Below are 56,457 nucleotides of genomic sequence, written 5' to 3'. Positions count from 1 at the left end.
TTTTGAGATCGCGCCGGCGAGTGATACGGCCGCCTGGCTCACCTCTGGCTTTGAAGATAGGTTTTACGCCGACTCGTTGCCAGCTGACGCGGGATTGGCGGCCCTCACCTACGAACAGTTTCACGAGTTGTCATCGCGTCTCGCTGTCAGAAGTTTGCCTACGGAAAGAACCCAGCCGCTGAAGGTTGCTGATTCGGGTTCGCTAGAGATATCGCGGCTTATGGCAAACGCGGCGGGCGTGGTTCTCATGAACTGGCCTCTCGCATTCAGAGAACTGCTGAGTGGCCTCAAGGCAGTCCATTCCGATAACGAACATTGGACGCTCAGCAGATCGTTCGGCCCGATATACCACGACATCCACCGTGATCTGGATGACTCTTGTTTTGACTTTCTTCGTCGAGAGTTCGAATCATTTCTGCAGCATGCGTGGGAAGCACCGTTAGCGAAGCGAAATCGCAATTTGAGTGAGGAGACGATTGAGAGACATCGTTGGGTGTCGTTCGATTCTGCTGCTGAAGCTTGTGGTCTCGGGGTATCAGTCATAAAACGCCTTCATCAGGAGGGACAAATCGCCTATCGGGAGAAGGTCCATGAAGATCGAGTCTTTACGGTCGTGGACCTGGATCATTTGAAGGCAATCTCGCAGCATCTCCAGGGCGTGGCTGATATGAAAGAAACCTCGACTTTGCTAAGCCTCTGTCGCAATCGGGTTAGGCAGCTGCTAGCTGGTGGTACCCTCCAGTTCTTTGGTGGAGAACCGCGCCCAGGCGAAAGGTGGCTGATTGACTGCCGCTCGATCAACGAATTGATTGATGAGAAGCTGCCTACCAGCTCTGACCAGAGCCTGGTGTCGATCAACTACTTGGCCAAGCATTCTCTGCCCAAGGGGGGTGGGTTGGTCGAGTTGGTTCAGGCAATACGTGCAGGTGAACTTCGCGCTTACGGCCCAGCTGAGAATGGCTCGGTTGCGGTAGGGGCGTGGTTACTCAAGCCGCAAGATTTTGCAGCGTGGCAACAAGCCCGAGCTGAGAACAAGAGTCCGGTCTTTCCCGGCCTGTCGGTAGTCAAGGCTGCTGCGCTGTTAGGCGTCAAAGAACAATGCGCATACGCGTTCGTTCGACTGGGTCTGCTATGGAGCACTGCTGTCGAACGAGGCCGGCGTACGCAATTGATGGTTAAGCCTCAAGCCATCGACAGATTCAGGCGTGGCTATATCTTGGGACCGGAGATTGCGGTGTATTTGGGGAAGTCGACCAGGGAGGCGTTCAAGCACCTTTGGGAGGCCAGGTTTCGCCCCGTTGCGGGGCCATCCATTCCAAACGCGGCTTGCCGGCAGTACGTTTGGGTAAGAAGCAAAAAGCTGATCGATTACCTCGCAAGTGAAGCCGCCCAGATCGACGATCCTGAAGCCATCACGTTTTTATCCACACCGATCGCTCAGCCTCGTGATTGCCGATTCAGGCATGTGGGATCAAGATAGTTAGCACGCTTTCTTTCTTGATTGCTAAAATCATCGAACCCATTTTGGAGAATCTTATGTCCCGTCTCGCTGAATTCCGCCTGCTCGAACAACAGCTCGCAGCCCAACTGGCGGAGCTGGAAGCGCTGAAAAATGACTCTGCCCTGAAGCAGGAAATGGAATTTGAAACGAAGCTGCGCAGTTTGCTCAACGAGTATGGCTACGGCCTGCGCCAAGTGGTGCTGATCCTCGATCCGCAAGCGGTGGCTTCCACTGATATGGCCCCAAAAACCTCTCGGAAACCACGCGAAGTAAAGGTCTACAAGAATCCACACAGCGGAGAGGTTGTTGAGACCAAGGGTGGTAATCAGCGTACGCTTAAGGCCTGGAAAAACGAGTATGGCGCTGAGGTAGTCGAGTCTTGGCTCGCCAATTGATTGCACTGCAGGCGGCTTCTGGCACGAGATGAATCGTGGTGCGCCCCGAATGCAAATTCCCATTCTGGGGCGTGACGAAATTTTCTGCGGGTGGTGGTGACACACAGTTTATGCGCATTAAATAGAGGTCCACTTCAAAAAATGGACTCTCCAAAATGCGGAATGCTCTCGTCTCAATCTCAGTGAACACCATCGCAAGCCTCCTGACTGCGCTTGTGCTTCACTGGATCACCCGTCCTCTTTCCGACCTCTCCATTCAGCCAATCACGGCCTCAAACTCTGGATCCAAGAGCTCTTCGTGCTCTTCGTAGATGAGAAATCTGGACCAGACAGCACGTTTCTGAACCACCCCATCAGAGCAAGCGTTCCCCTGGATTGAGCTATCTGGTGACGATTCGTTGAGTTTCTTCTCACTGCTAGGAAGAGCTCTGATTAAAAATTCGTGCTTCCTCAGAGGCTTAGCGATGGTGTCTGTAGAGGCTTTTCTGGAATGACGAGTAAGCTCCTGATGGAGGCGTTTTCTGCACTCCATCCCTCACGGGGACCGCTTGTCAAATCGAAAGGCCCTGCTATACAGTTCTTGTCAAAGGATTTGTCAAATGATGTAGAATCCGGTCCCTCGTTGGGCGCGGTGGAGGAGTTAACATGTCAGAACGCGAAGGGGTCTTAGCAAGGGCGCCGCTTATCTATGCGTTGAGCGTAATCAGATTTGCCCCGATTCTTAAGCTGCCAAAGCTGATCCCAGACATTCAGCACACGATCCGTCAGAGCCTCCCGGGCTTCTTCCAGATGGTCAAGGGCGTGCCGCCTGGGGTGATGCACAGCGGAGAACCGAATTCTTGGGCGTTCCTTAATCGGGATGCTGACTACGCGTGCGTGCTGGCCATGGATCACATGATCCTGCAAAGCACAAATTATCTTCATTTTGATAACCACTTAGCGCTTTTCCGTGAGTGCATTGAGGCGCTGGTAGGGCAAGCAGGTGCATTGGATATCACCGCTATCGGGATGCGGTACGTCGATAAAATTGAACCAGCTGAAGGTGAGACCCTAGCCGACTACCTTCCGGAAGCCATGCTCCCACTTAAATGCGATGAGCTAGCGGCGCATGGGAAAGTCCCCAAGGAGCAGCTTGGAATCTCTACTACCACCTACCATCTAGATCCGGAGTATCTGCACATCAGATGCTGGCGGCAGACTGGTATGTGGATACCGGAAGATTTGGTCGAGCCGGCCATGGTTTTCGAAATTGCTAAGCAATCGAGGAATTCATCCAAGCATGGTGCTCCTCTGCAAGGTGCATTTGTGCCTGTTAGCGAAAATGGTGCTCTTCTCGATACGGATGCGCATTGGCCGCTGCAGTTAGCCGAACGACTGGGAACCGAGGAGATCTGCACGAGACTCGACGGTTTGCATAAGACTGCTAACTTTGCTTTTAGGACAGTCGCGAAAGATCATGCCTTTGAGGTTTGGGGGAAGGCGAAATGACTACAGCAATGAATGGGCAATGGATTGATCCTACCGGGGCTGCTGTAAGCAGATCTTCTACTTGGGAAAACCCTGAAATTGCTCCGCGTGTAGGTAGCACGACAGCAAACCCTGTATTGGCGATTGCTTTCACAGCGATGCTGGCCGTTTCGGTAGTAGTCGCTCCTGGGACTGCCTCCCTGCCCTATCCACAACTTATCGGCTCAGCAGGCATGAGCTTTCATGGCGTGCATGCTGGTGCCTGGACCGAGGTGGACACCAGCCAGGATGCCAATGTTACCGAAGACGTAGCGCCGGCCTTAATCGAGGAGCTTAGGAGCGACTTCAAGTTGTCAGATAGCTCCATCGCGCAGATCTTCAACGTGTCTCGTCAGACCGTGTACAATTGGCGGACTGGAAAAACCGCCACTGGTTTTCCCGAGAGGCTTGCGGCTTTAACTGAGGCGTTGCGCCAAGTTAACGCCGAAGAAGCGCAGTATCTGCATCGGGTGCTTTTCTATCCAACCGCCGATGGCCGCCTGATTCAGGATGCGCTTTCGGATGAAGCGTGGAATCGAAATGGCGCTAAAGGTGTGTACGGAATGGTTGCGGAGTTGGCTGGCAAGGCGCAGCAGCTACGTGATAGGGACCTCAAAACCATCGCCAGGTTAGAAAAATCGGGCGGTTCGAATTTGGTTTGATTATGGCTGATACACCTGAGCAAGAGATCGTAAGTGCCATTAGCGCTGCTGGTTGGCTGCAAGGAGATACCGTCTCAGGTGACGCCTTGATTGAACACATATCCGAGGAGGTCCTGAAAGGCCAATTCGAGGGGGTGGCTCCAGCTTATTGGATGTTGGCCTCCCATTCCTGCACGGTGCATGCACGCAACCTTTGTGATGCGCCGTGGATAGAGTGGATTGCCGTTAAGGTAAAGAAAAAGGCCTTTGATAAGCAGCTGCACGCCCTCAATCCACGTACGCTGCACCTGCAGCACGCGGAAAAGCAGGTTTTGGAGCTCAAGATTCACAAGCGTGTGTGGACCAAGAGAGCCGTGCTTCCGACGCTCCACCGAAATCCGGTAATCACGCTGAGCGAAGAAAACGGTCAGTATTTCTCATACTGGATGTCCCACCATTACAACCGTATTGCGATGCCGGACGAGTTGGTCAACCGCCTGAAGGCAGACCAAGGTGACGACGGCATGAAGGGCATCGCCGTGCTTGTCGACGATTTCCTCCATCAGAACAACCAATTTTTCGCTAGTGCTTGGGTTTCCTTCAACCCCAAGGGCGAGATTCGCGACCCGGCTGAGCCCTACGAGGTGGTGTTCCGGTTTTTGACCAAACGAGAGCACGCCAGGCGCGCAAATGAGCTGCACGACCAGCTGAATGAATTGCTCGGGGTGGCCAGAAATCTCAACGATGGGCTGTACTTCGGTGGAGCAGACGTCACGGTGCTCCAAGACTTTACCATGCTCGATGCGGAAGACTTCGTGCGGTACAACCTTCACGACTGGCTCAGTGTTGGGGATACCGATGAAGATGAAGAAGGTGCCGATGATGCTGACTGAGCTGCTATCGGCCTCCCCTTTAGGATCTGGGTTTGACCTTAGCTGACCGGCTGCTCTACAAACCAATTGATTTTCTCCGGAGCCGGTGTCACTGTCGCTCCAAGAATAGCCCCCACGCCTCGGGCAGGTCCCAGACCTGTACTGCGCACCAGGGGGTTAGTTGTTTCTAGGGCCCGCCCAGGTCGATCAGGCATGCTTTGGGCGGGCCTCAAACCAGTGGGTGACCACCAAAAGGGTCAGTTAGGCCTACTGCTGCCTATCCTCGCTCGTTACCATCCAGAGACCCTCTATTGATACGGTTTCAGCAAAGATGGATGTCTATAAGGTCCGCATCGAAGACACAGAAAGCAAGATCATCGACAAGGAAGGTTTCGAGGCCGAGACCTTCCGCAGAGATCCATGGTACCAGCCTGGAAGTGCCGGCAAGCTAGCTCAGTTTGCTGTATGCCCGGCATGCGACAACCCTGTCCAGCTGGTTGGGCTGTATGAGCTACCGCCTAACGTGAAGAACCCATTCGGGAAACATGCTACTAAGAGCATTCGCGGCATCGCTCCATTTGATAGTGAGGCCCGTAACGATTGCCCGTACTTCCAGCCTCGCCAGCACAAGAAAACAGAACGAAAAACCAGGTTTGACGGCGTCCCACGGAAGATTCTCAAGCTATTGATCGAACAGTTCGATCGCGTGGTTTACATCCTGGAGAAAGAGACCCAACTGGTCCTTTCCGAGAACGCGTTGAGAGGCATGCTGCAGCGTTACAAGGGAGAGCGTGGCTACCTCTATACCGGCGCGACGCTTCGCAATGTGCCATGGATCTTTGCTTACATGTCGGACGCCACCCGCCTGTTTGGCCAGAAGGTCATTGGAAATGCTGAGCTGGTGAAAGCTATTGCCGCTGAGGTGCCAGGGGCGGAAATCAGCAGCACTGGTCGGCTGGAATCGAAGAAGGTGCCTGGTTCGAAGGCGGCATATTTTGATCTCAAAATGAGTTTCATCCGCCATCGAATCGTCAAAGACAGTGAAGCGTCCGGCTTGGTTGAAAGCATGGAGTTTGTAGTGTCACAGCCTCGCGGAGGTGAGCTTGAGCACATTCACAAGGAAGTCATCAAATTCGATTCGGCTTGGTTCGAATCCCTTATCCGGATGCCGGTTGATCATCCTTATCGCAGAATGGATAGAGTGAAGATGGCCCGGGAGGAACTGGGCGATCTGCTGGAGCTGACTCAGGCCTGAGGAGGCCTGTTGTAAACCACTTTTTTTCACTGTAACCACAGTGGTTTACAGTGAAAAAAAGTGGTTTACAACGTAGCTACGACACGCGCCCTGGCCACTCCCCAGGCCAGCGCGCTCCTCATTGATTCGTTCAGTCGGGCGTCGAACACCTATGCTGCTCGGGGCCTTGCCACGCCGCGGTGTCCTATAATTCATCTTCAGCTGAATGGAGCAAAATGTTGTGAAGCGCACATTCATTGGAATGGTCGAGGCTGGTGAGCCACTGATGAGGCAAGCGCTTGAAGCTATCCGACAGGCCCACGAAGCGGAGGCTGCTGGATTGCCAGACCTTGAGGTACAGCGTCTTCACCCATTGGCAGATTCGCTCTATCAGGCGGTCATTGATTTTCAGCTCCTCAAAGCAGGTAAACCACCGTCGACTATCCAGTGAGGACCTGCCGCTACATGACGAAAAAGATGCCAGCTCTTCTCCCCGACCACCCCATGTATACCGACGCAGTGGATGCGATGAAGCAATACCACGAGGCGCAGGCTTCTGGCTCATCTGCCGAAGAGGTTGAGCGCCTGCGTCAAATCGCAGAATCACAATTTCGGGCTGTCAGCGAGTATCAGCTCAACGCTCTGGGATATCAGTCTCGTCGTCCGCACTGAAGGGATAACCGATCCGGAGGTAGCTTCAGAATCCATCAAGCCAAGCGGAAGACTCACGACGCGGTCCGATTGATCAGCGAGACGGTCGGGAGGGTTTGCACACAGCCCCAAAAAAAAAGCAGCTCCCGAGAGCTGCTTTTTTCTTACTCCCCCTTTTTGTGCTTGTGGGGTTTCAGGTCCGGATGGTCCTTCTGCTTTTCAGGGGTGACTCGCTGCCTTTTGTCCGGAGTGCCATCTTCATTGGTGCGCTTTGGGCCTGGCTTGATGCTCATGCAAAACTTCCTTTTCCGCTTGGGTTGTTGAATGCAGCTATGTAATTAGTCCAGCTTCTCTCAGCTGTCAAAGCAGGCTGGTGCAGAACCGCCTGGCCGATGATCCGGTCCACATCGAACATTCAGAGGCCAGAATAAGAGCCTCCGACAAAGGGCTTACAAGGGGCAGTGAAATCCAGCGCTGAGCGATACGAAGACGTCTGGACGTTCATCATGCCGAGCACGGTGTGGAACAGGTTGTCGTGGCTCAGCGGTGACGTGGTTTGAGCTTTCAAACAACCCACGTTGACCTTTTCGCTCTTCGCGAGCGAGTCAGACATCCAAAGTACCAACGGCACCTTTGTTTGCTCGTCAGGAGCCATCGCGTAAGGCAGCCCGTGTAGATAGAGCCCACCCTCCCCCAGCGATTCGCCGTGGTCCGAAACGTACATCAGCGCAGTGTCGAACTTGGTGTTGGCCGCCAGGATATCGATGAGATTTGCAGTCACATAATCGGTGTAGAGGATTGAGTTGTCGTAGGCATTGACCACCTCCTCCTGCTTACATTTGTCGAGCTCGTTGGTCTCGCACACCGGTGCGAATTTCTTGAATTGCGAGGGGTAGCGCTTGTAGTAGGCCGGGCCGTGACTGCCTTTGTAGTGGAGCACCAGGACAGCATCGCCTTCCTGGCGCTTGATGAAGTCTTGCATCTCCGTGAGCAGCACCCCGTCCTTACACTCCTCGCTGGTGCACAGTTGGGAATCCGCGTGAGAGGCAGCCTTGTGGTTGGGAACCCTGTCGCAGACCCCTTTGCACCCCGAGTTGTTGTCAGTCCACATGACACTGATGCCAGCGCGTTGAAGCACGTCGAGCAGCCCTTCTCGGCTCTTGGCCAAGCCATCTTTGTACTGGGCCTTACCCACGTCCAGGAACATGCATGGCAGCGAGACCGCGGTAGCGGTACCGCAGGAGCTCACGTTCGTGAAGCTAATGACATTTCGCTTTTCTAGTTCCGGATTCGTTTCACGGGAGTAGCCGTTGAGGGAGAAGTTGGCGGAGCGAGCGGTCTCTCCTACTGCCAGTACCAGCAGCCTGGGTTTACGAGCCGCACCCTGTCGATTAACTACCGCATCAGTACCAATGGCCGTCAGCGTTTTAGGTGAGGCCAGCTGACGCTTCAGGTACCCATGGCCAGCCGCAAACAAGTTGGTAGGTACCAGAATCAGCCGGATCTCCCGATTGTTGCGCAGCAAGGAGGCATACGACTGGTACTGACTCAACGCGATGCCAGATAAGGTCAACAGAGCGAGCGACAGAGCAATGAACCTGCTGACCAAAGCTTTGGCCCAAGGCTTGCGCCGGAGGGGAACCCGGGCAATCAGGTAGACGGGCAACACCCCAACCATTGCGACCCAAAGACCGAGCTTCCAATTCAGCAGCTCGGTTGCCTCAGCGACGTCGGTCTCCACAACGTTGGTGAACATTGTGTAATCGATCACGATGCCGTAGGCATTCATGAAGTAACTCGCAAAAGACGCGCTGATCAGTACCAGGCACAGTATGGGTTTGGCCAGCCGCCCCCATGACAGCAAGCTCAGAACGGTAAACACCCATGCGAATACTATGACTGGGAGGCTAGCCGCTAGCTGCCAGTTCACTTCATCGGTTTTGAATACCAGCTTCCAGAGCACGTTCCAGAGCTCAGCGTTCGCGAATAGCAGTAACCAAAAAGTCACCAGGCCGATTAGCAAATTAGTACTGATGCCTTTCTGCCGCGCATTGCGAATAGCAAAGATCCATTTGCTTAACAGGGTGTGAACAATGGATTTGGAAGGTGTCATTATCAAACTCTGGAAGCTGCTTATCCATGGCGGTAGCTATGGAGTTAGCGGGAGCTACAAGGCAAACCGTCGACAGATGCTGAGCGATTGCGCAATGTGCGGAGCGTCAGAGGCCTTAGGCCCCTAGGCGTTGGGGACGCTTAGTATGTGTGAGGCATAGGGATAAAAAGAGAAATGAATCTCGCTGAGCGCATTATTTCCGGGACCTGATAACGACACGATGACCTCGGGATTACAATGCTGACAGAAATCCAATTACTGCTGTTTTGATTGTCATTGATCACGCTATGATCAAAATTAGGGGAATACTACCCACCAAAAGCAATGCTCCGCTCAGCTAGATAAATTTAATTTCACAAACAAAACGGTTTCGTTTTGTCGTAGGCTAATTTTGAACTTTCAATTCAACTTACAAGTCTTTCTCGCGAGCAGAACATAATTTTCAACTTTTGCTCGTTAATATGTCACCCATCAATGAGGGGCGAATACCATGAGCTTTTTCAAAAACATCCTGGGCGGGCACCATGGCCGTGGAAACCACGGTGGAGGCAAGCACCACAGCGGGGGACATGGGGCCGAGCAATATGATCGCCATGGCCGGCAGCAGGGCTGCGACGGCGGTAATCAGGTGTATGACGGCGGGCGCCCTCCCACTCCTGCCCCCATCAAAGATCTGCAGGGCTGCAGGCAGTGCCGGACGGCCAACGATCCGTCAGCACGCTTTTGTCTAAACTGCGGAACACCGCTATCGAGTGGTTGCACCGCCTGCGGCTCGCTGCTGAGTGCAGGAGCAAGATTTTGCAGTCAGTGTGGCCAAGCGACGCTCTAAGGCTAGGTAGACAGGAAGGCCAACGAGACCACAACCCTGCGCAAGGAGAAATACGTGGGTTCAAATCATGACCATGGCAGCGCTGCAGTACGCGAGGGGCATCAGAAGAAGCTAATCATGGCGCTCGGCTTGACTGGCAGCTTCATGATTGCAGAAGTGATCGGTGCGTGGATTACCGGCAGCCTGGCGCTGCTGTCGGACGCATCTCACATGTTCACAGATACTGCCGCCTTGGCGATCTCACTGATTGCACTTCAGATAGCCAAGCGGCCGGCGGATCAGAAAAGAACCTTCGGCTATGCGCGCCTGGAAATTCTGGCTTCGACGTTCAACGCCGTGCTGCTCTTCCTGGTGGCGATGTACATCTTGTATGAGGCCTACCAGCGCTTCTTCATGCCGGCGGAGATCGCTACCGGAGCGATGATGTGGATCGCAATCGCCGGCCTGATCATCAACCTAATTTCGATGCGCCTTCTGGCATCTGCGAGCAACGAAAGCCTCAACGTCAAAGGAGCCTACCTCGAAGTTTGGAGCGACATGCTCGGCTCGCTTGGCGTAATCATCGCGGCACTTATCATCCGCTTCACCGGCTGGACCTGGGTCGACACGATTGTCGCTGTGGCGATCGGCCTTTGGGTTCTGCCGCGGACGTGGCAGTTGCTTCGCGAAAGCCTGGGGATCCTCATGGAGGGTGTCCCGAGGGGGCTCGACGTTACGGCAATCGAGGCCACCATCCTCGGAGTAGATGGCGTGACGGACGTTCATGACTTGCACGTGTGGGCTGTCAGCAGTGGCAGTAACGTGATGACGTCGCACGTAGTGGTTCGGGATTCTGCAGATGGGGATGCTGTGTTGGCGGCCGTCGTGGATGCTGTCAGCGATGCATTCGAAATCCATCACTGCACCATCCAGATCGAGCGGGCAGCTTTCCACGAGAGCGTTCCCTCACCCTCGCACTGACCGATCGGTAAACACCATGCAAACACATCACCCTCCTGGCTGAGGGTGATGTTGCAAAAAAAATGCGGTGAGGGATGCCGTAAACGGCAGGAGCGCTTCAAGGGGGTTGGTGAATGGCTTCGCCTGCCCTCGTCAACAACCTCCAGAAGGCTCAGCGATGGCCTGGATCATCACGAAGTACCTACTCACTGCCGGTATAGTGATTCTCGTGTCAGAGCTGGCGAAACGCAGCGACAAGCTGGGCGGCTTGGTCGCCGCCCTACCCTTGGTCACGGTCGTGACGTTGGTCTGGCTCTATTTAGAGAACCAGAGCATGGAGAAGATCTCCAACCATGCTTGGTACACGTTCTGGTACGTGCTTCCGACCCTGCCGATGTTTATTGCTTTTCCATTGCTGCTACCTAAGCTCGGCTTTTGGCCGACACTGATCAGCAGCATCCTCATCACAATGGCCAGCTTCGGAGGCTTCGCCATACTGCTGCGCCGGTTCGGCATTGAGCTTCTATGATCCGGTGGCCGCAGGGATCATCTTGATGAGTCTTAACGGCTATTAACACACTCGCCCTTCACCAGGTAGCGAACCATGTGCAGTTCGCCTTTCGAGTCTTCGTAGGTCATCATGCTTCTTACATTACCGCAGTACCGCACATTGGGTGATACATACACCAACTTACCAACGTCCAGGTCCATGCCATAGGCGTAGTCTTCTAGTTGAGGCATGGGCTTTTTTACGCGTTGAGCATAATCCGCTGTAGCCTCTCTAGCAGTACGCTCGATGTGTTTATTGATCTCCATACCGCTTTGGGCATTGGCTGTTAGTGATGTAAAGAGCATAAACACGGCGATCGCTGATACAGTAGTGTTCATAAGAAGTCCCTTAATAAAAAAGCGCCCGTAGGGGGGCGCTAAAATTCACCTACCAAAGGAGCGTATGGTTTACAGGTGAATGCACTGGCGCGAACAACTGCTCGGTGCTCTTGCCAAGCTGCTTTGAAATGAGACAATTTCCAAAGCAGCGATGCCTCTTCCGCTGCCCTTAAACTAGCAAAGGAGGCTAACACCAAGATGATCGTGCAATTACAATTTGGACATGTAATAGATTGTAAGATAATTATTCGAGAGAATATCGAGCCGCCACGTGAACTAATTTGCAGAAAGGCGCTGCGGTTTGCGGCCGTGCATGGGGTCTGCCTGCGTGGCGCCCTCGATCCAAGGCCAGTACCAGTCCTTGCAAGCTAACGACCGAAATGCTGCCTGTCCTGGCCGATTCCACCTGCCAGGCGAATCTGTCATACACCGCCGCAGGCCCCAGAATCCGCTATGCTTAGGGGTGGAGCCTGCATGACTGTCAGAAATCTTGCGGCTACATTACAAATTTGTAGGATTTCGCCGCGGCCAGCTTCTTCGCGTTAAGATTCAAGCGTCCTCAGGTGACCCGGCGTATGGACAGAGGTAGCGACTACCACATGCCATACCCTCAGCCAAACTTTCGAACAGCCTGCAACCATAATCTTGGCGGATTAGGCCAACTCCTTCCTCACACCTTGAGATAAGTTATGCGCGTTCTAGTTGTGGAAGACGAAATTAAAACTGCCGAATATCTTCAGCAGGGCCTATCCGAAAGCGGGTATGTCGTAGATATCGTGCACAACGGTGTAGATGCTCTGCACTTGTTCAACACTAATGTCTATTCGTTGGTCCTCCTGGACGTGAACCTCCCGGGTATCGACGGCTGGGACCTGCTGGAAACCATCCGTAAGACCAGCCGGGTCCGCATCATCATGCTGACCGCCCGCGGACGCATCAATGACAAGCTCAAGGGCTTGGACGGCGGCGCGGATGACTACCTTGTGAAGCCATTCGAATTCCCTGAGCTGCTTGCTCGCATCCGTTCGCTGCAACGCCGTGGTGATGAGTTAGTCGAGAAGAGCTCGCTGAAAATTGCCGATCTGGAACTCGACTCCGTCCGCCATCGCGTCTTCCGCGGTGGCACACGCATCGATCTCACCACCAAGGAATTTGCGCTTCTGCACCTGCTCATGAGCCGAACGGGCGAAGCGCTGACTCGCTCTCAGATCATCTCGTTGGTCTGGGATATGAATTTCGATTGCGACACCAATGTCATCGATGTAGCCATCCGGCGCTTGCGCTCGAAGATCGATGACCCGTTTGAAACCAAGCTCATTCACACGCTTCGTGGCGTTGGGTACGTTTTTGAGGAACGCGCATGAGGCCATTCAGCCTGGCTGCAAAGCTGGGGTTAAAAGTTGGGTTGATGAGCGCAGCGTTGCTGCTTCTGTTCGCCACCTTTGGCTATCTGATGGTAGGCAAGGCTCTGGAAAGAAATGCCAGAGCAGACCTGGAAGTAAAGATGGCGGGGATGGCTCACAACCTGTCCACCATCCCGGACATCTCCGGCGTCAACGCGGATGCGCATCAGCTTGTCGATTTGGTCATGGGCCACAACAACCTGTATGTGAGCATATTCGATACCTCACAGAATCAGACTCCCCTGCTCTCGATTGGCTCGAAACAGGTCAATCTGGAGGTGCACAAGTTTCAGCCGGCGGCCCAGCCCAAAGAGCACGAATGGCGTGATACGCAGGACCGTCCTCTGCTGAGTGCTTCTCGAATCATGCGTTTGGGCGATGGAACAGAGGTCAGCGTCTATATGACCATGGACCAGTCATCCAGTGAGGCGCTGCTCGATGCGTTGCTGACCTGGGCCTTGATGATGTCCCCCGTCATCCTCGCACTGATCTTGGCCATTGGCTGGTGGACTGTGCGCAGAGGCCTGCTACCACTGACCAAGTTCCTCAAGATCGCCTCGAAAATCTCAACCGAGAGCCTCGACCATCGCCTTCCAACTGATGGGATGCCGGCAGAACTCAAAATGCTCGCCGACGGCATCAACATCATGCTGGCTCGCCTGGATGATGGGGTTCAGCAGCTCTCGCAGTTTTCTGACGACCTTGCTCACGAACTTCGAGCACCGCTTTCCAACCTGATGGGCAAGGCCCAGGTTGCCTTGACCAGAGAACGATCGCTTTCCGAGTACCGGGAGGTTCTGGAGTCGTGCACAGAAGAGCTGGACCGCATGAGCCGCATGGTTTCCGACATGCTGTTCTTGGCCCAGGTCAGTCATCCAGCATCAATGGTGGAGTTCGAATCCGTCTCCTTGGTCGACGAGGTTCAGCGAGTGTGCGATCTCTTCAGCATTTCAGCAGAAGAAGGCGAGATTCAGCTGCAGATCTCCGGCAGTGATGACGTGGTGCGCGGGAATCGCCTGATGGTTCAACGTGCCGTCTCGAATCTGGTCTCGAACGCGATCCGTTACTGCCCTCGCGGCCGCACGGTCTACGTTAAGGTGCAGCATAGTGCGAGCGGTACGACGTTGAGTGTCGGCAACCCCGGCCGTGGTATTGCCAAGGAACACCACGCGCACTTGTTTGAGCGGTTCTACCGTGTGGACAAGAGCCGAGCACGGAGCGAAGGCGGTACCGGTCTTGGCTTGGCCATTGTGCAGTCGATCATGAGTCTGCACCAGGGATCGGCGAGCGTGGAGGTGACCGAAGAAAACTTCACCTGGTTCCACCTTCACTTTCCGGAAGCCCAGCAAATGCAGCCGGCAATGACCGCCGCTTAAATTGCGCAGACACGATTAGGCCCGTCAATCGACGGGCCTTTTGTTTGCCTCAATGCATCAGTGCCGAAGGACCACAGGGTCCATGGGCGACCGCAGAATCACCGACTTAATAATCTTCTGTTCGTCAGGATTGGCGTTTTTCCACAGGTGTGAGAAGTACTGAGCATTCACTTTCTCTTGAGCACTTACGCTGCCGGCGGCATCGATCAGGCGCATGGTCGAGTAGACACAGATCAGCGCCAGAATGAAGAACGCCGTGGCGACCACCATCACATAACGCTTGGCCAGCACCGGTGCCCGCTTGAGCTCCTGGATAGAGGCGTCCGCCGCCTTTGTCGCTGCTGTAAGCTCCGAGATCAGTGGCTGGATGGCGGTGTCGACTCCGCGGCATGCAGCTGAATACGCTGATGCAGCGGCGCGCAAGGCAACCTCCTCCGCGTTCGACCAAGCCTTCTCCGCCTTTCGCACCTCCTCCTGAATCTGCCGGCCGACAGCGTCCACCTGCTCCACCAGTTCGTTCGACCTCTCCAGAACAGCGCTGGAGGTGCGCGTCTGCGAGGTCAGCTCATCGAGCTGGACAGTGAGTTTTTCAGTGCAGCGGCGAAAGTCACCGATAGCAACTGCCCAGGGCTCTATGTCATTCATGGCTATCTCCTAGGGCGGCCAACAACGCCGCGCTGAATTAACGCGCTAGATATCAAAATTGTAATTTAAGAGAAAATTCGAAGTCGCCCTCGACAGTGCCGAGATAGACATGATCCTTCCAGATTTGAAGATTTAACGCATCCTATCTGCAGCCAAAATTACGGAATTGTAATTATTGACTCACCTTGTCGTTAGCTTCGCGTTCCTAAACTACAAACCAACAAAGGCCGCTAATCAGGTTGGCCTAGTATGAACCGAGGTTCACAATGAAATTTGTCAAATCTATCGCTATTGGCAGCCTGCTGCTGGGTCTCATGGGTACCGCTTACGCTGAAGGCGGCTTCGAGCGAACGAAACAGTTCAACGAGAACTTCCGAACCGAACAGGCTCGCCTATGGAGCGATGACTCTTCGGACCAGAACAAACAACAAGTCGCTCAAGAGCAAAAGAAAGAAAGCAAGGATGGTAAGGAACAAGCCGACAATTAATCGGCGGTTAAATAGGACTTCAAATGACGAAAGAAATCGACAAAAAAGCCAGGGTAAAACCTGGCTTTTTTGTGCTTGGAATTTAGCCTTCGTTCTTGCGAGGCGTTTCCGCATTGCTTTCTCCGGCCAGACCCTCGGCACCTTGTGCGGGGCGTTTCCAATGGCACAGCAGGAGCTGGCTGGCGTTCGCTTCGGTGATCGATGTGCAAGCTAGATCAGCGGGCAGACCATCCTTGCTGTCTCGCAAGCGCCTGGACAGATAGAACGAGCCATCCCGCGGCCACTTGGCAGGATCCTTGATGTTCTCGGACTTCCCGCTGCTGTAAAACTCCGACGAGTATGAGCGGCGGCCAGGATAGATCAGGGGAGCGGAATGAGCAGACTGCACATTGAGCCAGGCTTGAACCACATCCCGCTGATTCTGAGGGCGCTCCTCTAGTACCCCGGCGTAGATGATGCCCGCACCGATGATTGGCAACACCAATGCGCTCGCAGCGGCAGCCCAGGTGGTCTTCGGGCCAACTTCGCTGACCCGTGCAGACAGCAGCAATGCCCACGCTGGCAGCGCGGGTAGCAGGTAGGTCCACAGAATGTTGCCTGCAAATGTGAAGAAGACCGGTGTCGCCAAGGCCCACAGCCAGAGGTAGGCTTTGAAGCGCTGCATCGATCCACGCTTGCGGATCAACAGTGGTAGAAACAAGGCCCATGGCAGTAGCGACAATCCGAGCTGGATCCAGATGCTGCCGTACGGCTTGGCATGAGCACTACCATAGAGGTCCCCTGCCCAGTTACTGACGACGTAGCGGCTCCAGTGCTCACCAACGAAGAAGTACTCCATGAAGCCGGGCGTTTTCATCTCGGCCGCGACATACCATGGCACGGATATACCGAACATGAGTACAAGGCCGCTAATCCAGGGAAGCCTCAGTACCCGTCCCCATTCCTTGTAGATAACGAACCAGGCGAATGCCGGCGCCCCCATAAGCACCAGGGTCAGCGGCCCTTTGGCAAGCAAGCCCAGCCCGAGACCTGCGAACATCAGGTAGGCATCCGCCTTGCTGGCGCACTTCATCCAACGCCAGAAACCGTAGCTGGCCAGCAGAATCGAGAACGACAAAACAGGGTCAGTCAGCACAACACCGCTGGAGACCAGGCCAAGTGTGGTGCTGGAAAAAATAATGGCAGCCCAGATGCCGGCGTTACGAGAAATCTGCTGCGTGCCGAGTTTGATGATGATGAAACAGCTTGCCAGGTGGAGTAGCCACGCTGGGAAGCGCGCAGCGAACTCGTTAACGCCGAAGACCGTCATGCTCGCGGCCTGGGTCCAGAAGGACAACGGAGGCTTGCCCCAGAACGGTACCCCGTAGTCGAACATGGGCGTGATCCAGTCATTCAACTCGACCATCTTGCGAGCCATTTCAGCGTAACGGGCCTCAGATGTGTCCATCAGCGGGTAGATGCCCAGCCCCACCAAACGCAATAGCAAAATCGAACCCAGGACCCACCACAGCGTCCTCTCGTTCTTCAGGTTCAGCATTTCTTACCCTCGATCGAAGCCATCGAAGGGTGGAGTGACACGGGATCTGCCTTGTTGCTGTGCTTCAGGAAATAGAGAGGCCGGCGCTTCACTTCCGCGAGTGTCACGCCCAGGTACTCCCCCACCATGGCGACACCGACGCACATGAATGAAGCCATTCCGACGATCAGGTGATGGATGTCGAAACTGCCTGCCACAAGCGACGCAAGCATGTAGCAGATGCTGGAGACGAAAAGACCGAAACTGATGAGGCTGAAAATGCGCAGTGGTTTGCGAGAGAAGCTGACGATGCTCTCGATGGCCAGATTGAACAGGCCAGCTGCATTCCATTTGGTGCTCCCGGCATGGCGAACAGTGCGATTGTAGGGCAGTTCGATGGTACGAAAGCCTACCCAGCCGATCATGCCTTTGAGAATCCTGGAGCGTTCATCCAGGGCCCGCAGGGCTGCCAGCGGCGCAGGCCCAATCAATCGGAAATCGCTGACATCGGCCGGCATGTCCACCTTCTCCACCAGGCGCTGCATGACCCAGTAGTAAGCCCGGGCACTCATGCGCTTGAACCACGAATCACCGATTCTCAGGTTGCGCTGCATGTTCACCACGTCGTAGCCGCGTTGCCAGTAGTCCACCATGGCCGCGATGAGCTCTGGTGGATCCTGCAGGTCGACATCAATGAAGATCAGCGCACTGCCACGGGCATGGTCTATCCCGGCGCTCAGTGCAGCCTCTTTGCCGAAGTTGCGACTCAGGGACAGGCAACGTACAGATGACCCATCCTGATAGTGGCGAAGAATGTCGGCCGTCCGGTCATTACTGCCGTCGTCGACATAGAGGATTTCGCAGGAGACGGGTAAGCGCTTCACCACGCGGGTGATTCGCTGGTGGAACTCGGGGATGGTTTCCTCTTCCTGGAAGCAAGGGACCACGATGGTTAACAAGGGATCAGGGCGCTCGGGAAAGCGATGTAATGTCTGCATGATTGAATGTCCAAAAACGATGTGCAATGAATCCAAGTGCAGTGAGGCTTAAGGTCACTACGACTTGGGAGATGAGCGGTGACAGATTCGACTTGATGAGGAACCACATACCCACGCCATTGCCGAAGTTTGTGGTTAACGCGACCAGTGCAAACCTGACAGGCTGAAACTTACGAGAGCCATCTGCCACAAAACAGAGCGCCCTATTTCCAATGAAGCTCGCGATTGCGCCAACCATGCCGCCACAGATACTGGCCAGTAACGGAGTAACGAATTCTGTCGTAACCAGCAATAGGAACACCGCATAATGGACTCCCGTTGCTATGAAGCCGATCCCCAGATAACGAATCAGTAAGGTAGTAAGAGGTGGGGTTTGATTTTCCATGCCCAAAGCCTATGGAGGCAAAGGTGAAAAAATAGTGAACTAAATGTAAATGCGTAATTAGCCGAATCTATATATGGTAAGTAACAAGTCGGCGCACTAGGCTAGCACGCTACAATATCAGAGGGATTGCCTGAAAATTACGCTTTCGAAATAAAAGCCTTCCGATAACGCATGCATGACCCGTGGATTACAATGTTGACAAGATAAGGAAACACCGGGTGGCATTGAGATAGATTCCCCGAATTAAGGGGGACCTAATGGTTACACAAAATGAAACATATACAAGCACCGTTGTTCCTTACAGCCCTGACATATTGGATGATTTGCCAATTGATGATCAGCTGGCCGTAGAGTTTTTCGCAACAGCACGTTGTGCCAGTTTCAAACAGGCTGCCCGAGGGCTCAATGTGCCAGTGGTAGGCCTGCGGAAACGCTTGGAGAAACTGGAAGAGCACATTGGTGCTCCCGTGTTTGTCTACAAACACAACAAGCTTGCCCTGACCCGCACAGGCGAGAGGGTCAGCCATTACCTGTGCCAGCTCTTCGGCCCAGACGGCCTTGGCAAGTCCGGTGAAAAGGAAGTCCCCAGGCTTACCATCGCGATCACAGAGCCAGTGCTGAACGACCGTAAACCGCGATCTAGTCGCCTACGTGCGTGATCATGCCGAAATGCAGCTGGAAATCCATTCAGAATGCACAACGCAGATGCTTTCTGAGTGTGAAGTCGATGTGGGTATCGCTTTGGTGAGCCCAGATGATAAAGGCGCGCTTGATCGCCATCCTACGTATAGGTTTGAACGGCTTGGCCGGATTGGGCACGCCCTGTTCATTTCCAGCCGCTATTCAAGAAGCGTCACCCTTCCAGTGGAGAGCTTGGATTTGCACAACTTCATGCTCGTTGTCCCTTGGGATGAAGAGATCTTGGCGGGCTCACGAAAGTGGGCATCGATAATGGCTGAGCATCAGGGCGGTACCACTCGGGTCAAGAGCTACAACCTATCACGAGGCCTTGTCGTTGGCGGTGCGTGTATTGGAGTGCTGCCCGACTACAGCCGAAAACTGGAGAGAAATATCCTACCCGTGCCGGGTTTCCTGGACGACCTGGAGGAGAAAGATGTCTATCTTGTTATCAAAACGAAGCTTGTCCGCAATCCGCAGGTTTTGGAAATTCGAAGATTGATCAAGAAGAGCTTCTTTGATAAGAAGGACTGGCTTGTTCGGTAACAGTTTTGTTAGGTTTGAAACTCCTCCGTTAACACTACAGAAACACAACTGTCATATTCGCTTGCAACCTAGTCAGAGTGCTTAGAACAAAGGCATCTTGTTACAGCAGGTGACAACCGTGGCCTGCTCCCATCTGCAAGATAAATTTAGGCCGGCGCAGGGCGAAATATAACGTCGGTAGCTAAGCACTTAACATACGAGAGGCAAGCAATGATCCGTTCTTCGAACATGCGGGAAAAGCTGTTGGCTGCCGCAATAATAGGCACATTTTCCTCGCAAGCATTCTCCGGAACAGTAACCACTGACGGAGCTGACATCGTTCTGAAGACCAAGGGCGGTCTTGAAGTATCGACTTCTGACAAGGAATTCAGTTTCAAACTGGGCGGCCGAGTTCAGGCCGACTACGGCCGTTTCGATGGTGTCTTCACCAAGAATGGCGATACCGCTGACGCAGGCTACTTCCGTCGCGCCTACCTTGAGCTCGGTGGCGTGCTGTACCGCGACTGGAAGTATCAGCTCAACTACGACCTTTCCCGCAACACGGGCAACGACTCCGACGGCTACTTCGACGAAGCCAGCCTGACCTACACGGGTTTCAAGCCGGTGCAACTGCGCTTTGGCCGTTTCTACACCGACTTCGGTCTTGAGAAAGCCACCAGTTCGAAGTGGACCACCGCCATGGAGCGGAACCTCTCGTACGACCTGGCGGACTGGATCAACGACAACGCCGGCATGGGTGTTCAAGCCACCAGCACCATCGCTGACATGGCTTATGTTTCCGGTAGCGTTTTCAGCGAAACCAATAACAACTCGGATGGCGACAGCACCAAGCGCTACAACGTACGTGGCGTGTTCGCACCGCTGCACAGTGATGGCAACGTCCTGCACGTCGGTGCTCAGTACGCTTACCGCGACCTCAAAAACAGTGCGGTCGATACCCGGATTCGTTCGCGTCTGGGCGTCCGCGGTGTAGATACCAATGGCGGCGGCGATGCCGGCACCAACGGCAACCGCATGCTGTTTGGCGGTGCTGCTGCACAAGATGGCCTGTGGAAGGACGACTCGGTCTGGGGTCTCGAAGGTGCCTGGGCCACCGGCCCGTTCTCGGTTCAAGCGGAATACCTTCGCCGCAAGCTGAAAGCTGACCAGGCCAACAACGACATGAAGGCCTCCGGTTACTACGCCCAGATGGCTTACACCCTGACCGGCGAGCCGCGTATCTACAAGCTCGATGGTGCCAAGTTCGACACTATCAAACCAGAGAACAAGGAACTGGGGGCCTGGGAAGTCTTCTACCGCTTTGACGATATCAAGGTCGAAGACGGCAACCTGGTCACCGCGGCGGACCAATCGAACGAGCGCAAGGCCAAGAGCCACACGGTGGGTGTGAACTGGTACGTCAACGAGGCGGTGAAAGTCAGTGCCAACTACATCAACGTGCGCACCGACAACAACGAGAACACCGTGGGCGACGACAGCGGCAATGCCATCGTGACCCGCCTGCAATACGTCTTCTGATCCCTCTCATCAGTCTGACGTGAGAAAGCCGGAAGCGCTCAACGTGCTTCCGGCTTTCCTGTTTCTGGAGGTGATCAAGCATGGAGCGCCCTCCTCCTACCTGCTTTCGCTTACCGATGACCGCTCTTGCCAAAGCTCGGCGAATCTGATGTGATTGCCGCGTCGGGCTTTGCATGGTGGCCGTGCAAGCAAATCAAACCTGACTCCTATTCATGATTGAACCTGATTCGACGTCCAGCTTCGCGTCTAACGGCCCTACAAGCGCAGCTACCCCAACGTCGCTCATTAGGGGATAGTCATGCCTGCAAAAAAGCTGCTTCAACCTCTCGCTGCTCAGCTGCACGCCTCGTTCTCGGCTTCTGGCCGCCCGTACTCTCATCTGCACCTCCACCAGCTGTTCCACGCGGCCATCGGCTCCGTTGCACCGCAAGTTGCCATCCAAGACAAGCTGCCAATTCAGGTCTGTCGTGACAACGAGACACGGCAGTACAACCTCTACGCGGCGGTCGAGCGGGCGAAAACGTGCTTAGGATTGACCGATCTTCAAGCAGTCGGTGTGGCTGAAGAAGTCATTGAGGTGCTACGAACTGCGGGAATCGGCGTGAACCAGGTTCGCCTGCTCCTTGACCCCTCCTTCAGCTCGAAGACTCGCAAAAAGGCCTTCAAGGCTCTCTGCAAGAACCTGGATCTGAACGAGCTAGGCGATCGCTTCGTCCCCAAGACTGCCACGTTGGCCATCGCTGCTGGTATTGCGCCGCCTCCCAAAATGTCGTGGAAGGATCGCTTCGCCCTGGCTGCAAATTCCCCCATGCGGGGGCCAAGCGAGCTCATCAGCATGGTCAACCGGGATGAGTGTTATCTGTGGGTATTCCCACCGACTGACCATCATGCGACGGCTCCAGCGACGCATGACCGTTTCTTTGGTGAAAAGACCCACCCGAGCGCAGAAATGGGCATGGGGTTCAGCATCATCGATTCCGGCTGGACCCGCCCCAAGTACCCGCTATCCAGGCAGTCACAAGAGACCTTCATCCAGTATTCGCTTTCTGCGCCGATGTGGTCCTGGCGCGCACAAAGTGACACCTGGCGCCTGGGAAACATCCTGCGTTCAAGAATCCTTGACGGGGCTCCTTGGCATAACGAGCCTCTGAGTGACGTGCTTCCGAGCGGCCTTAAATCCCTGCCCCGGATCTATGGGTGCGAAACCTGCCGAACGCTGTTCATTGAGAATCACAGCGACTACCCGGATGTACCCACTCAGTGCCAATGCGGTGAGGCGAGCAGCACGGGTGACCAAAACGAGTCATCTGCTCTCAATAGCTGATTTTCCTTACGGTGGCGGGCTGAGCCCCCCGTTAGGGATTGGCTATGGGAGCGGGATTCGCTCACCCCAAACCTGAAGGCGCCGCCACCTAACCGAGCGATATGAGCTGAATGCTCGCGGAGTAGATATGCAAAAGAGTAAAAACAAACAGGACACCCTGGCGGCGATCAATGCGCTTGTCGAGATTGCGTATGATCAGGGATTTGCGGACGGACACGGAGTCGGCAATCAAGTCGGTTTCGTAGCCGGTGTCATGAGCCTCAAAGCTGCATTGGCCTGCGGCTTACGGCATGGCTCACCTGAGTGCGGAAAGGCCCTTGAAAGCCTCAAGCGCATCGGGATCGACGAGTGAGAGAAAAGTACGGGTCGTGCGCTGATCGCGCACGACCCGTACTTCTACTTCAGGTCATTTCCCTGCTTAGCTTCATGATTGAAGCTCAGGGATCAGGTGCTTCTGCGGTAGGCCAACAGGCGCAAGGCGTTGAAGACGACCAACAGTGTGGAGCCCTCATGGATCGCAACAGCGGCACCAATGCTCAAGCCCATGATGGTGGACGGAACCAGGATGGCCACAATCCCCAAGCTGACGAACAGATTCTGGTGGATGATCGATCGCGTGTGACGGCTCAGCCCCACCGCAAATGGGAGTTGCCTGATGTCGTCAGCCATAAGCGCGATATCAGCCGTTTCCAGGGCAACATCAGATCCAGCAGCCCCCATTGCGATACCAACGCTCGAACTGGCCATGGCAGGGGCATCATTGACGCCGTCACCCACCATGGCCACCTTGGCGCTAAGGCGCAGGTTTTTGATGGCCTTGACCTTGTCTTCCGGCATCAGGTCTCCCCACGCTTCATCTAAGCCAACTTGTTTGGCTACAGCCTCTGCAACGCGGTTGTGGTCTCCAGAAATCATGACCATGCGTTCGATGCCCATCTCTCTAAGCTTCTGGAGTGCCTCTTTGGCCCCCTCCCGGGGTGTGTCCAATAGCCCGATAGCGCCCAGATCCTTGTCAGCACGCCGTACCACCATGGTGGTACGGCCTGACTGACGTAGACGCTCCGCAGCCTCCAGGGCTGCCTTGCTGAGTGCGGGAATACCATTGGTACCGAACATCTCGACCTTGCCAATCCAGACGAACTGCCCATCAAGCTCAGCACGCACGCCGCGGCCAATCATGTTGCTCATGTTCTTGGCTTGGAATCGGCACCGTGTGCCAATCATCTCTTCACCGTCACGCACAATTGCCGCAGCCAGCGGATGGTCGCTCATCGACTCCACAGCGATGGCGACGTTTAGCAGATCCTCGATCTGCGTGCCGCCTATGGGTATTACATCGGTGATACGTGGGCGCCCTTCGGTCAGGGTACCGGTCTTGTCGAATGCCATGGCATTCAATGATCCAAGCTCTTCAAGTGGCGCACCGCCCTTGATCAGCACGCCACCTCGGGCTGCCCTGGCGATGCCAGAGAGAATGGCGCTTGGTGTAGCGATCGCGAGCGCGCAGGGGCTGGCTGCAACCAGTACGGCCATCGCCCGGTAGAACGAGTCACGGAACGGCTCGTCAAGGAAAATGCCGGCAAATAGCAGCCCGACTACCAGCAGTAAAACCAACGGGACGAATATGCGTTGGAAGCGGTCCGTGAATCGCTGGGTCGGTGACTTCCTGACTTCGGCTTCACTGACCATCTTGATGACCCGCGCCAAGGTACTCTCCGTAGAGCGCCGGGTTACCTCAACCTCGATGAGCGTTTCGCCATTGATGGTACCGGCGAAGACTTTCGAGGCTGCATCCACTGCATCTGGCTTGCTGCGTGCGAGTTCGGCATCAGGAACAGGTTGCTTGTCCACGGGGACGCTCTCACCGGTTACTGGCGCCTGGTTGATACTTGAGGAGCCTACGACTACAAAACCATCGGCCGGCAGGCGGTCATTGGGGCGCACGATGACAACGTCACCGGGAACCAGCAGCTCCACGGGCATCTCCACCGTGCCATTTGCTCTGCGTACGATCGCGGTGGCTGGTGCGAGCTTGGACAGTGCCTCAATCGCTTTCTTGGCCCGCCCCATCGCGTAGCTTTCAAGGGAATGCCCCAGACTGAACAGGAACAGCAGCAGAGCCCCCTCCGCCCAGGCGCCGATGCTCGCGGCACCGACTGCGGCGAGAAGCATCAGCGAGTCGATCTCGAAGCGTTTCTGACGGATGTTGGTAACCGCTTCCTTAGTGGTGAACCATCCACCGAACACGTAGGCCGACACGTACAGAATCAGAGGCAGACGATCAATCAGGCCAAGTTTTCCTGCGAGAGCTCCGGCACCCAGGAGAGCACCACAGATCAGCGCGAAAATCAGCTCTGTGTTCATTCCAAAAATGCCGCCATGCTCATGGCTATGACCTTCATGCCCGGCTTGGTCATCAGGGCGTTCAAGCAAACTCTTCATAACTCGTCCCTTCTGGGGTCAAGGCTTCCAATTGCCCTCTGCAGTTGGGGAGCCGTCTCTGTTGGTTGGCTAAGATCTATTGCACGGTTTGCCCGAGCCCAGGCGTTAACATTTCGAAGCTATGGGGTATCGGGCGTAATAAAAAATGCCAGGCACTGCCTGGCATTTATGAATTCTCTAATTGTTCTGTTCAAATCGTTTACTACTTGTTGTTGATGCATTGCGAATACATCGAGTAACGAACAGTCTTGAGCGTGCCCTGGGAGTCCTCGAAGGTCATCAACCGTGGATAGACCTGGCAGGTACGGGGGTCCTGCGACTGACGTACGAATTTCGCAACGTCTATCTTCATGCCATATTTGTAATCCTGAATCTCTGGCATTGGCTTGCCATTTTTCTCCGCGTACTTGGCCACTGCGGTCTGGTGTTCCTTGGTGTATTGAAGCTGCTTGCTCTCGGAGAAAGTGTTGGCCTGCGAAGCCACCGAGAAAACAACAAGTGCAGCAGCGATAATTAGCTTTTTCATAAAACCCTCTCAATTTCAAAACTTCTCGGGCGTAACCTTAGCAATGCATAGGCATCACCGGCATGACGAGAAACTTACAATTTTGAAAGGTAAGTGCATCTACTTCACTTTAAACAAAAAAGCCCACAACACGTGTTGTGGGCTTCTCTTTAGCGGAGGCTGTTAGCTAACCACTTCGGCCTCGTCGCCGTCTTCATCCTTGCGGTGTGCCCAGTGATACAGGGCAGGCAGTACCAGCAAGGTCAGTGCGGTGGAGGACAGGATCCCGCCAATCACCACCGTCGCCAATGGCCGCTGAACTTCGGCACCGGTGCCGGTGGCCAAAGCCATCGGGATGAAGCCCAGGGACGCTACCAAGGCTGTCATCAGAACAGGTCGCAGACGGGTCAATGCACCTTCATCGACTGCCTGTCTGAGCGTTCGTCCCTCCTCCCTTAGCCCGCGGATGAAGGCAATCATCACCAGGCCGTTCAGTACTGCAACGCCGGACAGTGCAATGAAGCCGACACCTGCCGAGATCGACAGTGGGATGTCCCGCAGCCACAACGCCACAACACCACCGGTGAGTGCGAATGGAATACCGGTGAAGACCAGCATGCCGTCCTTCAGGTTGTTGAACATCAGGAACAACAAGGTCATGACCAGCAGCAAGGCGACTGGAACAACGATCTGCAGGCGTTTGGCAGCCGACTGCAGCTGCTCGAACTGGCCCCCCCAAGTCGTCCAGTAGCCCGCAGGGATTTGCACCTTCTTGTCCAGCGATGCGGTCGCCTCCTCAACGAAGGACCCCAGATCGCGGCCTCGAACGTTGGCGCTGACGATAACCAGACGTTTGCCGTTCTCGCGGCTGATTTGGTTCGGGCCCAGTTGCAGGTCCAGATTGGCGACCTGGGACAGCGGGATGAAGCCGATCTGATTGGCACCCTGTGCCGCATTGGCAGGTACCGGGATCAGCAAGCTGGACATACCCGCTACGTCGGTGCGAACGGTCTCTGGTAGGCGTACTACCATGTCGAACCGACGGTCGCCCTCATACAGCGTGCCGGCCTGACGGCCACCCACGGCGATAGCGATCGAGTTCTGAACATCCGCGATGTTCAGGCCGTAGCGTGCTGCTTTTTCGCGGTCAATGTTGATGGTCAGCACCGGCAGGCCGGATGTCTGCTCAACTTTCACTTCCGATGAGCCCGGGACCGCTTTGAGCGCTGCCGCGATCTTGTTGGCGGTGTTGTTGAGCACGTCCATGTCATCGCCGAAGACTTTCACAGCGACGTCACTACGCACGCCCGAAATCAGCTCGTTGAAACGCAGTTGGATTGGCTGCGACAACTCGTAGTTGCTTCCTGGAACACCCGCTGCGGCCTTCTGCACTTCAGCAATCAGCTCATCACGAGGCTTCTTCGGGTTAGGCCACTGATCCTGAGGCTTGAGCATGATGTAGGCGTCAGAGGCGTTCGGCGGCATCGGGTCAGATGCAATTTCTGCGGTACCCGAGCGTGCGAACATCCGCTCAACTTCAGGCACCTGCGCAATCACCGCTTTCTCCAGACGCTGCTGCATCTCGACAGATTGAGTGAGGCTCGTTCCAGGCACACGCATGGCCTGCATCGCAAAGTCACCCTCACTGAGGCTTGGGATGAACTCGCTACCCATACGACTTGCCAGCAAACCACTGAGCACGACCAAGGCTACTGCGGCCGAGAAAGCGATGTTCCGATGTCCCAGCACCCATTGCAGAACCGGTTCATAGCGCAGTCGAGCTGTGCGCATGACCACGCCTTCCTCTTCCTTCACCTTGCCAGTGACGAACATGGCAATAGCTGCAGGAACAAAGGTAACGGACAGGACCATTGCACCCAGCAGCGCCATCACAACGGTGAAGGCCATCGGGTGGAACATTTTGCCTTCGACGCCGGTGAGGGCGAAGATCGGCAGGTACACCACCATGATGATCAGCTGACCGAAGATCAGCGGCCGGCGAGCTTCTCGCGCCGCGGCAAAGACCTCGTGGAAGCGTTCGGTTTTGGTGAGCATGCGGCCATGCTTATGTTGCGCATGAGCCAGTCGACGGATCGCGTTTTCTACAATAACCACGGCACCGTCGACGATGATGCCGAAGTCGAGTGCCCCCAAACTCATTAAGTTGGCACTGACCTTGTTGTTGAACATGCCTGTGAAGGTGAACAGCATGGACAGCGGAATCACCATCGCGGTGATCAGAGCCGCACGGATGTTGCCGAGGAACAGGAACAGAATGGCGATAACCAGGATCGCGCCTTCCACCAGGTTCTTCTTCACCGTCGCGATGGCTTTTTCAACCAGGTTGGTACGGTCGTAAACAGTCACAGCCACCACGCCCTTTGGCAGGGTGCGGTTGATGTCCGCCAATTTGGCGGCGACAGCTTGAGATACGGTGCGGCTGTTTTCACCAATCAGCATGAACACGGTACCGAGCACGACTTCGCGGCCGTTCTCAGTAGCAGCACCTGTACGGAGCTCTTTACCGATGCTGACGTCAGCAACGCTGCTGATGCGAATCGGTGCACCATCCACACTGGTGATCACGATGTTGGCGATGTCTTCGATATTGCCTACCTGACCCGGTGCACGGATGAGCAACTGTTCACCATTACGCTCGATGTAGCCGGCACCGACGTTGGCGTTGTTACTTTCCAACGCTGCGACCAGGTCATTGAGTGTCAGCTTGTAGGTAGCCAGGCGCTTTGGATCCGGCGCAACCAGGAACTGCTTGGCATAACCGCCGATGGTATTGATCTCGGCCACACCCGGGACGTTACGCAGCTGAGGCTTGATGATCCAGTCCTGGATCACGCGCAGGTCGGTCGGGGTGTACGGCGTACCGTCCTCTTTGACCGCGCCATCTTCGGCTTCAACAGTCCACAGGAAGATCTCGCCGAGGCCGGTAGATACCGGACCCATGACGGCCTCTACACCTTCTGGCAGCTGTTCCTTCGCAACCTGCAGCCGCTCGTTGATCAACTGGCGGGCAAAGAAGATGTCAGTGCCATCCTTGAAGATCACGGTGACCTGAGACAGGCCAGAGCGAGACAGGGAACGGGTCTGCTGAAGGCCCGGGAGACCGGCCATGGCCGTTTCAACTGGAAACGTGATCCGTTGTTCGGTTTCCAAGGGCGAGTAACCAGGCGCTGCAGTGTTGATCTGCACCTGGACGTTGGTGATATCGGGTACCGCATCGATGGGCAGCTTTTGATAGCTGTAGATACCGATACCCGCCATGATCAGAACGGCGATCATTACTACGATGCGCTGCTCGATGGCGAATCTGATGATACGTTCAAACATGAGAAATCATCCTGTCAGTTCGCATCAGTGACCGTGTTCGGCAGAAGCTTTGCCGAGCTCGGACTTGAGTGTGAAGCTGCCACTGGTTGCTACCTGGGCGCCGGCTTCAATACCGTCGATGATTTCCACGTACCCATTGTCGCGGCGACCCAGTTTTACCGGGCGGGTGTCAAAGCCATCTGGGGTGCGTACGAATACCGAAGGTTTGTCTTCAACGGTCTGCACAGCGTGCTCAGGGACCGCTACGGCAACTCGATCGGTCTGGGAGGTGACCGCAATGTTTACGAACAGGCCTGGACGCCAGGCGCCGTTGGGGTTGGTCAAGGTGACGCGGACAGTAGCTGCACGGTTTTGCTCGCCCAGCAGGCTGCCGACATAACCCACCTTCCCTTCGACCTCGACGTTCATGTCAGGCGAAGAGACTTTCACTGCACGGCCAGTCGTGACCTTGCCCAGATCTGTCGGCGGAACTGCGAAGGTCGCCCAGACCTGATTCAGGTCGGAAAGGATGAAGGCGTTGGTCGCCTCGCTGACGACTTCGCCGACGGTCAGGTGTTTCTCCACTACCACGGCGTCGAAGGGAGCGCGGAGCTCGTAACGATTACCGCCAACGGAGTTAACCGAGGCACCGATTGCGCCGACCTTCTGCTTGGCGTTGGCCAAGGAGATCTCCGCTTCTTGCAGCGCTTGGCGTGCTTGGAGGTAGTCTTGCTCTGCAGAGATCTTGTCCTGCCACAGTTGCTTCTCACGTTCGAAGGTCACACGCGCCAGTTCGACGCGACGCTGTGCGGCCTGTTGTTCGCTGCGCAGGTCAGAGATCTGCTGGCTGGCGATTACCGCGAGGACTTGCCCTTTCTTGACCGTCTCGCCCAGGTTGGCCTGGACAGCCTCAACAACGCCAGGAACACGAGGAACCACGTGGGCAGTACGATCTTCGTCGAAGCGAATTTCGCCAGGGAAGCTCACGACGGTACCGAGGTCACGAGGCGCTGCAGCTTCCAGGGCAACACCAGCGGCCTTGATCTGTTCAGCGCTGAGCGTCAGCTTGCCCTCTTCTTCACCGCCCTCTTCGCTGTGGCCTTCTTCACCATGGCCCTCATCACCTTCCTCTTTGGCGGCAGATGCGGCTTTCTTTTCGTCGCCATGGCCATCGTTAGCGCCATGCTCGGCAGTACTGGCGGCCTGCTGTCCGGAACTGTTGTTCCAGGCAAGGCTGCCAAATCCGAGGGCTGCCACAGCGGCTACCGCGAGGGCGATCTTGCGTTTGTTATCCATTGCTACTCCTGCTGATCGTAGGCACCGGCTTGTTCAAGGCTGTGTGCCGAAGAAAATGTTTGGCCCGTTCAGCGAGTGCCGGCGGTTGAGCCGACTTCGCCATAAACCCTTTCCACCTGCGCACGCGCATTGGTCGCCGCTGCCAACGATTCGAGGTATTGGCCACGAGCGACGATCAAGGTGCGCTGGGCATCCAGCACTTCGATGAAACCGAATTTGCCCATCTCGAAGCCGCGGGTTGCGGTCTCTACGGCTTGTTGGGCTGAAGGCAGAATGGTCTTGTCGTAGGACTCGACCTCCTGCATGGCGGTGGACCATTGGTTCAACGCGGTTTGGGTTTCGGTGCGCAGGCGCAGCTCAACAGCATTGCGCTGGTCCCGGGCCTGATCTGCACGACGAGAAGCGGAAAGAATGTTGCCCTGGTTACGATCGAACAGCGGCAAAGGGATAGACAGGCCCACAGTGTTGACCCGCTCGCGCACAGAGCGGTCGTACTGGCTACCTACACTGACAGTAAGGTTCGGGATACGCTGAGCTTTCTCTGAGCCGAGCGAGGCATCGCTCTTGTCTATCTGCACCACGGCCTGACGCATTTCTGCTGTTTGGTCGAGCTTAGCCAGCAGATCTTCAGTGCGAGGTGGCAAGCCCGGGGAGAGGGTTGGCGATTCGAGTCGATCAAACACGGTGACTGAGCTCCCGGTAATTTGAGCGAGCTGTTGGTAAGCGGTCGCTTTTTCCGTTTCTGCACGTCGAACTTGCAGCTGGGCTTCGGCCAGTTGCACTTGAGCGCGGGTCGCCTCCACTGGGGACGACTTACCTGCGCGAACACGGCCATCGACGATGCGAAGACCGCGCTCAGTCAGTTCGAGAGATTGCTTGGCCAGGTCGAGACCTGTCTGGGCCCGCAACGCGGCGTAAAAGGCTTGGACGACATCTGCACGCAGGCCGTTAACGCGACGGTCTAACTCAAGCTGTGCGGCGGTCTGCCCGTATGTGGCGACGTCAACACGAGCCCCCCGCTTACCGCCCAGCTCAAGGGTCTGGCTGAGAGAGACAGTCGTCTGGCTGGTGTTACGACGGGTGTCTTCCACGTCATACGAGATTGTGGGGTTGGGGATAAGCCCGGCCTGCTTGCGAGCACCATCAGCGATCCCAATTTCTTGCCTGGCCGCGGCCAGGTCTGGGTTGGCATCCATGGCCGTCGAAAGCGCCTGGGGCAAGCTGATGCTTTGGGCAAGGGCTGCAGGCGCCATCAACCCAGAGATGACTGCACAGAGTGCAGCGATCTTCCAGGGCGAGACGGGGGTCTTGGGTAAGACATTGCGGTTATACCGGGGCACTTTGATGGTCCTCGTGCACAAACTTCGATAAAGCTTGGCGAGAACGCCGAAACAGCTGCCAAGCCCCACTTGATTAGGTGATGGCACTCTAATGAGCGGTAGCTATCAGAGGGGTGGCTAGAAAATTACAATTTCGTAAGAAAGCTTTGTGATGCCCGTAAATACTGGGAAACCCAACCCGACACGATGATTTCGATACAAGCAACAGAGATGGCAAACACGCGGTGCGAAGGTGCCGAATAACAGGTAGATGACGAAATTGTAATTGTCCTATCACCCTCCCGTTATCTTCGGCCTGCAAATATGAGCTCGCGCTACGCTAGGCGCGCCGCCGGGTCAGAACAACTAACGACACCCGCGCCGGTAAACATAATAAAAACTGCCGTGAATCAAAGGAGCATCGGATGAAAATCAAAGTACCACTGTATTTGGCGGCAGTTTCTGCGCTGTCTGGAAGCTATGCTATTTCGGCACAAGCTGAAGACAAGCCAGAAGGCTTCATTGAAGGCAGCAGCCTTACAGTGTTGAACCGTAACTTCTACTTCAACCGTGATAACCGCGACAGCACCGCCCCCACTTACAACAGTGGCAAGGGCAATACGAACGGCTACTCCGAAGCCTGGGCGCACGCGATCATCAGCAAATTCAACTCCGGGTTTACCCAAGGTACCGTTGGCTTTGGCGTTGATGCCTTTGCCATGATCGGCCTCAAGCTCGACACCGGTGATGGGCGCAACGGCGGCCGTAGCTCCTTCGACGTGCTGCCCGTTGATAACAAGGGTGAAGCTCGCGACGAATACACCAAGGTCGGCGGCGCAGCCAAAGTCCGCTTGTTCGATACCATCGTGAAAGTGGGTGATGTCTTCCCATCGACCCCGGTCGTCGCATCGGGTGACTCTCGCCTGCTGCCAGAGAGTTTCCGCGGTGTGACCGTTGAGAACACCAGCATCCAGGGCCTTACCCTCCAGGGTGGTCGTCTGCATGCGATGAGCCAGCCGGTCTCAAGCAACCTGAACGACAACTTCGTGACGTTCTACGGCGGCCCGGTCAACTCGCCATGGATCGGTTACGGTGGCGGTGACTACTCGATCAACGACAACTGGACTGTGAGCGTCTACGCCAGCCAGCTGAAAGACGTCTGGAATCAGTACTACGCCGGCACAAGCGTGGTTTACCCGCTGAGCGACGATCTGGCGCTGATCGGTGGCTTCAACTACTACAAAGCCGTAGATGAAGGTAAGAAGCGCCTGGGTGAATTCGACAACAACATCTGGAGTGCCAAGGTCGGTGTGCGTTACGGTGCCCACACCCTGGCCCTGTCGCATCAGCGCAACAACGGCGACGACGATTTCGACTACCTGCGTCAGTCGGACTCGATTTTCGTCGACAACTCCATCCAGTACAGCGACTTCAACTCGCCGAAAGAGCGTTCCTGGATGCTGCGCTATGACCTGAACTTCACCAGCTACGGCATTCCAGGCCTGACGTTCATGACGCGCTACGCCAGAGGCTCGGGTGCGGATTACTCGAACGCTAACCAGTTCTACATGCGCACCGACGACAACGGCAACCCGCTCGACAATCAGAAGCGTTGGGAGCGTGACGTCGAAGTCAAATACGTTGTCCAAACCGGTCCGGCAAAAGATCTGTCCTTCCGGTTGCGCCAGGCAACCACGCGTGCCACTGCTTTCGAATCGGATCTGGATGAAACTCGTGTAATCATCGAGTACCCGCTTTCGATTCTGTAATTCGCTAACTGGGCCAGTTATCCATTGGCGGGTCCTGTTAGTAAAACGAGCATTACGCATTCACCTTGAGTGGCTTAAGTGCTCCTTTGGTAAAAGGTGGATATTTGGCGCCCATTGGGCGCCTTTTTTTTGCCTAAAATTCAAGTAGGCGTTCGATTGTACGCATCGCATGCCGGTGAAGTTCATGACTACACCAATGACCAGTCTCTTCAATGTGAGCGACCTCGCCGTCATCTGAGCGGAACGAAGCCAGCACAAAGAAGAAAATAACCCAATACTTCATAAGGTCAAATCACCTGCTGGAGAGAGGGCCCGCAACTGTCAAACCCAAACCGCGACAAGATATACCGCCAGACTATCAACTGTATTACCTAGAAATTACAAATCCGTCATTTGAGCCCCGGCACGCTCATTTTGATTTACCATCCCTTTCAATAATGCCGGCGCGCGTGCGCGGTTAATTGCTCAGTGATATCGAGACAAAATCCCATGCGAATTCTGGTAATTGAGGATGAAGTAAAAACTGCGGAGTATGTGCGTCAAGGTCTGACGGAATGTGGCTATGTCGTAGATTGCGTCCACACCGGGTCAGATGGATTATTCTTGGCTAAGCAGCACGAATATGAGCTGATTATCCTGGATATAAATCTGCCAGAGATGGACGGTTGGCAGGTCCTTGAGTTGTTGCGTCGTAAAAACTGCCCTTCCCGTATCATGATGCTGACGGCGAGAAGCCGGCTGGCGGATAAGGTCCGGGGGCTGGAGAACGGAGCAGATGACTACCTGATCAAGCCATTTGAGTTCCCTGAGCTGCTGGCCCGGGTTCGCGCCTTGATGCGCAGGTCAGATCACCCTGCATCCGTAGAGGTCATTCGCGTCGCTGACCTGGAGCTTGATCAGAGCCGGCACAGGGCATTCAGGGACGGTCAGCGCATTGACCTGACCACGAAAGAATTCGCGTTACTGCATTACCTGATGCGTAATACCGGTGTGGTGCTGAGCCGCACCCAAATTATTTCGCAGGTTTGGGATATGAATTTTGACTGCGACACAAACGTTGTAGAGGTGTCGATTCGAAGACTCAGAGCCAAGATAGATGACCCTTTCGAGACCAAACTGATACATACGCTTCGGGGCGTAGGGTATGTGCTTGAAAAACGATAGTTGCCAAGCTCTCTAGTACCGAAAATCCGCTACATGCTCCCGTCGCTTGCGAACTTGAGGTTTCTGTTTACGATCCGCGGCGCTGATTCCTCACTCAACAAATGAGGTAGGCTGTACATGAGGTATAGCATTGATTATCAGCAGGTTTCGCAAGGACAATCCGATGCCAGCATTGATGCCTGTCCAGCTGACATTGTCTTCAACAGCGACCATGGCCTAGCTCTTATCCCGTGCGTTGGCGATGTTATCAACCTCCCCTCTACGGCGGTCAAAGAAGGGGTTTGCGGCATCGTTAGATCAAGGATTTTCAATTATCTCAGAGGTCCTGAAGAGCTGTACTGTCACGTCAATATTCTCGTTGAGGAGGCGGACATCAATTTCGAAAGTCTCATCTCGGAATACATGCGCAATCAGTCACGTGCTCGCTCGCCTTCTTCATAAAGTCGAAGGCGGGCCAGTCCATTAATGGTTGTGTATGGGTGAGGGTTCAGCAGAGCGAGCGCCTACTGAGCACCAGAGATGAATAGTCACAGCCTAGTGGTTTAACGCGGTACTGCTGGTGTACGCAGGGCCGGACTCATTGTTTTTTGAATGGCGCATTGCAGCACATAGAAATATAAAACCCCGGAAGCAAATACGATTGCGGACAGATAAGCAAACTCAGAGTCTAAAACCCCGGAAACCATATACAATTTAATCGTGATAGAACCCATAATAATTCCGGTACAGTACATGACGCCTGTGAACTGATTGCCCAAAAAACTCAGTATGCCGCTGAAGGCATTGTTCGCACTCAACAGCATTGCTTTCAGTATCGTCCAGCCGAGAACTGGCAGAAAAGCCTTGATCATGAAGGCGAATAACATCGACGATGCAAACAGTTTTATCGGGGTTTCTGCCCACGGCTTGATGGTGCCGTCTACTTCAACGCCGGTATACAAGATGATATTCAGAATAATCGCCATAAGGGTGCATATGCCGAGGCGTATCATTTCCCGCTTAAGCGGGGCCATCATTATCACTGCGTGAATCTTGTTTCCAAAGTATCGTTTTAGTCCTTGGATCGACATTTTTCTTCCTATGCTCTCGGGTATGACGCTGTTGTAGCGTTGTATGACGGTCATGCTTTTACCCGAAGAGAGGTGACGCTTCAACGGTCCTGAATTGCGCAGGGGATCTCATGTCCTTCCCCTGGCTGGGTAGCTTGCTGAGAAATTCTCATCTACCTGCGTGGCAACGATGCGGCCACCCCGCCGCCGTCAGAGCTCTGGAGGACTGGCTGCTGTCAGCAACTCATCGAGTGACGGAACCTTAGCGTTTGCACTGAGGACGAGTGTTCTGGATCGGAGTATGGATACATCAAAGAAAGATTCGCACTCGACTCTTCCGTTTACTTCTCTCCAGTGGGTGACTTCTGGTATCAACTCATTAGGCACCGGGTATAGTGCCATAGGGTTATGGAATACCTCCACTTCAGCAGACCACGGCTCGTAGCCATATTGCGGCCAGAGCTGACCGTAGTCGCTGGACGCTACATCCAACAGAAATGGGATACCTCGTGATGCTCCCGGAGAACGGTCGAAAAACTCACCAAACCGCAAGTATCGGTACCCGTCTAGATGAGCTCCACCTGAGATCGGCACTCGGCTGAGCTTTGGCACTGTGCAGGCATTGGTGAAAATGACCGCTGAAAGATGGGCATTTTCCATTAGCGTAAATAGGCCGTTGGGGCGCCCTGATAGCAGAGATGTCTCTTCCTCCACAGTTATCAGGTGCGTACCACGATGCGCAGATGAGTGAACTGCAAAGCCATAGAGATAGCTGATGAGCGACTCCCTGCTCCACAGCATTGAACTGGGCGCATGGAAATCGGCTAAGGCCAGAATGAGCGGCTTACCCTCCACGTGCGGTAGGGATTCGTAACGCTTGTCCAATTTGTTTTGGATGGTCCTCGCAAACCTTTCTGCAGCCGCTCCTAAGAAACGCTCATGTCGGTCAGCGGGTGGGGGGACCGGCGAGGCGCCAAAATGCTCATACCGCTCTTCCGGGTTGGCTGTCACTGCTTCAACCCAGGCCTCATCTCCCAGCCTATTCTCGATGTGAAAATCGGGTGATTCTTTAGGCTGGGTGACCAAGAGTCCCTGTTCACGAAAAATCGCTAATAGGTGGGCTTCCCAGAGGCGGGTGTGAAAATTCTCAGTCTGGCAATCGGGAACCCAATTTCTGTCTGGGGATGGCAGTGCGAGATACAGTTGATTCAGCGCCCACGCCCCAATACGGCGGCTTGGATCAAATAGTGATTTGAACACCACGCTTGGTGTGCGCTTACCCATTCTGCTTAGAGGAGCACGTCGTCGTTCACCTGAAGGGAGTGGAAGCGGATGGGCTTGGGTATAGAGAAAATGGCTGATTGAGGCGCGGGCTTCGGACTCGCCAGTGGTGCACTCACCATGGCTGAGGAGCACCCACACGCTATCGACACGACGCCGCAAGGTGACAATTCCGAAGCTGCCGGAATTGATATTTCGGGTTAGAGCGGCACAAGAAATTCCGTCCTCACTAAGCCATGCCCCTACTGGCGGGCTGTCCCCAAACCCCAACCCTCGTGGAAGCGACAAAGCGATTAGATCGAACATCGGCGCAGCAATTTCTTTCATTCGCTGATCTCGGCAGTCGTCAAAATGCATTCCATCAATGCCTCGGAGCGTGCCCGCCGGCGATGGCATCGGTGGAGGTACCTATTGAAGAAGGGGGCTTTGCTCCACCAGGACGTCTCGGTTGGTGAAGATGGTCTCAATGGTTGCAGCCTCGGCAGCCACATGAGTCTTTCGCGTGATCTCTTCAAGGGCCAGTTCGAGCCGGTAGTCTTGGAAATACTCGTACAGCTTTTCAGAGCTCTCGGATATCTCCTCCCCACCATTTTTTGCGAACAAGATGTGGATGATCGCTGCGAGTGGGAGGGAGATGTCGAGATCCTTCTCTTCTGCATCTGACTCCGAGTTCAAACCGTCGAAATACCTCTCCAGATGATTCTGGAGCTCCTCAAGCCAGAACTGAGATAGGTTGCTAGGTAGGGAGCTTTCAGGCCCGGTCAGAAGGACTTCATCTCTGAATAGAGCCAGCAGATTGGGGTTTGCCATGGAGGACCTCACGATTAGATTTGAGAGCAACTGGTCAGCATAGTCCACCTCAAGATGACCACCTCCTTGACGCCCATCCTGGTGCTCCTGAGCATCAGACGAGTGAATCGCCCCGAAACCTGTAGATACAAAATGACCGCTTCTCGCCGTTAGCTGCCTTTCTTGAAGGACAGCTTTGGGTCGATAGCGGCCTTCGTGGAGGTTGGTGTCTACGGGGTCGGTTTAGTCATTCTGAATCTCCGGTTTCACCTCCGTGAGGCCGGCCATCGTCATGCATCAGATCTTGATTGACACGCGTGCCGCTTTGGATAGCCTTGCAATTGAGGGCTGCAACTGCGCATTTGTCGGGCCTGGGTACCAGCATGAGCCCCCGCAATTTTGGCAGCAGAGGAAGCTGGTTCCTCTGAAGTAGTGACGGCGGGCATTGCCAGTCGGATTCTGAACCCAAGGTCGCCAGACTAGGAGCTAAAGGATCGCTGCGACTACTCCTCATCCCTTACCGAAAAGTCACGCGTCGGTCGTAAACGGCCCTTTCCAGGCCAATCAACTTTTGTGATTGGTGAGTAGGGATTTCTCGGCTTTTCTGTGAAAAGCACCCCTTCATTTCACAAAAAAAATGGCGAAGATTCCAATTTCACGGGGTCTGGCCTATCACCTATTTTGTGAACCTACATCTGTGTAGGTTGTTACCTCAGTTGATCACTTTTTCACAAATAGATGATTGACTGACTCAAACGCAAAAAGGCCAATTCATTGAATTGGCCTTTTTTATTTTCAGTAATCTCAACTTCTGGCCTCTGCTTTCCAAATTGCGGTCTCCGGGCCCGGATCGCCCATCCTTCTCCAGACGCAATGTTGCGTTGGCCGCTATGCCAACTCTGGATGACCTCAGATGCCTGCGCCGATGAATCTTCTCCATTTCCTCTCTGAACCCAAGAACGTACAAGCAATCCCCCAACCTGCTGGCTTAAGGTTTCTAAACGGGTTAGGGACTCTGAGGAACAGAGTCCCGAGCGAGGTAACGGGGATGGATGTCAGGTCAGGAGTCAGCAAAAATGGAATCAGTAATACCTCGCAAGCGCGCAGCGATAATCGGATCGGGAAGCATAGGAATCGACCTGATGTACAAGGCGATGCGCTCTCATCATCTGGATCTCAGAATGGTGATCGGACGCAGCTCCAATAGCGAAGGCTTGGCTAGGGCCCGCGAATTGGGCATCGCTACTTCGTCAGATGGTATTGAGTTCCTGGCTCAACACGCCACTGAGCTCGATATTGTTTTCGACGCGACGTCTGCTCAATCGCACAGAATGAACGATCAGGTATTTCGCAGGGCTAACCTCCTGGCGATTGATATGACCCCGGCAAAGCTCGGCGCAATTTGCGTGCCTTCGATCAACCTCGACAGCATCGCCAGTGAACGCAACGTGAATCTGGTTACTTGTGGCGGCCAGGCGAGTATTCCGTTGGCGTACGCGATTGCTCAATCGTTCGAATCTCTGGAGTACATCGAAGTTGCTTCGACCATCGCATCGGACAGCGCCGGACTCGCGACGCGGGAAAACATTAATCAATACATTTTGACCACCGAGCAAGCGTTACGACACTTTAGCGGTGCGGGTTTGACCAAGGCAGTTCTGAACATCAATCCGGCCAAACCTGGCATCGACATGCAGACGACGGTATTTGCCAAGGGCCGTTACGAATGCATCGAGAAGGTGCGGGCTACTGTCAGGCAGATGGTTGCTCGTGTTCAACAATACGTGCCTGGCTATCATATGGTACTGGAACCAATCGAGTCGAAAGGCCACCTGGCAATGAGTGTAACGGTGCGCGGTAGCGGTGATTACCTTCCCGCCTATGCAGGCAACCTCGACATCATCAATTGTGCCGCGATTGCAGTAGCCGAATTCCACTCTGCCTGCTGGGAGCGTAGCGCCGCATGATTACCATTACTGATTGCACTTTGCGTGATGGCAACCATGCTGTCCGCCACCAACTCTCCAAAGAACAGATTCGCCTATATGCCGAGCAGGCCGACGCTGCAGGAATCGATGTAATTGAAGTGGGTCATGGCAACGGACTAGGCGGTTCTTCGGCCCTTCTGGGGCTGAGTAACATTGACGATCGGGAAATGCTTGAAACTGCCAGATCGGCCATCCAACACGGACGTCTGGGTATTCACTTCATCCCCGGGTTGGGTAAGTCGACTGATCTTGAAATGGCTATTGAAGTCGGTGTGGATATTTTCCGTATAGCCAGTCACTGCACGGAAGCCAACATTACCGCTCCCTATATCGAGTCGGTCAAGAATCAGGGCAAGACCGTCTACGGTGTCTTGATGATGAGTCATATGGCGGAACCAGATTTGCTGGCCGAGCAGGCGTCGCTCATGGCGAGCTATGGTGCCGATGCCGTTATCCTGATGGACAGTGCGGGTTACCTGACCCCTGATGATGTGCGCTGGCGAATTCAGGCTATACAGGAGCTTACCGACACCAAGCTTGGCTTCCACGCGCACAATAACCTCGGCATGGCGGTTGCAAACTCGCTCGCTGCTGTCGAGGAGGGTGCTCAACTGCTGGATGCTTGCATCAAGGGCTTTGGCGCAGGGGCTGGCAATACGCAGCTGGAGACTTTGATCGCCGTGCTGAATCGCTTGGGCTATCGGACCCAGTGTTCCTTCGAATCCATCGCCAGGCTGGCGCGCACCTCGGAACAGTATCTCGATTGCCTGACGCCGCACATTGGCGCGGCCAATATCGCTAGCGGAATTTACGGACTGTTCTCAGGGTTTGCTCCGCATATAAGGCGCGCCGCGGAACAGTTCAGCGTGGATGAATATCAGCTCTATCAATTGTTGGGTCAACGCAAGTTAGTGGCTGGACAGGAAGACATCATCGTCGAGACCGCGGCCAGACTTTCTACTGCCAGCTGACTTCATTTCAGGAATTAAGTCGATGTCTGTTACTGATAAGCAGGGTCTTCGCACGCCCATGATTCATGAAAAGGTAGCGTACTGGGCAACTGAAACACCTGGTGCGATTGCTGTACGCAGTGCCTATGAAACACTGACTTACGCGCAACTGGATCGCGAGACCAGCGCTTTGGCTCGCTATCTCGGTGAACAAGGAATACAAGCGGGAGACCTCGTCGGAATATTTCTTCAGCCCTCTGTCTCGACCCTGGTCTGCATTATTGGCATTCTCAAAAGCGGTGCCGCTTATGTACCACTGGATACCGCCAATCCCGCCTCCAGGCTGACTTTGATGATTCAGCAGTTGGCGAACCTCAAACTCATTTTTACATCCGAAAAGGCCGCTGGTCTGCTTCAGGACTTGCCGCTTACCGTCGTCGAGATCGAGTCCTTGCGCCAGGAACTGGCGGCAGCCCCTTGCGCCGCTGCGATGGTATCGCCTGCCCAGGAAGATGATCTTTGCTACACCGTATTCACGTCGGGCACCACAGGTATTCCGAAAGCAGTTGCGATCACCCATCGCAGCTGGGCGAATCTGATCAGTTGGCATGTTGCCGAATACCGCCTTGACCAAGAAGCCAACGGCCTCCTGGTATCGGCATTCGGTTTTGACATTTCCCAGCGCAGCCTGGTAACGCCTCTGTACAGCGGTGCGGCGATTTCACTCACGAGCAGTGCCATGTTCGACGGGTACGAGATCGTCGACCTCATTGAGCGTCACCAGATTCGCAGTATTCATCTGGCGCCAAGTTCTCTCTACGTAATCATCCAGGCCGGCCAGGCGGGTGATCGTCTCGCGACGCTACGGCATTTGTTCATCGGAGGTGAAGCACTGGCTGCCACCCGGGTGATGGAGTGGGCGCGGAAAAAAGGCTCAGCCTGCAAGCTGATTCACCAATATGGTGTCGCCGAGTGTACCGATGTGGCTACGTCCTATTCGATGTCCAACTACGAGTCCTATCTGGCTGAAGGCATTCCGATGGGAAGCCCCGTCGGTAACTGCCGGGTAGACATACTTGATGACGACGACCGACAGGTTTCGATCGGTGATATCGGTCAAATCGTGATCTCCGGCATTGGGGTAGGCAGAGGCTATCTGAACAACTCGACCCTGCAGGCAGAACGCTTTCGGGAAATATCCATCGATGGCGTCCTACAGCGGGCGTATTTCACCGGTGACTACGCTCGGCACCTGTCTGAGGACAAATCTGTGTGTCTGGGAAGACGGGATAACCAGATCAAGATCCGAGGGATGCTGGTGAATCTGTCCGAGATCGAGAACGGAGTTCGCAACGCCTTGCCAACTGCCGAGGACGCTATTGTCCTGAACACTCAAGCCGTACCTGACCAGGATCCCGAGCTGACTGCCTTCGTCGCGACCGCTGACGCACTTCCACCGATCCGCGATATCGGTCATCGGCTCGGGCGTCTTCTGCCCCGCCACATGCATCCGCGCCGCTATGTGGCGTGCAAACAGTTTCCCCTTACCCAGAACGGCAAGATTGATCGGCAGGCTCTGTTGAGCCTGGCCTGAACCAAGCGTACGCAACATCCAAAAAAGGAAGCATCACATGAGTCAGATGGATCAAAAAATATCTGCAACGACTGGATTACCTGCAAGCGCGGTGATCACTGATGACATTCAGAAGGATATTGAATTCTTCGAAAAGAATGGCTTCATTGGTCCGATCAAACTTTACGAACCGGATGAAGCGGCAGAAATCCTGCGCGCACTACGCGCTGCGAACCATGATCGTTCGCACATTCTTTACGACAACAACATGAACTATGACCGACATTTCGATATCCCCGAATTGTCCCGTCACATCATGCACCCAACAATTCTGAAGTACCTTCGCGGCATTCTGGGTGCCGATCTGCTGTGCTGGCGCTCGGAATGGTTCGCGAAGTTTCCTGGCGGCCGGGGTACCGAATGGCATCAGGTTCGTGACTACAGCTACACCGATGGCAATCCGCTCATTGTCCCGACTCAGACAGATTGGAATGCCTATATCGATCTGACGGTATGGACCGCGTTCACACCCGCGACGAAGGAGACTGCATGCATGCGTTTCCTGCCGGGATCGCACAAAAAGTATTACTACGACGAGAAGAAAAGCGTCTCTACGGGGCGTAACGGTGAATACCAGCACACCCAGACCGACACCGGATTCTTCGGTTACGACTTTTCCGAATTCAAGGTCGACCCATCCTGGGATCCTGAAAGTGCAAACCCGGTGGACATGGAGCTGCAAGCCGGCGAGTGCGTGATTTTCACGGCGTCCTGTGCACACGCTTCTCACGACAACACCACCGAACGGCAAACCCGCCTGGCCATTTCCGGTCGCTATGTTCCGACCCACGTGCGGGTTTATCCCGATCTGAAGACGTATAACGCGCACGGCGAAACATTCGACCTCGCCGACTACGCGACGGTGCTTGTCTCCGGTGAGGACACCTACGACCACAACAAAATTCGCAACGCCAATAACCGCGGGCAAGCGTTCTCGTTCTCTGCGAAAGAGGAGAAAACTCCATGCTGAACGCTATTCACAAGATCTGTGCAGACGTCCTGAACTATCCGCAGCTGAAAGTGGATGAGGACTTCTTCGACGTAGGTGGTCACTCCCTGATGATGGCCGAGATCCAACGCCAACTGCATGACGATCTGAAAGTTCACATCAACATGGAATCACTGTTCCGAAACTCCTCGGTTATCAAATTGAGTAAGGCCATTCAACCAACGCTGACCGAGCAAACGGCCTAACCCCGGGCCGGTCTGCGTCAGCTGCGTGGACCGGCTTAACTGGAGAAAAGATGATGAAAACCTTTGCATTGCTGGAGCAGCCACAAACCGGCGACGCTGCCGACTTGAGCTTCAAGCGCAGCTCGCTGTTCGCCGCGTTCATGAGCCGCGCAACCCAATGCGCGCCGGTCACCGCCGACAAGATCGAGGCGGGCCTGCAGCTGAACCGGCTGCTGGAAAACGGCCAAGTGCACTTCAATACACTCGAAGATGGTTCATTCGAAGCCTTCTATGGCCCATCCAGCGATGCCGCGGTGCAGATCTCGACCCAGATTCCATTTTGGTCGGAAAAGATCGTCGCGCGAATTCGAAAGAGTGTGCGTCAGTCCCAAGGCGCAATTTGTTCGCTGAAGCTGTTCGATTCGCAAGAGTCCATCGATGTATTCGTAACGGACTGGAGCTCCTGCACGGCAGCCTGCGCCATCGCCGTACACAAATATCACTGGTTCACACGACGGCTGACCGAACGCCCCGATGCTGACAACTATTTCACCGGTGCCTATGTCCGCAATCCATTGACTGGCGATCTGATGTCCGTGTGGGTCGCCGATTGGGTGAAACCCGACTTCGGTACGGGTGCCGTTCTGGTTAATCCTGCTCACAACAAGACTGATCTTGAGTTCGCCAGGCAGGTCGGTTTGCCGATTCGCTTTGCTCTTTCTCTTGATGCGCAGGTCGATGAGCACTCGATGCCAAACCCGCCGGTGCTGAAAGCTGGTTTCGCCATCCGCACCGGTTGGCTTGATGGCAAGCCCGCGATGGACGTCCACAACAACACGATCAACGTCCTTCTGCGCAAGGGTAGTGCCCGGTTGCATGAAGATAAACGCATACCTGGCGAAGTGATTGCCCGAATCGAGCAAACTTCACCAGACAGGGCTGAGCTGTATTGGAGTCCCCAATACGGGACTTTTCATCCGGACGCCACACAAGGATTACCCGTTCGGGTGGATTTCAGTCCGAGTTTTCAGGCTGCGGTGACCACGGTTACACACCGGCCGGATCATCTTCAGGTCGATGCGGCAATCCAGAAGAAAAACATAGGCGTGCTTGCCGGACTGATCTTTGATTTGGGTGGCCTGGAGGCGTTTGTCCCGCTGACGTTACTCGAGTCTGTCGAGTATGCCGGTAGCCGCAGCGATGGCGATCCAGCGGTGGATCTCGCGCTGTTGGTCGGCGAAGAACCTGAAAAGGTGTTGGTGATTCGCAAGGCGTTAATCGACCAGATCGACAGCTTCCTCAATGGTTGCCAGAAGCTTTCGACTCGTTTGGGAGAGAACGGCGCCCTGCCCCCCGCTCAAGTGACTACCGCGCTGACTCAGGGCGATCCCGTCTCGGCCTTCCGGACCTTCTACCAATGGCAAAAGCAGATGGTCGCTAATGACGAAGTCATTGATCAGTCTGCTTACACCTCGATTCTTTCTACATTTGGCCTTGAATCGGCCTGAAAACAAGAGATCACGACATGGAAATCTTCCTCTACGCGTTCAGCGTTATGTACAGCCCCGGCCCTGTCAATGTAATGGGCCTGAACGCCGGACTTACCGGACAGTTTCGCCGCACCGTCGGGTTTTTCATCGGCGTAGGCTGCGCGATGTTCGCGTTGTTCCTTATTTTTGGTTACACGGGCGAAGCGTTGATTTCTCGTTCTGTACTGCCCTATCTGGCGCTCATCGGGGGGCTTTACACCTTGTACCTGGCGTTCAAGGTGTTTACCTCAAAAGTGGTTTTGCCCGGGAAAACTGAAGACACACAGGCGGCGGATAAACCACTGACATTCTGGAACGGCTTTTTGATCCAGGCGTTGAATCCCAAAGGGATGATGGTGGTTCTGCCCATCACGACTGTGATGTTTCCGGCTGCCCATGTCACCGGTATCAGCATCGCGGTTGTATCGACCATGATCGCTTTGGGCGGCGCCGGCGCACCGGGAATTTACTCGTTGCTGGGTGCAGTGCTGGGCAAGCGAATCACCAAGGAGTCTTACTTCAATTTCTTCAATCGACTGATGGGCATCGCTCTGGCCATCTGCGCGGCCTTCATGCTCTACGACTTTTACGTTCATGCTCAAGGACTCTGACATGCACAAGCAACAGCCTGTGACCAATTGGGACACCGTCCCGGTAGAGCAGTTGAGCGACCTGATAGCCCGCCAGATCATCGGCGGTAATGAATTGATGATGGTCAAGCTGACAATGAAGGCCGGCGCCATCGTTAAGCATCACAGTCATCCCAACGAACAGATGACTTATATCCTCAAAGGCAAAATCCGCTTCACTTACGGACTGGAAATGGAACAAAGCACTATCTTGTGCGCGGGAGACGTTCTGCACTTTCCAGCCAATATTCCGCACGCTGCAGAGTGCCTGGAGGACACCGTCGACCTTGACGTGTTTACGCCGCCCCGTCGCGACTGGTTCGCAGCGAATGGCAATGCCTATTTCGAGCAGCCGGTCGAGGCGCACGATGAGTAGCCCATCCTCGACCAGATGGTTACAGAGAACCGTGCAGCCGACAGCTCAAAATCGATTGCTTTGTTTTCCGTTTGGCGGCGGTAGCGCTTCGTTCTACAGGGACTGGCAATCGCTACTAGGCCCGCAAATTGAAGTTTGCGCCATACAGCTTCCGGGACGGGAAGCACGTTTCGGCGAGTTGTTCATCACCGATATCAATGAACTTTTACCGCCATTGATGCAGGCTGCCAGCGATCTGTTTGATCTGCCATTGCACCTGTTCGGGTACAGCCTGGGAGCTGGCATCGCGCATAAATTCACCACTCACTGCGACAACCTTTATCCCGATGCGCAGATAGTCTCGCTTACGGCGTGTGCAAGTTCCGCAGCTCCCGCCGATCGACTGCATTCATCAACGATGACTGACGAGCAGTTCATGGACTACATCATGGGGCTCGGAGGCCTTCCTCATGAAGTTGCGGCAAACCCGGGCTTACGTGCGATTGCCCTGAGGACCCTGCGTAGCGACTTCGCCCTTTCAGAAAGCATCAATCTCGCTGACGCTGATCCGGTTTCGATACCCGTTCTTGCCATCGGCGGCGATGCCGACCCTTCTGTTCCGATCGCCGGTTTAAAAGCATGGTCCAGCAAAACCAAGGGGAATTGTTTCCAGCAAATGTTTCCCGGCGACCACTTTTTCGTTCGTCAGAACCTGCCGAAGGTCATGGACAGCCTGCGAAATTTTATCGCCTTGTAACTCAACGGATTGCCTTTGAAATGGATTTCATTCACGTGTTTCTCAACATCACCACAGGTGCATCGTTGATTTTGATGATGCCTGGCCCTACCAACACTTTGCTGATGACATCCGGTTACACCTGCGGCCCAGCCAGAACTTTGCCGCTGATCGCCACTGAAGCGTTGGGCTACAGCATTGCAATCAGCGCCTGGGGGTTCGTACTCATAGCGTTATCCGCACGGTACCCGGGTATGGGAACAGCCGTGAAGTTACTGTGCGCGGCTTACCTCGCTTACCTGGCTGCGCGCATTGCTACAACGAAGCTAATGGCGAGCGGGTCCCGCCGCCCGGCAGTGAGCCCAAAGTCACTGCTGACCGCCACGCTGCTTAATCCCAAGGCCCTCCTGTTTGCCTCTGTGGTATTCCCACGAGAAGTTTATGGAACGGCGCAACTCTATAGTTGGGCGCTGCTGTCCTTCGTCCTCATCGTGGTACCGATCGGGCTTGCCTGGGCCTGGCTGGGGCAGGTCGTGCGGACAGCACCGAGCCATGCCATGCAGCTCTGCGTGCCCAAGCTGATCGGGCTGTCACTGCTTTCGTTTTCCATTTACCTGACCTTATCGGCACTTGAATGAATACTGATGAAGCATTACGAGTGATCTTCCATTCCCACGGGTCGCCTTCCGTACTTGAGTACCAGTCTTCGACCGTCAACCCGTTGTGCCCGGGAGAAGTGAGAATCCGCAATCAGGCGATCGGTGTGAATTTTATCGACACCTATTTTCGCTCCGGCTTGTATCCCCCTCCGGCATTGCCCTCAGGATTGGGAACCGAGGGCGCCGGTACAGTGATCGAATGCGCAGAGGATGTGACGCACTTTCGGGTCGGGGACAGGGTTGCTTACGTTCAATCGTCGCTTGGTGCTTATGCTACGCAACTCTGTGTAGATCAAACCCGACTGGTTCACCTGCCGGACGATGTCAGTTTCACAACCGCCGCGGGCGGGTTGCTGAAGGGGCTTACAACGATCTGCCTGTTTAATAAGGTCAGTCAGCCGAAGAGCGGCGATACGGTTCTTTTTCATGCCGCAGCCGGCGGTGTGGGCTTGCTGGCATGCCAATACGCCAAGCGCAAAGGCATCCGCCTGATAGGCGTAGTCTCAACTGAAGCCAAGGCGCAATTGGCGCGTTCGGCGGGAGCCTGGGCGACGATCCTTGCTGGCGAAGACATCGCTCACCAGGCGCGGCAGTTAACAGGCGCTCAAGGGGCGAAATTCGTCTACGATTCAGTCGGACGCTCTACCTGGCAGGCCTCGCTGGACTCCACTGCTCCATGCGGACATCTCATCAGTTTTGGCAACTCATCAGGGCCCGTTGAAAACGTGGCGTTGGCGCAACTGGCCCGCGCTGGGTCACTTACGGTCAGTCGGCCCATATTGTTCGACTACATCAGCGATTCGGCGGTATTGCGAAGCCTTGCAGAAGAGTTTTTCCAATGCCTGCGTGAGGGTATGAAGGTTCGAGTGGGTACTACCTTTGCGCTTTCAGAAGCCGAGCGAGCACACGCGTTGTTGGAGAGTCGTAACACGACGGGGTCTATCGTACTCATACCTTAGGTTGAAGCTGCGGATGGGAAGTAGTCTGCTCTTCAAAAAAAGACAGCGCGGTGCTAGCTTCCTGAAAGCTGGAAACGCTTGTTTTCCTGCCAATCGTCAGACGTTAGACCATTCAGCTAAGGATCAGCACTATGTCAGGAATATTCAAAAGCCAGGTGAACCGGCCATGATTGAGCTTCCATCTCCAAAGGATTGGGTACGACATTCGCCTCACACCTCAAAACTCGAGCGGTTGGAAGCATTTTTCAGCGCCCATGGTTTTGACCCTCATCGGCATGACACTTACGCCATTGGCCGGACGCTGTCGGGCGTGCAAAGCTTTCGCTATCGTGGGGAAAATCGAAATAGCCTGCCAGGGGAAACCCTTGTCCTGCATCCCGATGAAGAGCATGACGGCCATGCCGGTAGCGATTCGGGGTTCCGTTATCGAATGCTCTATATCACCCCAGAGCTGGCTCAACAGGTACTGCACGGTAAGCCCCTGCCGTTCCTGAAAGGGGGCATTTCAAATGATCCGCGGTTCGCTGCTGCGACCGACAATATCCTCTCTGCGCTGGATGACCCCCTTGATCCGCTGGAGGAAGATGACGCTATCTTTCAACTCTTCACCACGCTGCAGGCTGTATGTGGCGAGCGTGCAGCTACAGGTGCCAGTTGTTTCACGGCGGCCGATAGAGCTCGTGAATACATGAACGATAATCTGCAGCAACCAGTCAGCCTGGATGATCTTGCCGAGTGTACTGGGCGAGACAAATGGAGTTTGTCCAAGGACTATCGGGTCTACTTCGGTACAAGTCCACACCGCTACCTGACAATGCGGCGACTGGATCGAGTAAAAGCCGCAATCTTTGCAGGTAGGTCGCTTGTGGAAGCCTCGGTTGAAGCAGGTTTTTTTGATCAAAGCCATATGACCAAGCAGTTCAAAAAAGCATTCGGAGTATCACCTGCGCGCTGGTGCCGCTCGAGGGACAGGGATCTGATTTGAGTAGGTTAGTCTGAGTGTGAGGGCACTGTGATTTTCTCGATCAGTTATTTCGCGAATACTCACGCAAAATGGTGACTGCACAAATTGCGAAATTGTTGCAGTTGCAGTTGCAGTTGCAGTTGCAGTTGCAGTTGCAGTTGCAGTCGCAGTCGCAGCCAGTGCCCCACAGCTTTTCCACTTCCTCTGGAATCAACCAGAATTTAAAAGTTCTCCTACACTTCGGTAATCGGGGGGCTTTGTCGCCGAGCGACGTCACTACTGCCAAAACAATATTCCTGCGGCGCGCAATGTATCGCGATGTAGAACTTCGCGGAGGAAAACGAAGATGCTAAAAAGTGTTATCCGAAGCTCACATATAAAGAGTGATTTCTTCTTTCTTGCATTGGCAATTGGCGTGGGTGGAACAGCGGGCTACATAGTCTCAGGATTTGCTCCCGTCACTGCCGTCCCCTTCACCCTGCTGGCCGTGGTGTTTCTCTATTACACATGGCGCAAGCCAATAAGCGTCCGGCCCGATTGATCTCGGCGTGCACAGTCAGTGCCTCGAAACCTTCTCCATGATTGATAAGCTTACCGGTCGTTGCCGCTTATTCATTCCCGGTTGCCACACTTTCCAACCGATACCCATACCCATAAATCGTCAGTAACTGCCAACCCCGATCCGCCGTAAGCCCCAGCTTGTTGCGCAGCCGGTAGATGTGCGTATCCAGCGGCCGCGAGGACGTCGTCTCTTCGTTCGGCCAGAAGCGTTCATACAGATAGTCCCGCGACAACGGCCGACCCAGATTGCTGAACAGACACCGCGCCAGCCGGTATTCGCGCTCAGTCATGAGGATCGGTTTGCCTTCCCGAGTGACGGTCAACTCGGCGTCGTCAAAAGCCAGATCGTGAAACGTCTGTACTTCTCCCGCCGCGTTGCGTGGCTGGCTATGCCGACGCAATACCGCTGCCACCCTCGCCTTCAACTCGTTGGGTCGAAACGGCTTGCTGACATAGTCGTCCGCTCCGGCATTCAAGGCTTGAACGATATCGTTCTCGCCGTCGCGGCTGGTGAGCATGATCGCCGCCGGTGGCGCGTCCATGTGTTCGCGGGTCCAGCGCAGCAGCGCCAGACCTGTGAGGTCGGGAAGTTGCCAGTCGAGGATCAGCAGGTCAAACGTCTCCCGGCGCAGATAGCGCAACAAGTCTTCGCCGCGCTCGAAGCTGTGCAGTGACCACGGCTGTTCTCCAGCCTCGGCCATTTGCTCCAGGGTCTGCTCGACCCGGCGCAGTTCGGCGGGTTCGTCGTCCAGTATGGCAACGCGCATCGGCGGTGTTCCTTGTCGCTGGGGCTGGGATGTCGACAATAACGACTCTACAGCCGCTATGAAAGAAGCGGCCCGTCGATGGTCGGTGTCCGCTATGATTCTTCGAGTCCGAGCCTCAGACCTGAGACCTATGAAATCATCCACCCTGCCCTGCCGTTTGCGCCATGCATAAGCCTCAACGTCGACCTGAAAGTCGTGTGCCGAGCCAGGTACAGCGGCTGTTCCGGCGGCTGGTTCAGGAATGGTTGTGGATAAGTCTGGTGCTGTTGCCGCTGACTGCCTTGCTGTCTTATCGCGCTCAGGTCAATCTGCACAATCCATCGCCGGTGCTCGGCGCGCTGTTGTCGGTGGTGATGGTCGCGTGTGTGCTGGGGTTATTGCTGTGGCGCCCGCGTTGGGCGCTGTGGGTGACCTTGATCGGCATGGCCTGTGCGCTGATTGGCAGCGCCCTGCTTGCCGAGATCCGTTACTGGTGGTCGCCCACGTCTGCGGCGTTGGGCATGTTGTTCGGTTACCTGATCTGGAACTGGCGGCGCTTAAGTGTCGTGCTGACCTACTTCGGCTGGGAGCTGGCACGTCTGGACAGCGAACCGAAAGTCTTCCCGGAGCGACGCCGGACCCGCTTCACCGGCGCTGACCGGTTGCAGGGCCAGATCATGGCGCTCGAACAAGCCATGAGCCGCACCCGCGATACCCGACGCTTCATTGCCGATGGCCTGGAATATCTGCCGGTGGCAACGCTGATCAGCGATCCGCAGGGCAAGATCCTGCTGGGCAATCGCAAGGCGCGCGAGTTGTTCGAAGATCCCTTGGTGGGCGATGACGTACTCGATCAACTGGCACGGCTCGGTTATCCGGAATTATCCACAGCCCCGCGACCGGCGCTGGCGACGCTGGCGCTGCTGGAATTTCGCGATCACAAGGAGCGCAGTCTGCGTCTCGAAAGAGCGGCGCTGCTGCCGGTGGACGGCGATACGCCGATTGGTTGGTTGCTCAGCCTGACGGACTTGAGTGCCGAACGTGCCGCCGAGGAACAACGCGGCGTTCTGCTGCGCTTTCTTTCCCATGACCTGCGCGCGCCTCATTCGGCCATCCTCGCTCTGCTCGATGTCCACCGTCACCAGGCGGGCGCCGATGCGCCTTTATTCGAGCAGATCGAGCGCCAGGTTCGTCGCGCGCTGGATCTGACCGATGGGTTTGTCCTGCTGGCACGGGCCGAGTCCGAAACCTATCAGTTCCGACCGACGCTGTTCGCGATGCTGGTATTGGACGTACTGGATCAAGCCCTGCCCATCGCACAGCAGAAAGGCATCGAGCTGCTCAATCATGTCGATGAAGAATGTCAGGAGCGGCTGCTTCTGGCCGATCAGGGTTTGCTGACGCGCGCGCTGTTCAACCTGCTGGAGAACGCAATCAAATACAGCCCGGCAGACAGCATTGTGCAACTGAAGGTCAGTTGTCACGGGCAGTGGCTGCGCTGCGAGTTGACGGATCAGGGCAAAGGAATTGCCGCCGATGAATTGCCTGACCTGTTCAGCCAGTATCGACGCTTCTCCTCGGCCCAGGGCATTGACGGCGTGGGCTTGGGTCTGTCGATGGTCAAGGCTGTTATTGATCATCATGGTGGCGTGATCGAGTGCCACAGCGTGGTTGATACGGGCACCACGTTCCGGATCGATTTGCCGCTGATTGCAGAATGAAGAGGCACAAAAAAACCGGCTATAACAGCCGGTTTTTTTACATCCGAATAAAACTTATGCACGGATTCAGCCTAACTTTTCGATTTAGAAATATAGAGAAAAATCAATAAGTTATGGAGCGATTGCGGCCAATTGCGACGAAAGCGTACACAGGTTATCCACAAAAATCAGACAGCCAGTCGATCGTTCGCGACCGGTGCCTGGGGCGCCGGGGGCAGTGAGCCCATTTCGCGTTGGGTTTTCTCGTTCCACGCTTGTACACGGTCATTCAGATCTGCAATGGCGCGCGGCCCGCTGCCTTCGGCGTACATCGGTTCGCCGATGACTACGGTGATCACTCCAGCCTGTTTGCCCCAGCCGATTTTCGGCCAGAATTTGCCGGCATTGTGTGCAATCGGCAGCACTGGAAGTGCCGCATTCACTGCCAATGCGCTGCCACTGCGGGAGAATTTGCCGACGGTACCGTAAGGGACTCGGGTGCCTTCCGGGAAAATCAGCACCCAGACGTTGTCCTTGAGCAGTTCGTCGCCTTTGGCCGCCACTTGTTTGAGTGCGGCTTTGGGGTTGTCGCGGTCGATGGCGATCGGGCGCAACATGGCCATGGCCCAGCCAAAGAACGGCACATAAAGCAATTCGCGCTTGAGCACTTGGCTCAATGGCGAGAAATAAGCGGAGAGAAAGAATGTCTCCCAAGTGCTCTGGTGGTTCGATTGAATCACGCAGGGCCGGTCTGGCACGTTTTGCGCGCCTTTGATTTCGTAGCGGATGCCCAGGAACACCTTGGTCAGCCACAGGGCGCAACGGCACCAATATACGTTGATGAAACGATAACGCGCCTTGAAGGACAGAAAAGGCGCGATGAAAAAGCTCAGGCTGCACCACAGCAACGCTGTTGTGCCCAGCAGCAGATAAAAAAGAAAAATTCTGAAGGCCCGCAGTATCGACATGGCGACGGTTACCGTTACGGGGCAATGCCCGACTGTTCAAGCGCACTCCCGAGCAATCCCTGGCCAGGAAATTCAGAAGTACTCTAGTTGTGGATAAGTTCTGCGGCAATCGCCGCCAGATCGTCAAAAATCAGTGTGCCAACCGGCAGGGTTTTGCCCTGAGTCTTTTCGCCTTTTCCGGTCTTCACCAAAACTGGCTGTGAATCGACGGCTTTGGCGGCCTCCAGGTCACCAAGGCTGTCGCCCACAAACCAGACGTTAGTCAACGGCACCGTGTAATGCGCGGCAATGGCTTTGAGCATTCCGGGTTTCGGTTTGCGGCAATCGCAACCTTCGTCCGGGCCATGCGGGCAGTACACGATCAAGCCAACTTCACCGCCCTGCTCCGCGACCAGCTCGCGCAGGCGCGCGTGCATGGCTTCGAGGGTGGCGAGGTCGTAATAGCCACGAGCAATGCCTGACTGGTTGGTGGCCACCGCCACCGTCCAGCCAGCCTTGCTCAACTGCGCGATCGCTTCGATCGAGCCGGGCAGCGGAATCCACTCCTCTACCGACTTGATATAGGCATCGGAGTCGTAATTGATCACCCCGTCTCGATCGAGAATCAGCAGTTTCAACAGCAGTCCCTCAACCCAGCAGCGAAATGTCGGCAACGCCGAGGAAAAGACCTCGCAGACGTGCCAGCAGCGCGTAACGGTTGGCCCGCACATTGGCGTCGTCGGCATTGACCATCACCGCGTCGAAGAACGCGTCGACCGGTTCGCGCAGTGCCGCCAGGCGCGCCAGCGATTCGTTGTACTGACGCGCCGCGGCCATTGGCTGAACCGCCTGATCCGCTTGCTGGATCGCCGAGTACAGCGAGAACTCGTTGGCGTTGTCGAAATACTTGGCCTCGACCACGGTCGGCACCGAGCCTTCGACTTTGCTCAGCAGGTTCGACACACGTTTGTTCACCGCCGCCAGCGCTGCTGCTTCCGGCAATTTGCGGAAGGCCTGCACCGCTTGTACACGCTGGTCGAAGTCCAGCGCCGAGCCTGGCTTCAGAGCACGCACCGACAGGTAAGTGGCGACGTCCACGCCTTCGTCTTCATAGCGCGCCCGCAGACGGTCGAAGATGAATTCCAGCACGGCTTCGTTGAGGCCGGCAGCCTTGACCTTGCCGCCGAACGCAGTCACGGCGAAAGCCACGGCGTCGTTCAGGTCGAGATCGAGTTTCTTTTCGATCAGGATACGCAGCACACCCAGCGCGGCACGACGCAGGGCATACGGGTCTTTGCTGCCGGTTGGCAGCATGCCGATACCGAAGATGCCGACCAGGGTGTCGAGCTTGTCGGCGATGGCCACAGCTGCACCGGTCAGGGTCGCCGGCAATTCGGCACCCGCACCGCGTGGCATGTACTGCTCGTTCAATGCCAGCGCGACGTCCTGCGGCTCGCCGTCATTGAGGGCGTAGTAGTAACCGGCGACGCCTTGCATCTCCGGGAACTCGCCGACCATTTCGGTGGCCAGGTCGCACTTCGACAGCAGGCCGGCGCGGGCCGCCCACGAGGCGTTGCCGCCGATGCGCGCGGCAATGTAGGCGGCCAGTTTGGAAACACGTTCGGCCTTGTCGTAGACGCTGCCGAGTTTTTCCTGGAACACCACGTTCTGCAGGCGCAGGTTGAAATTTTCGAGCTTCTGCTTCTTGTCCTGCTTGAAGAAGAACTCGGCGTCGGTCAGACGTGGGCGTACCACTTTCTCGTTACCGGCGATGATCTGCTGCGGGTCTTTGCTCTCGATGTTGGCCACGGTAATGAAACGTGGCAGCAACTTGCCGTCGGCATCCAGCAGGCAGAAGTACTTCTGGTTGTCCTGCATGGTGGTGATCAGCGCTTCCTGCGGTACGTCGAGGAAACGCTCCTCGAAGGAGCACACCAGCGGCACCGGCCATTCAACCAGCGCGGTCACTTCGTCGAGCAGCGCCGGCGGCACGATCGCGGTGCCTTCCTGACGGGTCGCCAGTTCTTCGGTGCGCTTGCTGATGATTTCGCGACGCTCGTTGGCATCGGCCAGTACGTAAGCGGCACGCAGGTCGGCGAGGTAGCTCGACGGCGAACCGATGCGTACGGCGTCCGGATGGTGGAAACGGTGACCGCGGGAATCACGGCCAGCCTTCTGCGCAAGGATCGTGCAGTCGATGACCTGATCACCGAGCAGCATCACCAGCCATTGGGTCGGACGCACGAATTCTTCCTTGCGCGCCCCCCAACGCATGCGTTTCGGGATCGGCAGGTCGTTCAACGAATCTTCGACGATGGTCGGCAGCAGGCTCGCGGTCGGCTTGCCGGCGATGTTCTGGCTGTAGCGCAGTTTCGGCCCGCTCTGATCGATTTCGCTCAGCTCGACGCCGCACTTCTTGGCAAAACCCAGGGCAGCCTGAGTCGGATTGCCGTCAGCGTCGAACGCGGCCTGACGTGGCGGGCCATCGAGGTTGATGCTGCGATCCGGCTGCTGAGTGGCCAGCGCAGTGATCAGCACGGCCAGACGACGTGGCGCGGCATAGACGGTTTTGCTTTCGTAGCTCAGGCCGGCGGCTTGCAGGCCCTTGTCGATACCGGCGAGGAACGCTTCAGCCAGAGTGTTCAGAGCTTTGGGTGGCAGTTCTTCGGTGCCCAGTTCAACCAGAAAATCTTGCGCACTCATTGTGCAGCCTCCAGCTTGGCCAGTACTTCGTCACGCAGGTCCGGGGTCGCCATCGGGAAGCCCAGCTTGGCGCGAGCCAGCAGATAGGCTTGCGCAACGGAACGCGCCAGGGTGCGCACGCGCAGAATATATTGCTGACGCGCAGTCACCGAGATCGCCCGGCGCGCATCCAGCAGGTTGAAGGTGTGCGACGCCTTCAGCACCATTTCATAGCTCGGCAACGGCAGCGGCTGGTCAAGCTCGATCAGGCGCTTGGCTTCGCTTTCATAGAAGTCGAACAGTTCGAACAGTTTGTCGACGTTGGCGTGTTCGAAGTTGTAGGTGGACTGCTCCACTTCGTTCTGGTGGAACACGTCGCCGTAAGTGACTTTGCCGAACGGGCCGTCAGCCCAGACCAGGTCGTACACCGAATCCACGCCTTGCAGGTACATCGCCAGTCGCTCGAGACCATAGGTGATCTCGCCGGTTACCGGGTAGCACTCGATGCCGCCCGCCTGCTGGAAGTAAGTGAACTGGGTGACTTCCATGCCGTTGAGCCAGACTTCCCAGCCCAGACCCCAGGCGCCGAGGGTCGGCGATTCCCAGTTGTCTTCGACGAAGCGGATGTCGTGCACCAGCGGGTCGAGGCCGACGTGCTTGAGCGAGCCCAGGTACAGTTCCTGGAAGTTGTCCGGGTTCGGCTTCAGAACCACCTGGAACTGGTAGTAGTGCTGCAGACGGTTCGGGTTTTCGCCGTAGCGGCCGTCAGTCGGACGGCGGCTTGGCAGCACGTACTCTGCGTTCCAGGTTTCCGGGCCGAAGGCGCGCAGGAAGGTCGCGGTGTGGAAAGTGCCGGCGCCTA

General features: G+C 55.4%; 55 protein-coding genes (1 of these 55 only partly in view). 35 read left to right on the top strand and 20 right to left on the bottom strand.

Annotation, left to right across the window (positions count from 1 at the left end; translation table 11 throughout):
- The 8 genes from ACIGDJ_RS22400 to ACIGDJ_RS22365 form a co-directional block, all read left to right on the top strand.
- Window positions 1-1,480, top strand: partial view of a TniQ family protein gene (locus ACIGDJ_RS22400; RefSeq protein WP_010951430.1) — the 3' portion only. 437 nt of this gene lie to the left of the window's left edge; the window shows 1,480 of its 1,917 coding nt (coding positions 438-1,917); its start codon lies beyond the left edge, outside the window; its stop codon occupies window positions 1,478-1,480.
- A 56-nt stretch (window positions 1,481-1,536) separates the two neighbouring features.
- Window positions 1,537-1,896: a histone-like nucleoid-structuring protein, MvaT/MvaU family gene (locus ACIGDJ_RS22395; RefSeq protein ID WP_010951431.1), complete on the top strand. Its 360-nt coding sequence runs from the start codon at window positions 1,537-1,539 to the stop codon at window positions 1,894-1,896.
- A gap of 645 nt (window positions 1,897-2,541) precedes the next feature.
- A complete protein-coding gene (locus ACIGDJ_RS22390; protein ID WP_010951432.1) occupies window positions 2,542-3,384 on the top strand; it encodes a TIGR04255 family protein in 843 nt (280 codons plus the stop codon).
- Window positions 3,381-4,064: a transcriptional regulator gene (locus tag ACIGDJ_RS22385; RefSeq protein ID WP_126404318.1), complete on the top strand. Its 684-nt coding sequence runs from the start codon at window positions 3,381-3,383 to the stop codon at window positions 4,062-4,064. The genes ACIGDJ_RS22390 and ACIGDJ_RS22385 overlap by 4 nt, the downstream gene beginning before the upstream one ends.
- Window positions 4,065-4,066: 2 nt before the next feature.
- Window positions 4,067-4,936, top strand: coding sequence for a hypothetical protein (locus ACIGDJ_RS22380; protein WP_016497350.1), 870 nt, complete (start codon window positions 4,067-4,069; stop codon window positions 4,934-4,936).
- A 310-nt stretch (window positions 4,937-5,246) separates the two neighbouring features.
- The gene (locus ACIGDJ_RS22375; protein ID WP_010951435.1) at window positions 5,247-6,170 is read left to right on the top strand and encodes a hypothetical protein; all 924 of its coding nucleotides are present in this window, start codon (window positions 5,247-5,249) and stop codon (window positions 6,168-6,170) included.
- A gap of 220 nt (window positions 6,171-6,390) precedes the next feature.
- On the top strand, window positions 6,391-6,600 hold the full coding sequence (locus ACIGDJ_RS22370; RefSeq protein ID WP_003298409.1) for a hypothetical protein: 210 nt from the start codon (window positions 6,391-6,393) through the stop codon (window positions 6,598-6,600).
- A gap of 14 nt (window positions 6,601-6,614) precedes the next feature.
- On the top strand, window positions 6,615-6,821 hold the full coding sequence (locus ACIGDJ_RS22365; RefSeq protein WP_003298411.1) for a hypothetical protein: 207 nt from the start codon (window positions 6,615-6,617) through the stop codon (window positions 6,819-6,821).
- A 143-nt stretch (window positions 6,822-6,964) separates the two neighbouring features.
- Here the strand turns inward: ACIGDJ_RS22365 and ACIGDJ_RS22360 are convergent, their stop codons facing one another.
- Together ACIGDJ_RS22360 and ACIGDJ_RS22355 are read right to left on the bottom strand one after the other, a co-directional pair.
- Window positions 6,965-7,093, bottom strand: a complete 129-nt coding sequence (locus ACIGDJ_RS22360; protein WP_003253468.1) for a hypothetical protein — start codon at window positions 7,091-7,093, stop codon at window positions 6,965-6,967.
- Window positions 7,094-7,215: 122 nt separating this feature from the next.
- Window positions 7,216-8,913 (bottom strand): phosphoethanolamine transferase, encoded by a 1,698-nt coding sequence (locus ACIGDJ_RS22355; protein ID WP_003298414.1) that lies wholly within the window; start codon window positions 8,911-8,913, stop codon window positions 7,216-7,218.
- 490 nt (window positions 8,914-9,403) lie between these two features.
- Here ACIGDJ_RS22355 and ACIGDJ_RS22350 point away from each other — a divergent pair, with 490 nt between their 5' ends.
- From ACIGDJ_RS22350 to ACIGDJ_RS22340, 3 genes are all read left to right on the top strand, one after another.
- On the top strand, window positions 9,404-9,742 hold the full coding sequence (locus ACIGDJ_RS22350; protein ID WP_079732563.1) for a zinc ribbon domain-containing protein: 339 nt from the start codon (window positions 9,404-9,406) through the stop codon (window positions 9,740-9,742).
- A 54-nt stretch (window positions 9,743-9,796) separates the two neighbouring features.
- Entirely contained in the window at window positions 9,797-10,702 is a 906-nt protein-coding gene (locus tag ACIGDJ_RS22345) for a cation diffusion facilitator family transporter (RefSeq protein ID WP_010951438.1), read from the top strand.
- 157 nt (window positions 10,703-10,859) lie between these two features.
- The gene (locus ACIGDJ_RS22340; RefSeq protein ID WP_011953105.1) at window positions 10,860-11,210 is read left to right on the top strand and encodes a DUF3147 family protein; all 351 of its coding nucleotides are present in this window, start codon (window positions 10,860-10,862) and stop codon (window positions 11,208-11,210) included.
- Between the two features lie 32 nt (window positions 11,211-11,242).
- Here the strand turns inward: ACIGDJ_RS22340 and ACIGDJ_RS22335 are convergent, their stop codons facing one another.
- A complete protein-coding gene (locus ACIGDJ_RS22335) occupies window positions 11,243-11,569 on the bottom strand; it encodes a DUF2790 domain-containing protein (protein WP_010951440.1) in 327 nt (108 codons plus the stop codon).
- Between the two features lie 689 nt (window positions 11,570-12,258).
- Here ACIGDJ_RS22335 and ACIGDJ_RS22330 point away from each other — a divergent pair.
- Complete coding sequence (locus tag ACIGDJ_RS22330) at window positions 12,259-12,933, top strand: heavy metal response regulator transcription factor (RefSeq protein ID WP_003253457.1); 675 nt, start codon at window positions 12,259-12,261, stop codon at window positions 12,931-12,933.
- Entirely contained in the window at window positions 12,930-14,348 is a 1,419-nt protein-coding gene (locus ACIGDJ_RS22325) for a heavy metal sensor histidine kinase (RefSeq protein ID WP_010951441.1), read from the top strand. The genes ACIGDJ_RS22330 and ACIGDJ_RS22325 overlap by 4 nt, the downstream gene beginning before the upstream one ends.
- A 57-nt stretch (window positions 14,349-14,405) precedes the next feature.
- Here ACIGDJ_RS22325 and ACIGDJ_RS22320 read toward each other — a convergent pair whose 3' ends face one another.
- Window positions 14,406-14,993, bottom strand: a complete 588-nt coding sequence (locus ACIGDJ_RS22320) for a hypothetical protein (RefSeq protein ID WP_010951442.1) — start codon at window positions 14,991-14,993, stop codon at window positions 14,406-14,408.
- 266 nt (window positions 14,994-15,259) lie between these two features.
- On the opposite strand from ACIGDJ_RS22320, the gene ACIGDJ_RS22315 reads away from it, so the two are divergent.
- Window positions 15,260-15,481 (top strand): hypothetical protein, encoded by a 222-nt coding sequence (locus ACIGDJ_RS22315; RefSeq protein WP_010951443.1) that lies wholly within the window; start codon window positions 15,260-15,262, stop codon window positions 15,479-15,481.
- A gap of 82 nt (window positions 15,482-15,563) precedes the next feature.
- On the opposite strand, the gene ACIGDJ_RS22310 is transcribed toward ACIGDJ_RS22315, so the two are convergent.
- Genes ACIGDJ_RS22310 through ACIGDJ_RS22300 form a run of 3 tightly spaced genes read right to left on the bottom strand, consistent with a single transcriptional unit; the run spans window position 15,564 to window position 18,380 of the window.
- Window positions 15,564-17,018 (bottom strand): phospholipid carrier-dependent glycosyltransferase, encoded by a 1,455-nt coding sequence (locus ACIGDJ_RS22310; protein WP_010951444.1) that lies wholly within the window; start codon window positions 17,016-17,018, stop codon window positions 15,564-15,566.
- A complete protein-coding gene (locus ACIGDJ_RS22305) occupies window positions 17,012-17,995 on the bottom strand; it encodes a glycosyltransferase family 2 protein (RefSeq protein WP_010951445.1) in 984 nt (327 codons plus the stop codon). The genes ACIGDJ_RS22310 and ACIGDJ_RS22305 overlap by 7 nt, the downstream gene beginning before the upstream one ends.
- Window positions 17,961-18,380, bottom strand: coding sequence for a GtrA family protein (locus ACIGDJ_RS22300; protein WP_010951446.1), 420 nt, complete (start codon window positions 18,378-18,380; stop codon window positions 17,961-17,963). The genes ACIGDJ_RS22305 and ACIGDJ_RS22300 overlap by 35 nt, the downstream gene beginning before the upstream one ends.
- A gap of 257 nt (window positions 18,381-18,637) precedes the next feature.
- Between ACIGDJ_RS22300 and ACIGDJ_RS22295 the strand changes: the two genes are divergently transcribed.
- The 5 genes from ACIGDJ_RS22295 to ACIGDJ_RS22275 all read left to right on the top strand — a co-directional run bounded on the left by ACIGDJ_RS22295 (window position 18,638) and on the right by ACIGDJ_RS22275 (window position 22,798).
- Window positions 18,638-19,039 (top strand): LysR family transcriptional regulator, encoded by a 402-nt coding sequence (locus tag ACIGDJ_RS22295; RefSeq protein ID WP_177327000.1) that lies wholly within the window; start codon window positions 18,638-18,640, stop codon window positions 19,037-19,039.
- A 10-nt stretch (window positions 19,040-19,049) separates the two neighbouring features.
- Window positions 19,050-19,604: a LysR substrate-binding domain-containing protein gene (locus tag ACIGDJ_RS22290; RefSeq protein WP_177326999.1), complete on the top strand. Its 555-nt coding sequence runs from the start codon at window positions 19,050-19,052 to the stop codon at window positions 19,602-19,604.
- A 210-nt stretch (window positions 19,605-19,814) separates the two neighbouring features.
- Window positions 19,815-21,122, top strand: coding sequence for an OprO/OprP family phosphate-selective porin (locus tag ACIGDJ_RS22285; RefSeq protein ID WP_009395904.1), 1,308 nt, complete (start codon window positions 19,815-19,817; stop codon window positions 21,120-21,122).
- A gap of 298 nt (window positions 21,123-21,420) precedes the next feature.
- Window positions 21,421-22,446 carry a hypothetical protein gene (locus ACIGDJ_RS22280; RefSeq protein ID WP_010951450.1) on the top strand — a complete coding sequence of 342 codons (1,026 nt, stop codon included), beginning with the start codon at window positions 21,421-21,423 and terminating at the stop codon, window positions 22,444-22,446.
- A gap of 127 nt (window positions 22,447-22,573) precedes the next feature.
- Window positions 22,574-22,798 carry a hypothetical protein gene (locus ACIGDJ_RS22275; protein WP_010951451.1) on the top strand — a complete coding sequence of 75 codons (225 nt, stop codon included), beginning with the start codon at window positions 22,574-22,576 and terminating at the stop codon, window positions 22,796-22,798.
- 92 nt (window positions 22,799-22,890) lie between these two features.
- On the opposite strand, the gene ACIGDJ_RS22270 is transcribed toward ACIGDJ_RS22275, so the two are convergent.
- The 5 genes from ACIGDJ_RS22270 to ACIGDJ_RS22250 form a co-directional block, all read right to left on the bottom strand.
- Window positions 22,891-24,888 (bottom strand): heavy metal translocating P-type ATPase, encoded by a 1,998-nt coding sequence (locus ACIGDJ_RS22270; RefSeq protein WP_041476521.1) that lies wholly within the window; start codon window positions 24,886-24,888, stop codon window positions 22,891-22,893.
- A 202-nt stretch (window positions 24,889-25,090) separates the two neighbouring features.
- Complete coding sequence (locus tag ACIGDJ_RS22265; RefSeq protein WP_003253432.1) at window positions 25,091-25,414, bottom strand: DUF2790 domain-containing protein; 324 nt, start codon at window positions 25,412-25,414, stop codon at window positions 25,091-25,093.
- Window positions 25,415-25,576: 162 nt separating this feature from the next.
- Window positions 25,577-28,738, bottom strand: coding sequence for a CusA/CzcA family heavy metal efflux RND transporter (locus ACIGDJ_RS22260; protein WP_010951454.1), 3,162 nt, complete (start codon window positions 28,736-28,738; stop codon window positions 25,577-25,579).
- A 24-nt stretch (window positions 28,739-28,762) separates the two neighbouring features.
- Window positions 28,763-30,013: an efflux RND transporter periplasmic adaptor subunit gene (locus ACIGDJ_RS22255; protein ID WP_010951455.1), complete on the bottom strand. Its 1,251-nt coding sequence runs from the start codon at window positions 30,011-30,013 to the stop codon at window positions 28,763-28,765.
- A 68-nt stretch (window positions 30,014-30,081) separates the two neighbouring features.
- Window positions 30,082-31,353: a TolC family protein gene (locus ACIGDJ_RS22250; protein ID WP_135002145.1), complete on the bottom strand. Its 1,272-nt coding sequence runs from the start codon at window positions 31,351-31,353 to the stop codon at window positions 30,082-30,084.
- Between the two features lie 404 nt (window positions 31,354-31,757).
- On the opposite strand from ACIGDJ_RS22250, the gene ACIGDJ_RS22245 reads away from it, so the two are divergent.
- The 3 genes from ACIGDJ_RS22245 to ACIGDJ_RS22235 all read left to right on the top strand — a co-directional run bounded on the left by ACIGDJ_RS22245 (window position 31,758) and on the right by ACIGDJ_RS22235 (window position 34,706).
- A complete protein-coding gene (locus ACIGDJ_RS22245) occupies window positions 31,758-33,101 on the top strand; it encodes an OprD family porin (RefSeq protein ID WP_003253422.1) in 1,344 nt (447 codons plus the stop codon).
- A gap of 489 nt (window positions 33,102-33,590) precedes the next feature.
- The gene (locus ACIGDJ_RS22240) at window positions 33,591-34,265 is read left to right on the top strand and encodes a heavy metal response regulator transcription factor (protein WP_003253420.1); all 675 of its coding nucleotides are present in this window, start codon (window positions 33,591-33,593) and stop codon (window positions 34,263-34,265) included.
- A gap of 117 nt (window positions 34,266-34,382) precedes the next feature.
- The gene (locus tag ACIGDJ_RS22235; RefSeq protein ID WP_010951457.1) at window positions 34,383-34,706 is read left to right on the top strand and encodes a hypothetical protein; all 324 of its coding nucleotides are present in this window, start codon (window positions 34,383-34,385) and stop codon (window positions 34,704-34,706) included.
- Between the two features lie 101 nt (window positions 34,707-34,807).
- Here ACIGDJ_RS22235 and ACIGDJ_RS22230 read toward each other — a convergent pair whose 3' ends face one another.
- From ACIGDJ_RS22230 to ACIGDJ_RS22220, 3 genes are all read right to left on the bottom strand, one after another.
- A complete protein-coding gene (locus ACIGDJ_RS22230) occupies window positions 34,808-35,335 on the bottom strand; it encodes a hypothetical protein (RefSeq protein WP_012269855.1) in 528 nt (175 codons plus the stop codon).
- Window positions 35,336-35,524: 189 nt separating this feature from the next.
- On the bottom strand, window positions 35,525-36,922 hold the full coding sequence (locus ACIGDJ_RS22225; protein ID WP_223296393.1) for a hypothetical protein: 1,398 nt from the start codon (window positions 36,920-36,922) through the stop codon (window positions 35,525-35,527).
- Window positions 36,923-37,003: 81 nt separating this feature from the next.
- Window positions 37,004-37,405 (bottom strand): hypothetical protein, encoded by a 402-nt coding sequence (locus ACIGDJ_RS22220; RefSeq protein ID WP_153428583.1) that lies wholly within the window; start codon window positions 37,403-37,405, stop codon window positions 37,004-37,006.
- Window positions 37,406-38,460: 1,055 nt separating this feature from the next.
- Between ACIGDJ_RS22220 and ACIGDJ_RS22215 the strand changes: the two genes are divergently transcribed.
- The 12 genes from ACIGDJ_RS22215 to ACIGDJ_RS22160 all read left to right on the top strand — a co-directional run bounded on the left by ACIGDJ_RS22215 (window position 38,461) and on the right by ACIGDJ_RS22160 (window position 48,980).
- A complete protein-coding gene (locus ACIGDJ_RS22215) occupies window positions 38,461-39,351 on the top strand; it encodes an acetaldehyde dehydrogenase (acetylating) (protein ID WP_397479587.1) in 891 nt (296 codons plus the stop codon).
- On the top strand, window positions 39,348-40,343 hold the full coding sequence (gene dmpG / locus ACIGDJ_RS22210) for a 4-hydroxy-2-oxovalerate aldolase (RefSeq protein ID WP_313000348.1): 996 nt from the start codon (window positions 39,348-39,350) through the stop codon (window positions 40,341-40,343). Before ACIGDJ_RS22215 ends, dmpG begins: the two co-directional genes overlap by 4 nt.
- 22 nt (window positions 40,344-40,365) lie before the next feature.
- Complete coding sequence (locus tag ACIGDJ_RS22205; RefSeq protein WP_397479586.1) at window positions 40,366-41,916, top strand: amino acid adenylation domain-containing protein; 1,551 nt, start codon at window positions 40,366-40,368, stop codon at window positions 41,914-41,916.
- A gap of 37 nt (window positions 41,917-41,953) precedes the next feature.
- Window positions 41,954-42,925, top strand: a complete 972-nt coding sequence (locus tag ACIGDJ_RS22200) for a chlorinating enzyme (protein ID WP_313000352.1) — start codon at window positions 41,954-41,956, stop codon at window positions 42,923-42,925.
- Window positions 42,919-43,149: an acyl carrier protein gene (locus ACIGDJ_RS22195; RefSeq protein ID WP_101159720.1), complete on the top strand. Its 231-nt coding sequence runs from the start codon at window positions 42,919-42,921 to the stop codon at window positions 43,147-43,149. Before ACIGDJ_RS22200 ends, ACIGDJ_RS22195 begins: the two co-directional genes overlap by 7 nt.
- 53 nt (window positions 43,150-43,202) lie before the next feature.
- Window positions 43,203-44,636 (top strand): hypothetical protein, encoded by a 1,434-nt coding sequence (locus tag ACIGDJ_RS22190; protein WP_397479585.1) that lies wholly within the window; start codon window positions 43,203-43,205, stop codon window positions 44,634-44,636.
- 17 nt (window positions 44,637-44,653) lie between these two features.
- The gene (locus ACIGDJ_RS22185; protein WP_101159718.1) at window positions 44,654-45,268 is read left to right on the top strand and encodes a LysE family translocator; all 615 of its coding nucleotides are present in this window, start codon (window positions 44,654-44,656) and stop codon (window positions 45,266-45,268) included.
- A 1-nt stretch (window position 45,269) separates the two neighbouring features.
- Window positions 45,270-45,662 carry a cupin domain-containing protein gene (locus ACIGDJ_RS22180; RefSeq protein WP_313000358.1) on the top strand — a complete coding sequence of 131 codons (393 nt, stop codon included), beginning with the start codon at window positions 45,270-45,272 and terminating at the stop codon, window positions 45,660-45,662.
- Window positions 45,655-46,398, top strand: a complete 744-nt coding sequence (locus ACIGDJ_RS22175) for a thioesterase II family protein (protein WP_397479584.1) — start codon at window positions 45,655-45,657, stop codon at window positions 46,396-46,398. The genes ACIGDJ_RS22180 and ACIGDJ_RS22175 overlap by 8 nt, the downstream gene beginning before the upstream one ends.
- A 20-nt stretch (window positions 46,399-46,418) precedes the next feature.
- Complete coding sequence (locus ACIGDJ_RS22170; RefSeq protein ID WP_397479583.1) at window positions 46,419-47,015, top strand: LysE family transporter; 597 nt, start codon at window positions 46,419-46,421, stop codon at window positions 47,013-47,015.
- A complete protein-coding gene (locus ACIGDJ_RS22165) occupies window positions 47,012-47,995 on the top strand; it encodes a quinone oxidoreductase (protein ID WP_101159714.1) in 984 nt (327 codons plus the stop codon). Before ACIGDJ_RS22170 ends, ACIGDJ_RS22165 begins: the two co-directional genes overlap by 4 nt.
- A gap of 166 nt (window positions 47,996-48,161) precedes the next feature.
- On the top strand, window positions 48,162-48,980 hold the full coding sequence (locus ACIGDJ_RS22160; protein WP_178081216.1) for an AraC family transcriptional regulator: 819 nt from the start codon (window positions 48,162-48,164) through the stop codon (window positions 48,978-48,980).
- Between the two features lie 587 nt (window positions 48,981-49,567).
- Here the strand turns inward: ACIGDJ_RS22160 and ACIGDJ_RS22155 are convergent.
- The gene (locus ACIGDJ_RS22155) at window positions 49,568-50,287 is read right to left on the bottom strand and encodes a response regulator transcription factor (RefSeq protein WP_313000372.1); all 720 of its coding nucleotides are present in this window, start codon (window positions 50,285-50,287) and stop codon (window positions 49,568-49,570) included.
- 164 nt (window positions 50,288-50,451) lie between these two features.
- On the opposite strand from ACIGDJ_RS22155, the gene ACIGDJ_RS22150 reads away from it, so the two are divergent.
- Window positions 50,452-51,987: a HAMP domain-containing sensor histidine kinase gene (locus tag ACIGDJ_RS22150; RefSeq protein WP_101159712.1), complete on the top strand. Its 1,536-nt coding sequence runs from the start codon at window positions 50,452-50,454 to the stop codon at window positions 51,985-51,987.
- A 167-nt stretch (window positions 51,988-52,154) separates the two neighbouring features.
- On the opposite strand, the gene ACIGDJ_RS22145 is transcribed toward ACIGDJ_RS22150, so the two are convergent.
- The 4 genes from ACIGDJ_RS22145 to glyQ all read right to left on the bottom strand — a co-directional run.
- Window positions 52,155-52,934, bottom strand: coding sequence for a 1-acyl-sn-glycerol-3-phosphate acyltransferase (locus tag ACIGDJ_RS22145; RefSeq protein WP_101159711.1), 780 nt, complete (start codon window positions 52,932-52,934; stop codon window positions 52,155-52,157).
- An 83-nt stretch (window positions 52,935-53,017) separates the two neighbouring features.
- Window positions 53,018-53,557, bottom strand: coding sequence for a D-glycero-beta-D-manno-heptose 1,7-bisphosphate 7-phosphatase (gene gmhB / locus ACIGDJ_RS22140; RefSeq protein ID WP_178081215.1), 540 nt, complete (start codon window positions 53,555-53,557; stop codon window positions 53,018-53,020).
- A gap of 4 nt (window positions 53,558-53,561) precedes the next feature.
- On the bottom strand, window positions 53,562-55,616 hold the full coding sequence (glyS, locus tag ACIGDJ_RS22135; protein ID WP_101159709.1) for a glycine--tRNA ligase subunit beta: 2,055 nt from the start codon (window positions 55,614-55,616) through the stop codon (window positions 53,562-53,564).
- A partial coding sequence (gene glyQ / locus ACIGDJ_RS22130; RefSeq protein WP_397504619.1) for a glycine--tRNA ligase subunit alpha occupies window positions 55,613-56,457 on the bottom strand: 845 nt, incomplete at its 5' end. The genes glyQ and glyS, both read right to left, overlap by 4 nt.

The sequence above is a fragment of the Pseudomonas sp. NPDC079367 genome, from assembly GCF_044542195.1.
GTDB lineage: Bacteria > Pseudomonadota > Gammaproteobacteria > Pseudomonadales > Pseudomonadaceae > Aquipseudomonas.
Note: the sequence above shows the minus strand (reverse complement) of the source record. Positions and strands in the feature narration are given on the sequence as shown.

Bases quoted from the DNA above. Each gene is read 5' to 3' on its own strand.
- ACIGDJ_RS22310 (WP_010951444.1), bottom strand. From the start codon at position 17,018: ATGCTGAACCTGAAGAACGAGAGGACGCTGTGGTGGGTCCTGGGTTCG.
- ACIGDJ_RS22375 (WP_010951435.1), top strand. From the start codon at position 5,247: ATGGATGTCTATAAGGTCCGCATCGAAGACACAGAAAGCAAGATCATC.
- ACIGDJ_RS22325 (WP_010951441.1), top strand. From the start codon at position 12,930: ATGAGGCCATTCAGCCTGGCTGCAAAGCTGGGGTTAAAAGTTGGGTTG.
- ACIGDJ_RS22360 (WP_003253468.1), bottom strand. From the start codon at position 7,093: ATGAGCATCAAGCCAGGCCCAAAGCGCACCAATGAAGATGGCACTCCG.
- ACIGDJ_RS22275 (WP_010951451.1), top strand. From the start codon at position 22,574: ATGCAAAAGAGTAAAAACAAACAGGACACCCTGGCGGCGATCAATGCG.
- ACIGDJ_RS22285 (WP_009395904.1), top strand. From the start codon at position 19,815: ATGATCCGTTCTTCGAACATGCGGGAAAAGCTGTTGGCTGCCGCAATA.
- ACIGDJ_RS22245 (WP_003253422.1), top strand. From the start codon at position 31,758: ATGAAAATCAAAGTACCACTGTATTTGGCGGCAGTTTCTGCGCTGTCT.
- glyS (WP_101159709.1), bottom strand. From the start codon at position 55,616: ATGAGTGCGCAAGATTTTCTGGTTGAACTGGGCACCGAAGAACTGCCA.
- ACIGDJ_RS22365 (WP_003298411.1), top strand. From the start codon at position 6,615: ATGACGAAAAAGATGCCAGCTCTTCTCCCCGACCACCCCATGTATACC.
- ACIGDJ_RS22220 (WP_153428583.1), bottom strand. From the start codon at position 37,405: ATGGCAAACCCCAATCTGCTGGCTCTATTCAGAGATGAAGTCCTTCTG.
- ACIGDJ_RS22195 (WP_101159720.1), top strand. From the start codon at position 42,919: ATGCTGAACGCTATTCACAAGATCTGTGCAGACGTCCTGAACTATCCG.
- ACIGDJ_RS22235 (WP_010951457.1), top strand. From the start codon at position 34,383: ATGAGGTATAGCATTGATTATCAGCAGGTTTCGCAAGGACAATCCGAT.
- ACIGDJ_RS22175 (WP_397479584.1), top strand. From the start codon at position 45,655: ATGAGTAGCCCATCCTCGACCAGATGGTTACAGAGAACCGTGCAGCCG.
- ACIGDJ_RS22265 (WP_003253432.1), bottom strand. From the start codon at position 25,414: ATGAAAAAGCTAATTATCGCTGCTGCACTTGTTGTTTTCTCGGTGGCT.
- ACIGDJ_RS22170 (WP_397479583.1), top strand. From the start codon at position 46,419: ATGGATTTCATTCACGTGTTTCTCAACATCACCACAGGTGCATCGTTG.
- ACIGDJ_RS22385 (WP_126404318.1), top strand. From the start codon at position 3,381: ATGACTACAGCAATGAATGGGCAATGGATTGATCCTACCGGGGCTGCT.
- ACIGDJ_RS22230 (WP_012269855.1), bottom strand. From the start codon at position 35,335: ATGTCGATCCAAGGACTAAAACGATACTTTGGAAACAAGATTCACGCA.
- ACIGDJ_RS22150 (WP_101159712.1), top strand. From the start codon at position 50,452: ATGCATAAGCCTCAACGTCGACCTGAAAGTCGTGTGCCGAGCCAGGTA.
- ACIGDJ_RS22260 (WP_010951454.1), bottom strand. From the start codon at position 28,738: ATGTTTGAACGTATCATCAGATTCGCCATCGAGCAGCGCATCGTAGTA.
- ACIGDJ_RS22350 (WP_079732563.1), top strand. From the start codon at position 9,404: ATGAGCTTTTTCAAAAACATCCTGGGCGGGCACCATGGCCGTGGAAAC.
- ACIGDJ_RS22270 (WP_041476521.1), bottom strand. From the start codon at position 24,888: ATGAAGAGTTTGCTTGAACGCCCTGATGACCAAGCCGGGCATGAAGGT.
- ACIGDJ_RS22205 (WP_397479586.1), top strand. From the start codon at position 40,366: ATGTCTGTTACTGATAAGCAGGGTCTTCGCACGCCCATGATTCATGAA.
- ACIGDJ_RS22395 (WP_010951431.1), top strand. From the start codon at position 1,537: ATGTCCCGTCTCGCTGAATTCCGCCTGCTCGAACAACAGCTCGCAGCC.
- ACIGDJ_RS22300 (WP_010951446.1), bottom strand. From the start codon at position 18,380: ATGGAAAATCAAACCCCACCTCTTACTACCTTACTGATTCGTTATCTG.
- ACIGDJ_RS22240 (WP_003253420.1), top strand. From the start codon at position 33,591: ATGCGAATTCTGGTAATTGAGGATGAAGTAAAAACTGCGGAGTATGTG.
- ACIGDJ_RS22330 (WP_003253457.1), top strand. From the start codon at position 12,259: ATGCGCGTTCTAGTTGTGGAAGACGAAATTAAAACTGCCGAATATCTT.
- ACIGDJ_RS22305 (WP_010951445.1), bottom strand. From the start codon at position 17,995: ATGCAGACATTACATCGCTTTCCCGAGCGCCCTGATCCCTTGTTAACC.
- ACIGDJ_RS22225 (WP_223296393.1), bottom strand. From the start codon at position 36,922: ATGAAAGAAATTGCTGCGCCGATGTTCGATCTAATCGCTTTGTCGCTT.
- ACIGDJ_RS22155 (WP_313000372.1), bottom strand. From the start codon at position 50,287: ATGCGCGTTGCCATACTGGACGACGAACCCGCCGAACTGCGCCGGGTC.
- ACIGDJ_RS22315 (WP_010951443.1), top strand. From the start codon at position 15,260: ATGAAATTTGTCAAATCTATCGCTATTGGCAGCCTGCTGCTGGGTCTC.
- ACIGDJ_RS22355 (WP_003298414.1), bottom strand. From the start codon at position 8,913: ATGACACCTTCCAAATCCATTGTTCACACCCTGTTAAGCAAATGGATC.
- ACIGDJ_RS22335 (WP_010951440.1), bottom strand. From the start codon at position 11,569: ATGAACACTACTGTATCAGCGATCGCCGTGTTTATGCTCTTTACATCA.
- ACIGDJ_RS22185 (WP_101159718.1), top strand. From the start codon at position 44,654: ATGGAAATCTTCCTCTACGCGTTCAGCGTTATGTACAGCCCCGGCCCT.
- ACIGDJ_RS22290 (WP_177326999.1), top strand. From the start codon at position 19,050: ATGCAGCTGGAAATCCATTCAGAATGCACAACGCAGATGCTTTCTGAG.
- ACIGDJ_RS22320 (WP_010951442.1), bottom strand. From the start codon at position 14,993: ATGAATGACATAGAGCCCTGGGCAGTTGCTATCGGTGACTTTCGCCGC.
- ACIGDJ_RS22295 (WP_177327000.1), top strand. From the start codon at position 18,638: ATGGTTACACAAAATGAAACATATACAAGCACCGTTGTTCCTTACAGC.
- ACIGDJ_RS22200 (WP_313000352.1), top strand. From the start codon at position 41,954: ATGAGTCAGATGGATCAAAAAATATCTGCAACGACTGGATTACCTGCA.
- dmpG (WP_313000348.1), top strand. From the start codon at position 39,348: ATGATTACCATTACTGATTGCACTTTGCGTGATGGCAACCATGCTGTC.
- ACIGDJ_RS22190 (WP_397479585.1), top strand. From the start codon at position 43,203: ATGAAAACCTTTGCATTGCTGGAGCAGCCACAAACCGGCGACGCTGCC.
- ACIGDJ_RS22255 (WP_010951455.1), bottom strand. From the start codon at position 30,013: ATGGATAACAAACGCAAGATCGCCCTCGCGGTAGCCGCTGTGGCAGCC.
- ACIGDJ_RS22145 (WP_101159711.1), bottom strand. From the start codon at position 52,934: ATGTCGATACTGCGGGCCTTCAGAATTTTTCTTTTTTATCTGCTGCTG.
- ACIGDJ_RS22380 (WP_016497350.1), top strand. From the start codon at position 4,067: ATGGCTGATACACCTGAGCAAGAGATCGTAAGTGCCATTAGCGCTGCT.
- ACIGDJ_RS22340 (WP_011953105.1), top strand. From the start codon at position 10,860: ATGGCCTGGATCATCACGAAGTACCTACTCACTGCCGGTATAGTGATT.
- ACIGDJ_RS22160 (WP_178081216.1), top strand. From the start codon at position 48,162: ATGATTGAGCTTCCATCTCCAAAGGATTGGGTACGACATTCGCCTCAC.
- ACIGDJ_RS22165 (WP_101159714.1), top strand. From the start codon at position 47,012: ATGAATACTGATGAAGCATTACGAGTGATCTTCCATTCCCACGGGTCG.
- ACIGDJ_RS22390 (WP_010951432.1), top strand. From the start codon at position 2,542: ATGTCAGAACGCGAAGGGGTCTTAGCAAGGGCGCCGCTTATCTATGCG.
- ACIGDJ_RS22280 (WP_010951450.1), top strand. From the start codon at position 21,421: ATGCCTGCAAAAAAGCTGCTTCAACCTCTCGCTGCTCAGCTGCACGCC.
- ACIGDJ_RS22215 (WP_397479587.1), top strand. From the start codon at position 38,461: ATGGAATCAGTAATACCTCGCAAGCGCGCAGCGATAATCGGATCGGGA.
- ACIGDJ_RS22180 (WP_313000358.1), top strand. From the start codon at position 45,270: ATGCACAAGCAACAGCCTGTGACCAATTGGGACACCGTCCCGGTAGAG.